A 56394-nucleotide genomic window follows, 5' to 3' on the forward strand; every position below is an offset into this window, starting at 1 on the left:
CCGTGGCGGCCGTTCGTTCGGTGACCGTGAGCGTGGCGGGTTCAACCGTGACGACCGCGGTGACCGTGGCGGCCGTTCCTTCGGTGACCGTGAGCGCGGCGGGTTCAACCGTGACGACCGTGGCGGCCGTTCGTTCGGTGACCGTGAGCGCGGTGGCTTCAACCGCGATGACCGTGGCGGCCGTTCGTTCGGTGACCGTGAGCGTGGCGGGTTCAACCGTGACGACCGCGGTGACCGTGGCGGCCGTTCCTTCGGTGACCGTGAGCGCGGTGGCTTCAACCGTGACGACCGTGGCGGCCGTTCGTTCGGCGACCGTCCGGCGCGTCCGTTCGGTGACCGGGACCGTGGCCAGGCCGGTGGCGGCAGCCGTCCGTTCGTGCGGCGTGACGACCACCGCACCGGTGGCCGTCCGCAGGGTGGCGGCTTCAACCGCGACGACCGCGGTGGCCGTCCGTTCGGCGACCGGGACCGCGGCGAGCGCGGCGGCTTCAACCGTGACGACCGCGGCGGCTTCAACGGTGGCGGCGACCGCAAGCCGCGCTGGAAGAACTGACGCGCCGCAGGCCGGCTGATCCGGGCCCGTTCCACTTCGGTGGGGCGGGCCCGTCCGCGTTCCCGGGGGGGTGTGGCCGGGCAGGAGCGAAAATCGCTGGTGGGGACGGGAGTTGGGGATTAGCGTGCCCGGTGTGAGCAGCAGGCAGCGGGCGGTGGCCACGCAGAACGAGGAGATCGCGGACCGGGGCGAGTACCGGAGCCCGGCCGGCGCGGTGGTGCGGATCGCCGCGGAGCTGGCCGAGGCCCGGGCCGGGACGGTGTCGTACCCGGCGGACGCGGAGTTCGGGCCCGGCCCGGGGCCCGTCCGCGTTCCCGGCGCGGTGGTCGAGGTGACCGGCGAGGGCAGCATGCAGGCGGCCCGGCGGCTGGTCGCGGACGGCGGGCGGAGCGTCGCGGTGCTGAACTTCGCGTCCGCGCGCAACCCCGGCGGCGGCTACCTGCGCGGGGCGAAGGCCCAGGAGGAGGACGTCTGCCGCTCCTCGCTGCTGTACCGCTGCCTGCTGGAGGCCCCCGACTACTACGAGGCGCACCGGGCCTCCACCGACCTGCGCTACAGCCACCGGGTGATCTGGTCGCCGGGCGTGCCGGTGATCCGGGACGACCGCGGCGAACTGCTGGAGCGCACCCACCGGGTCGGCTTCCTCACCTCGCCCGCGCCCAACGCGGGCCAGCTGGCGCTGCGTTCGCCCGGCCGTCCGCTCGGCCTCGGCCCGCTGCTGGCCGAACGGGCCGGACGGGTGCTGGCCGCCGCCGCCCGGCACGGCGTCCGCGAACTGGTGCTGGGCGCCTGGGGCTGCGGGGTGTTCCGCAACGACCCGGCGGAGGTGGCGGACGCCTTCGGGCGGGCCCTGGACGAGTGGGGCGCGGCCTTCGACCGGGTGGTGTTCGCGGTCTGGGACCGCAGCGTCCCCTCCGCGAACCGGACGGCGTTCGAGGAACGCTTCGGCCGCTGAGGGATGCCGCCGGTGGGCGGTGCTGTCGTCGGGTGGTGCTGTCGTCGGTCGGTGCCGCCGGACCTCAGTCGCCGGTGGCCAGCGCGGAGGCCGCGGCCACCACGCCCGTCACCGTCAGGACGGCCGGCCAGGCGCCGATCTTCTTCGCCAGCGGGTGCGAGCCGCCGAACGCGGCCAGGTACAGCGTGGTCAGCCCCGCCGCGGCCGGCACCCCCGAACGCCGCCCCCAGCGGACCGCGGCCGTCGCCCCGGCCGCCGCCAGCACGGCACCGCCCCACTCCCGGCGCCCACTGAACCGGGCGGTCGCGTACCCGCCGACCAGCCCGGTGGCGGCGACGGCGGCGGTGGCGGGGAAACGTGCCATGGGACGGGCTCCTTCACGACTTCGGGACTTCGGGACTTCACGTCTTCGGGACTTCGGGACTTCGGGACTTCGTGCCACCACGCCCGTCCGACGACGGGCGGGGCGGGCCGGGCGCGCCGGTGGACGCACCGGTGGACGTGCGGGTGGACGTGCGGGTGGGCGCACCGCCCACGGTAACGCTCCTAACGAGCAGCCCCCCGCCCGGGGAACGGCGGCCGGAGCAGCCGGGTGGCGGCGCGTGGTGCGCGGGCGCGTGGTGCGCGGGCGTGCGGTGCGCGGGCGTGCGGTGGGCCGTCAGGACGGTCCCAGGGTGCGGAGAGTGGCGAGGTCGGCGTCGGTGGCGCCGTGGTCGCGGAGGTAGGCGGCGAGGGAGCCGTGGCGGGTGGTGGCGTGGGTGAGGGCGGCGTGCAGGTGGGCGGCTTCGACGGGGCGGGAGAGTCGTTCGACCCCGGCGGCGTCGAGGTAGGGGACGGGGCCGAGGTCGAGGCCGAGGCCGGCGTTGGAGCGGAGGAAGTCGGTGGTGACGGCGTCGAGCGGGAGGCCGGCCAGGGTCTGCAGGACGGCGACGGTCAGGCCGGTGCGGTCCTTGCCGACGGCGCAGTGGACCAGCAGCGGGGCGCCGGTGGCCAGCGCGCGGACGGCGGCGGCGACGGCGATGCCGCCGGTCTCGGCCATGAACGGGTAGAGCGCGGACTGGTCCTCGGGCCACGCCCGGTCGGTGGTGGCCGGGTCGGGCAGCATCGGCAGGTGGAGGTAGGTGGCGCCGTCGGGCAGCCGGTCCGGGTACAGGGCGACCTCGGCGGCGCTGCGCAGGTCCAGGACGGTGCGGATGCCGAGTTCGGTGAGGCGCCGCAGGCCCTCGTCGGTGAGGTGGTGGAGGGTGGCCGAGCGGTAGAGCAGCCCGGGGCGGTAGACGCCGGACCCGGCGTCGCGGAGGTTGGGGACGTCGGGGATGTCGAGGAAGGGCGCGGCGGCGATCTCGGTCTCGGTCATGCGTTCCACCGTAGGGGCAGGGGCGGACGCCGGGCCGGGGCGTTCACCGAACCGGTACCGGGAGCCGTGGAGCCGGAACCGCGCGTCCGGTGGCGGGAGTTGTGGGAGTGGTAGGAGTCGCGGGAGCCCGGTGGTCGGTGGTCGGTGGTCGGCGGCCGGTGGTGGGCGGCCGGTGGTGGGTGGTGGTGTGGCGGTCAGCGGCCGCCGGCGGCGTCCAGGAAGGCGCCGGTGATGTACGAGGCGGCGGGGGAGAGCAGGTACAGGATCGCTTCGGCGATCTCCTCGGGCTGCCCGCCGCGCCCCATCGGGAGGTTCGGGCCGACCCGGTCGACCCGGCCGGGTTCGCCGCCGAGGGCGTGGATGCCGGTGTGGATCAGGCCGGGGCGGACGGCGTTGACCCGGATGCCCTCGGCCGCGACCTCCAGCGCCAGGCCGGTGGTCATCGAGTCCAGCGCGCCCTTGGACGCCGCGTAGTCGACGTACTCGTTCGGCGAGCCGAGCCGGGACGCCGCCGAGCCGACGTTGACGATCGCCCCGCCCCGGCCGCCGTACCGGGTGGACATCCGGCGCACCGCGGCCGCCGCGCACAGGAACGGGCCGGTGATGTTGGCCGCCCAGATCCGGTTCAGCCGGTCCTCGTCGAGCTCGTCCAGCCGGCACTGCCGCTCCAGCGTGCCGGCGTTGTTCACCAGCGCGGTGAGGGTGCCGAGTTCGCGGTCGACGGTGTCGAACAGCTCGGTCACCCCGGCGGTGTGCGAGACGTCCGCGCGGACGGCGAGCGCGGTGCCGCCCGCGGCCCGGATCCGCTCCACCACGGCCTCCGCCGAGCCCTGGTCGCTGCGGTAGTTGACGCACACCCGGTAGCCGCGTCCGGCGGCGAGCAGCGCGGTGGCCGCCCCGATGCCGCGACCGCCGCCGGTGACCACCAGCACCTCGTCCAGCACCTCGTCCAGCACCTCGTCCTGCGCCATGCCGACCGCGCCTCCGTCCTTCGTCCCGCGTCCCGCGTCCTTCGTTCACGACAGGTGTCGCCGCCGACGCTATCCCATCGGGTGAAACCCCTTTGCGGGCCGTGCGGTCGGGCGCCGAGCATCGCTGCCATGGACCTCTCCGTCTCCCCCCACGGCCCGCTGCGGGCCGAACGGCCGGACCCGGCCGCGTACCTCGCCGCCGACCGGGTCGTCGACCACGACCACCCCGCGATCGTCCGGCTCGCCGCCGAACTGCGGCGGGCGGACCCGGTGCGGACGGCCGAGGCGGTGTTCGGGTACGTCCGCGACCGGATCGACCACTCGGCGGACGTCGGCCACTGGTCGGCCGCCTACCGGGCCTCCGACGTGCTCGCCGCGGGCAACGCGATCTGCCACGGCAAGTCGCACCTGCTGGCCGCGCTGCTGCGCGCCAACGGCATCCCGGCCGGTCTGTGCTACCAGAAGCTGGAAGTGCTGCACGGGCTCAACGGCGTACTGCTGCCCGGCAGTTCGTGGTGGGTCCGGCTGGACGGCCGGGGCAACCGGAACGGCGCGGACGGGCACTTCGCCACCACCCCCGCCGAGGAGCGCCCCGCCTGGCCCAGCGACCCGGCGCTCGGCGAGCACCACTACACCACCGTCCACGCGACCCCGCCGCCCGCCCTGCTGGAGGGCCTGCGCCGGGGCGTGCCGGGGTCGGTCGGCTACGGCCACCTGCCGCTCGAACTACCGGACGGGGACTGAGGGTTCGTCCCGCGCCCTCCTTCCCCTCGGGCCGAGCGGCGAGTCGGCCGGTCGGTCTGTACGCCGGGTTCTGTCTCCCCGCGCGATCGCCCCGGCGGAAATCGTTGGCCGGGGCCGGGCGGCGCGGGCGAGACTGGGGGTCGGACCGGGCCGCACCCGCCCGTACCCACTTCCGCCCGTACCCACTTCCGTCCGCGACCGCCGGGGAGGCGTCCGCCCGTGAACGTCCTGCTCTCCGGCATCGTCGGTTCCACCGCGTACGGCCTGGCGCACGCCGGGTCCGACCTCGACCGGCTCGGCCTGTTCGCCGCGCCCACCACCGCCTTCCACGGCCTGCACCGGCCCGCCGAGTCGCACGTCACCACCCGGCCCGACCGCACCCTGCACGAGGCCGCCAAGTGGTGCCGCCTGGCCCTCAACGGCAACCCGACGGCCACCGAACTCGTCTGGCTGCCGGAGGAGTTGTACGAGGTGCGGACGCCGCTCGGCGAGGAGCTGATCGGCCTGCGGACGTCCTTCCTCTCCGGCCCGGCGGTCCGCGGCGCCTACCTGGGCTACGCCGACCAGCAGTTCCGCAAGCTCACCGCCCGCGACCGCACCGACCCGGCCGGCCGGGCCCGGGCCGCCAAGCACGCCCGGCACCTGGTCCGGCTGGTCCGCCAGGGCGTGACCCTGCACGAGACCGGCCACCTGGAGATCCGGCTCCCCGACCCCGAACGGGTCCGTGCCCTCGGCGAGCGCTACGCCGACCGCCCCGAGGAGGCCACCACCCTCCTCGCCGACGCCGCCGCCCGCTTCGACCGCCCCGGCGTGCTCCCCGCCGCCCCCGACGAACGCCCCGCCGAAGCCTGGCTCCACCGCGTCCGCGCCGCCCACCTCCCCCCACCCCCGCCCGCACGACCCGCCCGGCAATCCGCTGGCCCTCCCCCACCGAGCACCAGGTAGGATCACCCCGGCAGGCGCTGTCCCCCGGGTCCACGCCTGCTGCGGGCCGCTAGCTCAATTGGCAGAGCTGCGGACTTTTAATCCGTAGGTTCAGGGTTCGAACCCCTGGCGGCCCACTCGAGCTGAGGCCAGGTCAGACACATTCTGGCCTGGCCTTTTTTCGTGTCTGGAGCGGTTCGGGGGCTGTTCGCGCCTCTCGGGATGGCGCCCGGAATGACCGAATTGCGGGCCAGTGCGGGGACGACGCCCCCGAATCGCCCCCGCAGACCCCCTTTCCGCCCACGTCCATCCCCGTCCAGCCGGGCCCACGCGCGGGTCCGGACATCACTCCCCGTGAGGCCGGTCAGGTGCCGGCGGCGGGGGCGACTTCGGGGCCGTGTTGGCGGGTGCCCCAACCGGTGCGCAGGCAGGTGGCGGTGGCGTACCAGCGGGCCGGACGCAGGACCGTCCAGGACCAGGCGAGTGCGAGCGGGGTCAGTGCCCAGGTGCCGAGCTGGGAGCGCAGGGACTGGTCGGAGCGGTGGACGGTGAGGTAGCGCAGGGTCTGGCCGGAGACGATCAGCAGTGGCACCGCCAGCAGGGCCGGTGGCAGTGGCGTCCCGGTGTCCAGGGAGCGGATCAGCAGCAAGGCGGCTGCGGCGGTGGCGGCCAGGTGCTGGTACCAGCGCAGCACCTGGGCGAGGAAGGCGGGGTGGCGCAGCGGCAGGTAGCGCACCCGCCACAGCGAGCGGATGGTGGAGCCGCGCATCCACCGGGCGTACTGGCGCAGGTGGTGGCCGAGGCGCTCCGGCATCACGGAGAAGACGATCGCCGAGGGCTGCTGCACCACCCGGCCCCGGCGCAAGGCGTAGAAGGTGAGCATCGAGTCGTCGGAGAAGGTGACCGGGTGGCCGGCGAACGTCTCCGCGACGTAGGTGTCGCGGTGGTCGGTCAGCAGCTCGGCCCGGTAGGCGGCCAGGGAGCCCGAGCAGACCATCACCGCGCCCAGCGGGGACAGCGCGGAGCGGTCGACCAACTGGTTGGTGACGTACCACAGGTCGGTGATCCGGCTGATCAGCCCGCCCCGGTTGTTGTGGGCCACCACGACCCCGGCGACGGCCTGCACCCGCGGGTCGGCGAGCGGCTGGAGGAGTTCGTGGAGGGCGTGCGGGTCGAGGTGGGCGTCGGAGTCGACGGTGACCAGGACCTGCGCGCCGGGGCAGTGCGCGGCGGCGGCGACCTGGGCGCGGCGCTTGCCGGCGTTGGCCTGCCGCTGCCAGGTGGCGCGCACCCCCGCGTCCCGCGCCGCGCGCAGCCACCGCCGCCGCACCGCGGTGTAGTCGACCGTGGAGCCGTCGTCGACGACGTGCACGGACTGCGGACGGCGGGACTGGGCCAGCAGGGACGCCAGCGCCGGTCCCAGGTAGCCGGGGTCCTCGTTGAACACCGGCACCAGGACGGCCACCTCCAGCCCGTCCAGCCCGGCCTGCTGCGCCGCGGTGGCCTTCGCCGGCCGCTCCGCCAGGTACAGGCCGGTCTGCAGCACCAGGGCGGCCGCCAGCGGTGCCCACAGCCACTGCGTCCACCAGCCCTCGGCGCCCAGCGCGGTGCTCCAGGCCCGCAGTCCGTACGCGGCCAGCACCCCCGCGGCTGCCAGCAGCCCCACCACCGCGGCGAGCAGCGCCGCGGGCCGGCGCCGCCGCGCCGTCAGCGGGCCGGGGCGTTCCGGTCCGGGCTCACTGTTCACGGCGGAACCCGATCCGCACGCACAGGACTCCGCCCGCGATCAGCGCGGCCGCGGCCGCGGCCATCCACCACCCGGCCAGGGTGAGACCGCCGATCACCAGTACGCCCGCACCGGTCTGCGCCAACTGGTTGTGGTACATCGCACGCCTCGCAACAGGGGAAGGGGAAGAACTCGCTGCTTCCCCATCGTCACCGAGCGCCGCCGCTGACGCAGCGTCAGTGATCGAAACGGGTGAGGGGCCCGCCGCCGACCTGCGCGGCACTCTGCGGGAGCACTTCTCCCTCCGCTCGGCGCGCGCTGCCGCCGCACCGGCACTACCGGCGACGACCGCGTCACCGCCCGGAGCGCTCGCGCCGACCCGGCTCCGCTGACCGAGCAGGAGATTGCCGTCGGCCGCGGGGCTGCCCTGCTCGGCCGCCCCCATGCCCTCGCCCTCGATGGCGTCGCCGACCTCGTGCACGCCCTGCTCGCCGAACTCGACCTCCCCCCAGCCGTAACCGGCTCGCGCCGGCGCCGTCCGACCGACGGCCCGCCGCTACGGCGTGACCATCGGGAAGTTCGGGTCGAACTCGTCCAGCAGCGCCCAGTACTCCTCCAGCAGCCGGCCGTCCCCGTCCCGCTCCACCGCCTTCGCTGCCGCGGTCTGCCCGAGCAGCACCCCGGCCAGCGCCGCCTTCGGCCCGGACACCGTCAGCCCCGCCTGCGGGGAAGCGCCCCTGCGGGCGTTCAGGACGCCGTGGCGCACCCGCATCGCCCAGGTCTCCTCCGGGTCGGTGAACCGGAAGTCGATCCGCAGGTCCGCGTCGGCCGCCCGCTCGCCCACCACGTGCACGGCGGCGAAGTCGAACAGCAGGTCCACTGGCATGGCGAGCACCGTGTCCGCGCTGGCGCTGGCGAACCGGGCGGGCTGGACGCCCGCGCGCAGCTCCTTGGCCGCGGTCAGGTAGATGCCGCGCCACTGCGGACCCTCCGCCTGGTAGCCGAGCTGCTCGTACGCGTCGGCCTGCAGCTCGCGGGCCTCGCGGTGCTCGGGGTCGGCGAACACCAGGCTGTGCAGCAGCTGCGCCGCCCACCGGTAGTCGCCCGTCTCGAACGCCCGTCGGCCCTCGGCCAGCACTCGCTCCGAGCCGATCAGTTCGACGTACCGGCGGGCGGTCTCCACCGGCGGGTGCGGGTGCAGCGAGACCGGGTCGCCGTCCCACATCCCCAGTTCCTTGTGGAACACCGCCCGCACGTTGTGGTGGAGCGTGCCGTGGTAGCCCCGGTTGTGCCAGCGCCGGCCCAGCGCCTCGGGCAGCTCGACCTCCTCGGCGGCCTCCAGCGGCGTGGCGCCCTTGTTGGCTAGCCGCAGTGCCTGGTCGTGGATGAACTTGTACGTGTCGCGCTGCGACTCCAGCAGGTCGACGACCGCCTCGTTGCCCCACACCGGCCAGGTGTGCGGCCCGTAGTGCACCTGCGCCTGCCCGCCCCAGCGCTCCAGGGTCTCGTCCAGGTAGCGGGCGAAGTTGCGGGCGTCGCGGGTGCGGGCGCCGCGCAGCATCTGGATGTTGTGCAGTGCGTGGTTGGCGTTCTCCGCACAGGTCAGGGCCCCCAGTTCGGGGATCCAGATGTGCATCTCCTCGGGTGCCTCGGTGTCCGGCGCGTACAGGAACTCGAACTCCAGCCCGCCCAGTTCGCGCTTCTCCCCGGTGCGGGTGATGCCGTCGGTCGGCGACAGGTAGGAGATCGTCGCGCCGAGCGCCGAGGTGATGCCGATGCCGCAGGTGACGTGCCCGCGCGGGTCGAGGTCCAGCAGGCTGCCGAAGGCGTACGAAGCGCGCCGCGACATCGCGTTGCCCGCGATCACGTTCTCACCCAGCGCGTACTTGTCGAACGAGGCGATCGTGCCCGGCGCGACGATCGGCACCCTTCCGGACGCCACCTGCTCGGTCGTCACCACCCCCTTCACGCCGCCGTAGTGGTCGATGTGGGTGTGGGTGTAGACCACCGCCGCCACCGGCTTGTCGCTGACGTGCTCGCGGATCATCGCCATGCCCTGGGTGGCCGCTTCCACCGAGGCCATCGCGTCGATCACCACCAGCCCGGTGGGGCCCTCCACCACCGTCAGGTTGGCGATGTCGTTGTTGCGCACCTGGTAGACGCCGTCCACCACCCGGTACAGCCCGCCCTTGCGGATCACCTGCGACTGCCGCCACAGGCTCGGGTTCACCGTGTCAGGCGCCTCGGCGTCCAGGTAGTCGAACGCCGCCGGATCGAAGATCGGCTTTCCGTCCCGCCCATACAGCTTGTCCGGCAACGGTGCGATCAGGCCGCGGTCCGCGTCCGCGAAGTCCCGCCGGTCCTCCGTCGCGTAGCGTTGAGTGGCGGACCGGTTGGCGGCGGCGGTCCGAGGCGTGGCGGGCTTCGGCTGGTAGGACATGCGTCTCCCTCGCGCTCGGATGTCCGGGCGGGCACAGCCCCGTCCCGCACGTTGTGCACCAGCCTCCGGACAAGGTCCGGAGCCGGCATCCCCACTCCCCTGAACGGACGACGCGGGCCGGCTGCCGGAGACAACGGCAGCGGGGCGCTCCGGTTTCGTCGTGCTGTGGCACGCCCGGCTGCCCCTTCCCGTGCGTGCCGAGGCGAGCGACTGCCGGGACAGGGGCGGGCATGGCGTGAAACCGCGGTTGTGGAGCGGCCGGGGGGCGGGGCGCCGCGGGCCTCGCGAGTACCCGCCCAGGAGTACGAAGAGCACCGCCATGATCCGACGTCCTCTGCGCCGCCTCTCGCTCCTCCCCACGGCCGCTCTCGTCGACGCGACGTACGCCGGCATGCCGAGCGCCACCTACAGCCCCGGCCTCGCCTCCGCCACCAGCGGCGACACCATCACCGACACCCTGTCCTGTGACTCGATCTCCACCCCCACTTACGGCACCAAGACCCTGCATTGGAACACCGGCACCGCCAGCACCTTCGCCCCGTCCAGCCGGGGCCACGCACGGGCCTGGAGCTCGCTGCCCGTGAGGCCAGCGGTCCGGGAGACCGCTCCCGGTCGGGCCGGTTCCGGGCCCCCGGGCGGTCACATAAGGACGGAGGCGCGGCCCTTCCAGCGGTTCTCGTCGCGGCGGTCGCGCAGGGCCGAGAAGACCCAGGGGGCGAGCCGGGGTGCCGGCACGGCGGCGACCTGCTCGGTGGGGTGGAGCAGCCCGCGGGCGCACCGTTCGGCGGTCCAGACGGTGACCTGGGCGTGGGGGCTGGCGGGGTTGACGCCGATCTCGCCCTTGGGGCCGCACGTCGCGTTGTAGGGCAGGGAGGTGCGCCGGCGGTTCCAGTACGCCCATGCTTCGGCGGCCTTCTCCTGTTCGAAGAGGTGGTAGAGCTGCGGGTAGCGGTCCAGGAGGCGGACTTCGCGGAAGAGGAGCTGGCCGAGTAGTGGGGCGGCCGCGGTGCGCAGGTCGTCGGCGTGCGCGCCGGTGAAGGTGAAGGCGGTGGCGTCGGCGGCCGGGGTGAGGGCGGTGGCGGTGAGGCGGTGGGCGAGGCGGTCGCGGACGAAGGCGGCGGCCCCCGCGGAGAGGCCCGGTTCGATGCCGTCGATCAGGTCGAGGAGGCGTTGGTGGCCGGGGCGGAAGCGGCCGACGTCGAAGAGGGTGCCCATGCCGTTGACGGCGGTGAAGGCGAGCTGCTTGTAGAGGTGGTTGTTCATCTCGCCGAGTTCGGCGAAGTTCTTCGTCGCGGTGCTGGTGGAGTGGAGCATGAGGTACTCGGCGACGGTCTCGAAGTAGAGGTAGCCGAGGTAGGGCATGACCGGGACGGCGGCGGCCAGCTGGTCGAGGAACGGCCCGGCGTCGGAGCGGGTGTGGCCGGCGTCGGGGCGGGTGCGGCCGGTGGCGGTGGCGAGCATCAGGTCCAGCAGGGGTGCGGCGGCGTGCACCCGGTCGGTGACGGACCGGGTGACCTGGTGGTCCTCGGCGGGGGTGAGGGCGTGGCGGTGGCGGTCGAAGGCGCGCAGGTGGACGGGGCCCAGGCGCAGGTAGTCCAGGCCGGCACCGGGGGCCGGGTGGTCGGGGGAGACCTGGATGACCAGGGGGGTGCTGTCGCGTCGGCTGTCGAGGTCGGGGCGGGTGTCGAGGAGGTGGGTGCCGAGGTTGTGGGGGCGCAGCGCGCCGCCGGGCAGTTCGGTGAGCGGGGCGCCGTAGACGGCGGCGGCGAGGCAGCCGGTGGAGGCAAGCAGGTGGCCGCTGGTGCGGATGGCGTCCAGGGAGCGGGTGAGGTGCAGCAGGTGCATCGGGCGGCCGGTGGCCAGGGTGGTGAGCATGGCGTTGCCGTCGGGCCGCAGCAGGTGCCCGCCCGGGGTGTGCTGGAGGCGCTGCTGCCACTGGTCGGGGGTGGCGGTGAGGCCGGCGGGCAACTGCTCGGTGGGGGCGTCGAGGGGGGTGTGGGCGAGGTCCCAGTCCGGGTGCACGGGTGTCTCCTACTCGGGTTGCAGGGCGCGGAGCGCCAGGTGGAGGGCGTGGGTGTCGCTCGCGCCGTCGAGGCGGGCCTGTTCGGTGCCCACGACCAGGTCGTGGGCGAGGAGCGGGGCCCAGGCGGGGACCTGGAGGCGCAGCAGGTGCAGGTCGGGCCACCAGCGGGTGGCGGGCAGGCGGTAGCGGTCGAGGGCGTCGGCGGCCTTGAGCAGGTCGACGGCCGTGCGGTGCCGGTGGTAGGCGGTGTGCTGCTCGGGGGTGAAGGCGTGGTGGGGGATGTCGTGGAGGGCGACGGCGGTGACCGCCTCGGGGCTGGGGGTGCGACCGAAGGCCGAAGCGACGTCCGCGCTGTTGCGGGTGAGCCAGTGGGCGGCGCGCTGGCCGTGGCCGGGGTCGGTGCGGTCGTTGTGGCGGCGGCAGTCGTGGCAGGCCGCCGCGGCGGCGAGCGCGAGCGCCCGGTCGGGGATCAGGCCGTGGCCGGCGGCGAGGAACTGGACGAGGACGGCGACGCGGGCGCCGTGCAGGACGCCGTGCAGGGAGGTCGCGGTCTCCGGCCGGGCGAACCAGGACGGATCCGGTACCAGCGGGGTCGCGGGGTGTGGCAGTCTGGGCCGCGCACCCGGACCGCCCAGCCGCTGGCCGGCGATCCACGCGAGGGTCGGCCGGTCCATCACCTGGTGGTCGGGCAGGCGGCCCGCGGCCGCCAACTCGTGCAGTGGTGGCCGGTCGTCGCCGGAGGGTGCGGGTGGAGAGTTCATCGAGTCCTCGAAGGGTCGGGTCGGACATGGGCGTCGCGTTGGGCGTGGTGGTGCTGACGATGGGGAACCGGCCCGCGGAGCTGGTGGCGCTGCTGGAGTCGGTGCGGGCGCAGGAGGGCTCGGAGTCCGGGGTGCGCACGGTCGTGCTCGGCCAGGGCGTCGAACTGCCGCCGCTGCCGCAGTGGGTGGACGCGGTGGAGCTGCCGGAGAACCTGGGCATCCCGGGCGGCCGCAACGCCGGCGTGCAGCGGCTGCGCGAACTCGGCGGCACCGACGTGCTGGTGGTGCTGGACGACGACGGGCTGCTGCCGCGCACCGACACCTTCCGGCTGATCCGGGAGGCCTTCGAGCAGGACCCGAAGCTGGGCATCGTCTCGTTCCGGATCGCGGACGAGACCGGCTTCACCCAGCGCCGCCACGTCCCCCGCCTGGGCACGTCCGACCCGATGCAGTCCGGGCCGGTGACGACGTTCCTCGGCGGCGGCCACGCCATCCGGATGTCCGTGATCGACCAGGTCGGGCTGTTCCCCGCCGAGTTCTTCTACGCGCACGAGGAGACCGACTTCGCCTGGCGCGCGCTGGACGCCGGCTGGGGCATCGACTACCGCGCCGACCTGGTGCTCCAGCACCCGCGCACCGACCCCGCCCGGCACGCCGCCTACTACCGGATGACCGCCCGCAACCGGGTCTGGCTGGCCAAGCGCCACCTCCCCGCACCCCTGGTGCCGGTCTACCTCGCCTCCTGGATCGGCTACACCCTGCTGCGCCGCCCGCCACTGGCCGGACTGAAGGCGTGGTGGGGCGGGTTCTTCGAGGGGGTGCGGGTGGCGTGCCCGCCGCGCCGGCCGATGCGGTGGAGCACGGTGCGGCGGATGGCGCAGCTGGGCCGGCCGCCGATCTTCTGACGGCCAGGCCCAGCCGAGCCCAGCCGGGTCAGCCAGGCCCGACCGAGCCCAGCCGGGTCAGCCGAGCCCAGCCGGGGCGGGTTCAGGCGGCCAGGGCGGTCGGGGGCTCGCCGGCGGTGAACCAGTCCGGGATCGCCCCGGGGGTGGAGCGCAGCCAGGTGACGTACCGGTCGATGCCCTCGGCGAGGCCGATGGCGGGCGTCCAGCCGAGGAGTTCGGCGGCCAGGCGGGTGTCGGCGTAACCGCCGAGCGGGTCCCCGGCGGGCATCGGGGCGTGTTCGAAGCGGGCGCCGGGGTAGTGGGCGGCGATCAGCTCGCCGATGCGGCGCACCATGGTCGGCACGCCGGTGCCGACGTTGACCGTCCGGCCCGCCATCCGCTCGGCGACCAGGGCGAGGATCGTGGCGCGGGCGATGTCCTCGACGTGCACCATGTCCCGCACCTGCGTGCCGCCGCCGTTGAGCCGGATCGGGCGGCCGGTGTGCGCGGACATGGCCATCCACGGCACCATCCACGAGTGCGAGCCGGGCTTGGGGACCTGCGGCTCCCCGTAGACGGAGAAGTACCGGACGATCGCGTGCTCGGGCCCGCTGGAGCCGTCCAGCATCAGCCGGGTCTGCTGCTCGCCCCACGCCTTGGTGTTGGCGTAGACGGAGATCGGGTCGAGCGGCTGCGCCTCGGTGAAGACCGCCGGGCCGTCGGCGGTGGTGCCGCCGTGGCCGTAGACGGACGCGGAGGAGACGAACACCAGCCGCTTCACCGCCGATCCGGCGACGGCGTCCAGGACGCTCTGGGTGCCGGCCAGGTTGCTGGCGAACGCGGTGCGCGGGTGGCGGGTGCAGGCGGCGACGTCCGCGTACGCGGCGGCGTGGATCACGTAGTCGCAGCGCTCGACGAGGGAGCGCACCGTGGCGCGCTCCCGCACGTCGCCGAGCACGACCTCGGCCGCGTTCAGGTCCACGCCGAAGCGCTCGCGCACCGGGTGCGGGTAGGCGTCGAACCGGTCCAGGACCAGCGGGCGGGCCCCGGCAGCGGCGAGCTGGGCGACGACGCGGCTGCCGACCAGGCCACCGCCCCCGGTCACCAGCACCGCCGCGCCCGCGAGCTGTCCGATCACAGCTGACTGAGTGTCAATCATGTTGATCTGCACCTCTGTTCGGAGTCGGATGGATGCCTGAAAGTGAAGCCTCCGGGGCCCGGGCGGCGGTACCGTGTTCGCTCCCCCTCCTGGTTAATCCCGTTCATGATCGACTCGCGGTCGTCCCAGGGAGCGAAGTGAACTCGAACGCTGCACCGAACCGGCATCTGGCGGCCGTCCTGGAGGAGGCCGGATGGACCTACGAAGCCCTGGCCAGAGCGGTGCGGGCCGTCGCCGCCGAGTCCCGGGTCGAACTGCGCACCTCGAAGGCGGCCGTCCACCACTGGGTCGTCAACGGGACCAGGCCGGCGGGCCGAACACCGCTCTACATCGCCGAAGCGCTCGGCCGCAGGCTCCGGCGCGCCGTGACGCTGGCCGAGATCGGTCTAGGCTCCGGACCTGTCGAGGACACCGCCCGGGTGCTGCCCCTCGATCCCCTCGCCGCCGCCGCCGACCTCGGAAGGCTCATCATGCTGCGCCGCCGCGACTTCCTCGCCACCACCTTCTCCGCCGCCGCGGTCGGCCTGCCGCTGGTCTACGACCACCAGGCCGCCGCGGCCGCGCTCAGCGCCGCCGCCGACAGCCGCCGGATCGGGCCCGGCGAGATCGCCGTCGTCCGGCAGTTCACCGAGATGTTCCGCACCGCCGACGAACGCCTCGGCGGCGGCCACGGCCTGGTCGCCATCACCTCCTACCTCACCGACGTCGTCACCCCGATGCTCAAGGGCACCTTCCCCGACAGCGCCGTCCGCACCGAGGCGTTCGGCGCCGCCGCCGAACTCGCCACCTTGATCGGCTGGAAACTCCACGACCACGGCAGCGACGGCGCGGCCCAGCGGTTCTACCTCCTCGCCTACCAGCTAGCCTGCGAGGCCGACCCGGCGGGCCGCGCCGCCTGGGCGATGCGCGCCCTCACCCACCAGGCCCTCGACCTCGGCCACCCCGCCGGCACCGCCGCGCTCGCCGACGCCGCCCTCGACCGCGCCCGCGGGCGTGTCGACCCCAACACCGAGGCCCTGCTGCTCATCACCGCCGCCCGCGCCAACGGTGCCTCCGGCAACCGTGCCGCCGCTGCGAAGCTGATCCTCGCCGCCGAGAACGCGATGCTCGCCGCCACCGAACCGCCCCCCGCCTACGCCGCCGCCTCCGGACCCGTCGCCGCCACCGTCGCCTCCCACACCGGCAAGACCCTGACCGCGATGAAGGACCACGCCGCCGCCGAACGCCACTACCGCGCCGCCGTCCGGTACCGGGTACCCGGTACCTACCAGCGGGGCCGCGCCCTCACCCTGGCCAACCTCGCCAAGACCGTCGCCGCCCAGCACCGCCACGAGGAAGCCGTCACCCTCTGGGCACAGTCCCTGGACCTCATGGACGGCATCGCCTCCGACCGCACCACCAAGGAACTCGACACCATGCGCTCCGCGCTGCGCCTGTACACCGGCCGCCGCATCCGCGGGGCAGCAGAGCTGAACCGTCGTGCGGCCGGACTCCAACGCGCAAACCGAGTGGTTCGGACAGTCGCTTTCGGCGACGAGTGAGTCCCGGGGGCTGGGGCGGAGGGGCGGGCCCTGTCGGCGATCGTCGGGCGGAAGGCACCCGGCGGGTCGTCATACGCGTCATACGGCGGATCGACGCGGTGATCGCCGCAGCGGAGGCGGAGGCCGCCGAGCTGTCCCCGCTGCCTGATGTCGCCGATGAAGCCCTTACGGAGGAGCACCGGGAGGTCGCGGAGGCCCCATGGAGCTGGTCTACGGCGCGGATGCTCCTGCGGCCCGTCCGGGCAATGGCGCGTGACCGTGCGGGTGCCGGTCTACGACACCGGCATGCTCATCGCGCTCGCTGGCCGGAAGCCCAAGGCGGTACGGCTGCACGCCGGCCTCAAGGACACACCGCATCGCGCAGTCGTGCTCGGGCCGGTGCCGGCCCAGGTGGGGCGGCCCGGTCCCCGCCACTGTGCACGCCACGGCCGCGGCCCTCAAGGACTGCACGGTGCCACGGGTGCGGAGCGCGGGCCCGGCGATGCGCCCCGCCACTGCTGGACAGACGGCCTGCATCGTGTGGGCGACCGGCCCGGATCCGGCGGAGCGGCAGCGTATCGGTAGCGCGCTTGCTGTGGTGGAGTCGCCTCCGAAGAAGGGGCCGGAGGCCGTGGATGCCTCGGTCGCGCTGACTGCGGTCCGACACGGCAGCGCTGTCGTTCTCACCAGTGACCCGGCTGACCTCACGGCTCGCCCGAAGGCGTTGGACGCCCAGGACGTCCGTGTGGCCCAGATCTGATCCCGGGATCGGACCGGAACAGCAGGGGGAACGCGTCAGCTCCTCCGGCCGCCCGTATGCTCCGATCCGCCCCGTCCGTACGAGAGGAAGGATCACCCCGTGGAGTTCGTCAGCCCCGGGCCCACGAGCAAGGGCCCCCGGGAGCGTTTCAACGGTGATGTCTGGTTCGACGCCATCCGGGTCGGCCAGGAGCCGTCCCGTCTGTGCGCCAGCATGGTCCGCTTCGCTCCCGGTGCTCGCACCGCCTGGCACCACCACGCCGTCGGGCAGACCCTCCACGTCGTCGCCGGCGTCGCTCTGATCGGTACGCGTGACGGCACCGTCTTCGAAGCCCACCCCGGTGAGACCGTCACCTGCCCGCCCGGCGAGGAGCACTGGCACGGTGCCGCTCCCGACCGTTTCATGCAGCACCTCGCCCTGTGGGACGCCACCGCCCCCGGCGACGACCGGCCCGAGATCACCTGGCTCGAACACGTCACTGACGAGCAGTACGGCGCCGAACGCACCCGCAGCTGCTGACCGCGAGGGCGCCGTCGGTCCCGTCGTCGTCCGTTCTGAGCCGTTGTCCGGCTCCTTCCGGCCGGCACCGCGCTGCGGGGGAAGGCGGTTGACGGGGCATCAGTCCACGGCGGTGGCGGGCCGGGGCGGTGGCGGGGGCGGATCGGCCGGACACAACTTTTTCACGACGGCTTCGTGTGCGGGCGCTAGGCTGGCGGGTCGAAACGTTATCTCAGTGCGATGCGATCCGGGGGGCGCTGAACCGTGATCAAGAACGACTCAGCTCTACGGCAGGTGGCACGCGTCATGACGACGGTGGCCGAGCCGCCGGTGGCGGCCCCGCGGGCCGATGACGACTGGGTGGTCGACGTCGAGCAGTTCGAGCCGAGAACGAGCGTACTGCTGGCGGATCACGACCCGATCTCGCGCCGGGTGCTCGGGACGGTGCTGCGGGACGCCGCGCAACTGGACTACCTGCGGTGCGTGGACAGCCACCGGCCGATCCACGAGTGGTCCCGGCTGGCGCTGGCCGACGTGGTGGTGCTGGTGGTCGGCCCGCAGGACGAACCCTGGTCGGTGGTGCGGCAGTTGGTCGGGTGCCAGGTCAAGGTGCTGCTGATCGGCACGGACTGGAGCCGGTGGCGGGTGGACGCGGCGTTCGCCGCCGGGGCCACCGGGTGCCTGGTCAAGGACACCGAGATCGCCCGGCTGGCCAGTGCGACCCGGGCGGTGGCGTCCGGGCACGTGGTGCTCTCCCCGCAGGTGCTCGCGCAGGTGCTGGAGACCCGGCGGCTGTCCTCGGTCGGGTCGCCGTCCGGCCCGGCGCCGGGGGAGCCGCGACCGCCCGGGACGGAGAACCCGGACCGGCTGCTGCGCTGCCTCACCAAGCGCGAGCGCGAGGTGCTGGAGCTGCTGGCCGACGGCCGGTCCACGGCGGAGGCGGCCGGGGTGCTGAAGCTCTCCGCGGCCACCGTGAAGAGCCACGTCTCGCACGCGCTGGCGAAGTTGGGAGTGCGCAACCGGCTGGAGGCGGTGCTGCTGATGCAGCGCGGCCGGGCGGCCCGGCAGGCACGGTTGCAGGCCCCGCCGGACCGGGCGCAGGGTGCCTGACGGCGGTCCTGCGCACGGTCCGGACGGGGCCGCCCGGGACGAGGCCGGGGAGACTGTCCCGGGGTTTCGGGGCCGTGTCGGGCACGGCGGGTGGGTGAGGAGGGTAGGGAGGGCGAGGCGGGTACGGCGGGTACGGGCGGCCGAGGCGCGTACGGCGGGCGTTCGGCCGGCGGTGCCGCGCGGTCCGCGCCGCGCCGCGGGGCGTCAGGCCGTGGCGAGCGGGCGGCCGACCGACTTGCCGGGGGCCAGCGGCGCCGCGAGCAGCGAGGCGACCGCGACGGCGATCCAGACCACCGTCCAGGAGGACACCCCGAGCAGCAGCGGGATGAGCATCGGGGTGACGAAGGCGCCGGTGAACGCGGTGGTGTTCTCCAGGCCCAGTGCGGTGCCCGCGCGTTCGGCCCCGGCCATGGCGGCGATCTCGGTGTAGGCGACGCCGTGCCAGGCGTTGGCGACCATGCCGCCGATGGCGAGGGCGGCGGCGGTCCAGAAGGTCGGGGCGTGGGCGAGGACGGCCGCACCGGCCATCAGGACGCCCGCGATCACGCCGACCGCCCGGACGTAGCTGCGGCGGTTCTTGTTCCGGTCGGTGTAGCGGCCGCTCCAGACCCGGATGGCCGCGCCGCCGATCTGCGCGGTCAGGATGGTCGCGCTGGCGGCGAACAGACCCGCGTGCTTGGCGTCGTGCAGGAAGACGCCCGCGAAGGAGAGCACGGCGATCTGCGGCATCGTCAGCAGCGCGCTGGCCAGGGCGAGCCGCCAGCAGTCCCAGCGGACCAGCGGCGAGCGGGTGTCCTGCGGGGCGTCGGCCCGGGCGGCGGCGCCCCCGGCGGCCGGGAGGTCCTCGGGGGAGTGCAGCCAGCGCCAGGTGGCGGCGGCGGTGACGAAGCAGAACAGCGCGAGCACGCCGTAGACCGGGCGGAAGCCGTAGGAGGAGGCGAGCCAGGGCAGCAGCGCGGCGCCGATCGCGCCGCCGGCCGGGATCGCGGTCTGCCGGATGCTCATCGCGAAGCCGCGTTCGCCGTCGCGGAACCAGATCATCACGGCGCGGCCGGAGGAGCCGTTGACGCTGCCGCCGAGCAGGCCGACCAGCAGCAGGCCCGCCGCGAGCAGCCCGATGGCCGGGACCGAGCCGCCGCCGGGCACCACGAAGACCGCCATCAGGGCCAGCACGGCGCCGGTGGAGAGCAGACCGGTCAGCAGGATCTTCCGGTCGCCGAACCGGTCGGTCAGCAGGCCCCAGAAGATCTCGGAGACCGCGACGCCGAGCAGGGTGGCGCCGAGGACGAAGCCGAGCTGGCCGGTGGTCAGGTGGTAGTCCGCCCGCATGGTGGTACCGGTGACCGGGATGCCCGCGAAGCTGGCGGAGAAGCTGGCCTGGGCGGCGACGCCGAGGCCGAGCACGGTCCAGCGGTGCTTGGGGCCGAAGCGGGACGGCGGTGCGGCGCCGGATTCCCCTCGGTCGGTAGCCGTAGGGACGACGGTCACAGGAACTCCTCGGAACTCGGATGTCGGGGGTGGCCGGCGGCCCGCCGAGGCTGCGTCGGGGGCGGGCCGCCGGCCGGTGGTGGTGCCGTCAGACCGGCTGGACGGGCTGCTCCCACACCACCAGGGCGATGCAGCCGTTGGCGCTGCGCGGGGCGTGGACGCTGTCCGGCTTCATCACCAGCAGGCTGTTCGCCGGGTAGACGCCCTCGTCGGTCTCCAGCTGGCCGCTGCAGATGTAGATCAGCTCGTAGCCCGGGTGGCGGTGCGGCTTGGCCGCGGCGCCCGGCAGGTAGCGGACGATCGCGGCGGCCGGGCCGGTGGGGCCGGTCTGCTCGGTGGTGTAGAGGCGGTGGATCTCGGCGCCCACCCGGCCGTCGGTGAGCAGCGGCTCGAACTCCAGCTCCTGGAAGTCGAACCTGCCGCCGGCCAGCTCGGTGAACAGCACCGGCAGGCACTCGGCCAGCCCGTTCTCGGCCACGGCGCTGTCGGCGAGGGCGTTGTCGGTCATCTGCGCGGTCTCCTGGTGAAGTCGTTGGCTGCGGGAGGGAACTGACTGCCCATCAGGTGCGGTCGGACGGGACCGGACGGGACCGGACGGGATCGGACGGGACCGGGTGCGATCGGACGGGACCGGGCGGGCTCGGACGGGAGCGGGCGCGATCAGGTGCCGTCGCCGACCCGGCCGGGCACGCCGTCGATCCAGCGGTCGGTGTGCCGGTCGGCGGCGGCCTGGTCGCGGAAGGCGTAGGACTTGAGCAGCCAGCGGCGGCGGGCGGCCTCGGGGTCGTTGATCTCCATCTTGTCCCGGCTGTGCAGGCCGTCCTGGTTGGCGAAGGTGAACAGGTCGCCGGTGAGGATGCGGTGCCGGGTCTTGTCCGCGCGGACCAGCGCGTTCTTCAGGGCCAGCAGGGCGACGATGGCCTGCGGCGGGGCGTCGGGGGTGACGGTCGTGGTGGTGTCGAGGTAGCGGAAGCTGTGCTCGTTCTCCAGGACCGCGTGCACGTCCGAGACGGACAGGGCGCCGTTGTTGTCGCGGGAGAGCACGTCGTACGGGGTGATGAAGTACGGCTGCCGCAGCACGTCCTGCTGCTCCTGGGTGAGGTTCGCCAGCAGCTTCCGGCCCTCGACGAAGCCGGTGTAGATGTAGTCGCGGTCGGGGCAGCGCATGCCGAGCAGGGAGATGTAGTCGGCGCGGACCGGGTGCGCGGTGCGGTCGTTGTGGAAGACCAGCTCGCTGTCGCTGAAGCCGGTCTGCAGGCCGCTGTAGCGGTTGATGGCGATCACGTCGACGAAGAAGTCGCCGTTGAAGCGGGTGCCGTAGGAGAGCAGCGGCGTGCGCACCAGGTGGCCGAACAGCGCCAGGAACGCCTCGGAGACGAAGGTGGTCTTCTTCGCGTGCTTGTCCGCGATCGGGTCGTCCAGGTCGAGCTCGGGTATCTCCCGGTCGAGCGGGCAGTTGCGCAGGACGTGGGCGACCGCGGTGCCGGATTCCCGGTCGAGCCGGATGCGCTCGCAGACCTCGGTGAAGAAGGCCGGCACCTCGCCGCGGTCGATCAGGTCGTGCACTGCGGCGGAGAAGGCGAGATAGTCGCGGTACGGCTGCTTGTCGACGGTGGCCAGGACCGCGAACAGCTCCTCGCGTTCGGCGTCGGTCATCGTGTACAGCGGTTGCATTGCGGTCTCTCCCTCTGGACGAATCTTTTTGGGCGCGTGGGACCGTGCGCGCTGCCAGTCTCGCCCGGCCCCGCGCGCGGGGAATCGGCCGGACGGCGGAGTCCGCCGAACTCGCCTCCGCCATCGCGGTGGTCGGAACTCCACTTAAGTTGAGTCGGCGCGCATTCCACCCCGAAAGGGGTGGTGCAAAGGCGCATTTCGACTCTTACCCCGGGCGATACCCGGGGGGTACGGTGACGGGTGTCCCGGGCACCCGCGGCTGGACCCAGCGGAAAACTGTGGTGCTCAAGGGGATTCGGATACTGTCGGTGCGCCGAAGGGCGGGCCGAAAAACGCCGGTCGCCAGGGACATCGTCACCCCTGGCCCGGTCCCGGCGCGCACATCCCGTGCGCCGCGCAGGCGCAGGGGATACCCCTCCCTGCCGGCGGCAGGGAACTCCCGACACCGGCCGATCCCGTTGTCGGACAGACGAAGGAGCACACGTGGTAGCACAGGGCAAGACGGGCAGGTCCCGGCCCGCTCGGGGGAAGGCGGCCGACAGCAGGGCCCGCGACCCCGAGATGGTTCAACTCCTCACCCCCGAGGGCGAACGGGTCGAGGACCCCCGGTACTCGGTGGACCTGTCGGCGGAGGAACTGCGCGGACTGTACCGGGACATGACGATGACCCGGCGGTTCGACACCGAAGCGGTCACCTTGCAGCGCCAGGGCGAACTGGGCCTGTGGGCCCCGATGCTCGGCCAGGAGGCCGCCCAGATCGGCTCGGGCCGGGCGACCCGGCCGGACGACTACGTCTTCCCCTGCTACCGCGAGCACGGCGTGGCCTGGACCCGCGGCGTCGACCCGCTGAACCTGCTCGGGATGTTCCGCGGCGTGAACCACGGCGGCTGGGACCCGAACGAGAACAACTTCCACCTCTACACCATCGTGATCGGCCCCCCGCTGCTGCACGCCACCGGCTACGCGATGGGCATCGCGAAGGAGGGCGCGGATGCCGCGGTGCTCTCCTACTTCGGCGACGGCGCCTCCAGCCAGGGCGACGTGGCCGAGGCCTTCACCTTCGCCTCGGTCTACAACGCCCCGATCGTGTTCTTCTGCCAGAACAACCAGTGGGCGATCTCCACCCCCACCGAGAAGCAGACCCGCACGCCGATCTACCGGCGCGCCGCGGGCTGGGACTTCGAGGGCGTCCGGGTGGACGGCAACGACGTGCTGGCCTGCCTCGCGGTCACCAGGGCCGCGCTGGAGCGGGCCCGCTCCGGCCAGGGCCCGATGCTGATCGAGGCGTTCACCTTCCGGATGGGGCCGCACGCCACCTCCGACGACCCCACCCGCTACCGGGAGAGCTCGCTGCGGCAGGAGTGGGAGGCCAAGGACCCGATCCGCCGCCTGCGCACCTACCTCACCACCAGCGGCCAGGCCGACGAGGAGTACTTCGCGCAGGTCGACCGGGAGGCCGAGGAGCTGGCCGCGCGGGTCCGCGAGGGCGTCCGCGGCATGCCCGACCCGGACGCCGACGCGATCTTCGCGCACGTCTACGCCGGACCGCACGCCCTCGTCGACGAGGAGCGGACCGAATTCGCCGCGTACCAGGCCGCGTTCGAGGAGGGGAACTGAAGTGACCACCACCACCCTGTCACTGGCCAAGGCCCTCAACGAGGCGCTGCGCACGTCGCTGGAGGACGACCCCAAGGTCCTCATCCAGGGCGAGGACGTCGGCCGGCTCGGCGGCGTCTTCCGGATCACCGACGGCCTCCAGAAGGACTTCGGCGAGGACCGGGTCACCGACTCGCCGCTCGCCGAGTCCGGCATCGTCGGCACCTCGATCGGCCTCGCCCTGCGCGGGTTCCGCCCGGTGGTCGAGATCCAGTTCGACGGCTTCGTCTTCCCGGCGTTCAACCAGATCGTCACCCAGCTCGCCAAGATGCACGCCCGCTCGCTGGGCAAGGTGAAGCTGCCGGTGGTGGTGCGGATGCCCTACGGCGGCGGCATCGGCGCGATCGAGCACCACAGCGAGTCCCCCGAGGCGTACTTCATGCACACCGCGGGCCTCAAGGTGGTCTCGCCGTCCAACGCCTCGGACGGGTACTGGATGCTCCGCCAGGCGATCGAGAGCGACGACCCGGTCATCTTCCTGGAGCCGAAGCGGCGCTACTGGGACAAGTCCGAGGTGGACCTCTCGGCCCCCGCGCTGCCGCTGCACCGGGCGCACGTGGTCCGGGAGGGCGGCGACCTGACCGTCGTCGCCTACGGCCCGATGGTCAAGCTCGCGCTGGAGGCCGCCGAGGTCGCCGCCGAGGAGGGCCGCTCCCTCGAGGTGGTGGACCTGCGCTCGCTCTCGCCGATCGACTTCGACACCGTGCAGACCTCGGTGGAGAAGACCGGCCGGCTGATCGTGGTGCACGAGGCGCCGGTCTTCACCGGCCCCGGGGCGGAGGTCGCCGCGCGCATCCAGGAGCGCTGCTTCTACTCCCTGGAGTCGCCCATCCTGCGGGTCGGCGGCTACCACGCGCCCTACCCGCCGGCCCGGGTGGAGGAGGAGTACCTCCCCAACATCGACCGGGTGCTGCTGGCCGTCGACCGCTCGCTCTCCTACTGAGGGGGCGGCCCGATGACGAAGACCACCCAGCGCTTCCGCGAGTTCGCGATGCCCGACGTCGGCGAGGGCCTCGCCGAGGCGGAGATCCTCAAGTGGTACGTCCGGGTCGGTGACGCCGTGGTCGACGGCCAGCCGGTCTGCGAGGTGGAGACCGCCAAGGCGGCGGTCGAACTGCCCATCCCCTTCACCGGCGTGGTCAGCGAGCTGCGCCACCCGGAGGGCAGCACGGTCGACGTCGGCGCGGTGATCATCCTGGTGGACACCGCGCCCGCGGACGCCGCCCCGGCCGCCGACGCCCCGGCCGCCGACGCCCCGGCCGCCGACGCTCCGTCCTCGGCCCGGCAGCCGGTCCTGGTCGGCTACGGGGTCGCGCCCTCGGGGACCGCCCGGCGGCGCCCGCAGGCCGAGCGCCCGCAGGCCGAGCGGCGGCCGGCGAACGGGGCCCCGGCGGGCACCGCGCGTCCGGAGCGGCCCCGGGCCAAGCCCCCGGTCCGCAAGCTCGCCAAGGACCTCGGGATCGACCTGCGGACGGTGCCCCCGACCGGCGTCCACGGGACGGTCAGCCGGGAGGACGTGCGGGCGGCGGCCGCCGTCACCGCCGCCGCCGCGGCCGTCACCACCGCCGTCGAGGCGGCTCCGGCCCAGGTCGCTCCGGCTGCTCCGGCCCAGGCCGTCCCGGCGGCCCGGACCCAGGCCGTCCCGGTGGCGCCCGGGGACCGCCGGGTGCCGGTGACGGGTGCCCGCCTGGCCGCGGCGCGGGCGGCCGTCGCCAGCGCCTTCACGGCCCCGCACGTCACCGAGTTCGCCACGGTCGACGTGACCCGGACGGTGAAGCTGGCCGACCGGATGCGGCGGGACCCGGAGCTGGCCGGGCTGCGGGTGACGCCGCTGCTGCTGGTGGTGCGGGCGCTGCTGACCGCGGTGCGCCGCCACCCGGAGATCAACGCCGCCTGGGACGAGGAGCGCCAGGAGATCGTCCACCGGCGGGCGGTCAACCTGGGCCTCGTGCTCGGCTCGCCGGACGGCCAGGTGGTCCCGAACGTCAAGGACGCCCAGGCCAGGACGCTGCCCGAGCTGGCGGGGGCGCTGGAGGAGCTGGCCGAGGCGGCCCGAGAGGGCCGCACCGATCCGGCGGACCTGCTCGGCGGCACCGTCACGGTCACCGACCTCGGGGCCTTCGGCGTCGACACCGGCACCCCGATCCTGAGCCCCGGGGAGTCGGCCGTCCTGGCGGTCGGGGCGATCCGGCTCCGGCCCCGGGTGCACAAGGGCGCGGTGGTGCCCCGGCAGGTCGTCACGCTGGCGCTCTCCTTCGACCACCGGCTGGTCGACGGCGAGTTGGGTTCCAAGGTGCTGGCGGACGTGGCCGCCGTCCTGGAGCACCCGAAGCGCCTGATCACCTGGGGCTGAGCCGCCCCGCGCCCGCGGGCCCCGTTCCGGACGCCGGAGCGGGGCCCGTCGGGCGGGTTCACGGGACGCGCACCACGCCCATCGGGCGGGCGGTGTTCTGCGGGCCGACGCCGACGGTGCCCGGGGGCAGCGTCCAGTCGCGGTTGCCGGCCAGTGCCCGGGCGGTCGAGACGAAGGCGGACACCGCCTGGAAGTTGCGCACCAGCGGGCTGATCCCGATCGCGAGCTTGCGCCGGACGGCCGGGGCCAGCGGCACCGCGCGCAGGGCCGGGGACATCGGGAGCATGGCGAGCGAGGGCAGCACCGTCACCCCGTGGCCCTCGGCCACCATCGCCAGCAGGGTGTTCAGGTTCTGGACCCGGTAGGAGACGTTCGGCTCCAGGCCCACCGCGCGGAACAGCGAGCGGACCAGTCCCTCGGTGTCGCCGTGCGGCATCAGCAGGGGTTCGTCGGCCAGTTGCAGGATGCGCACGCCCGCCGCGGACCTGAGCCGGTGCCGGGCCGGCAGCACCGCGTACAGCTGGTCCTCCAGCAGCGGGTGGGTCTTGAGGTCCCGCTTGGGGAGGGTCACGATGCCCACGTCGACGGCGTACCCGCGCAGCCACTCGGAGATCCGGAGGTCGGGCCCCTCCTTCAGCTCGATTTCGAGCTCCGGGTAGCGGCCGCGGAATTCCGTCATCAGGGCCGGGAGCAGGCGGCAGGCGAAACTCTGGCTGGTTCCTATCCGTATTCGGCCGGAAGGCTCCCTGGCCGCGCTCCCGGCCACGTTGCGCATCTGCTCGGAATGGAGCATGACGGCCCGGGCGTGGGTGAGCACCCGGTGTCCGGAATCGGTCAGTTCGATGCCTTTGCGGTCGCGGTGCATGAGGCCGACGCCGAGTTCCGCCTCCAGGCCGGCAATCGCGTGGCTGACCGCGGACTGGCTGATTCCCAGCGCTCTCGCGGCACCGGTGAAACTCCCGGTGTCCACGACTGCCACAAAGGCGGCGCACTGGGACAGTTTCACGTCCGGGCCCCCGTTCCCGTGTCAGCAGCAGGGCGGTGCTGCCAGGTCGTTCGACCCTAGCATGTTCGAAAATGGCGACAACGGTCGTTCTGTTGTCGTGAGTGGTTTGTGGATTCGCACGGGAAATGATCGGCTATGGCGCTTTCGCGCACTTCAACAGGTGGTCGGCAGGGCCGGCCGCCGGTTCTTCTCGTACGCCTCGATCTCGTTCTCGTCACGCAGCGTCGCGTCGATCGGGTCCAGGCCGGCCAGCAGCCGGTCCCGGGCCTCCGCGTCCAGTTCGAACGGGTGGACCCGGTCGCCGCAGCGCAGTTCCAGCGCCTCCAGGTCGACGACGAGCGGGACCGCCGGGTCGGCCTCGACCGCCTCCCACAGCCCGGTGACGACCCGGCTCGGCAGGACGATCGTCAGCAGGCCGTTCATCAGCGAGTTCCCGCGGAAGATGTCGCCGTAGCGGGGGGCGACCACGACCCGGAAGCCGTAGTCCTGGAGCGCCCAGACCGCGTACTCGCGGGACGAGCCGGTGCCGAAGTCGTTGCCCGCGAGCAGGATGGTGGCGCCCCGGTGCTCGGGCCGGTTGAGCACGAAGCCGGGGTCGTCGCGCCAGTCGGCGAACAGGGCGTCGGCGTGGCCGTCACGGTCCGTGCTGGCGCAGAACCGGACCGGGATGATCTGGTCGGTGTCGACGTCGCTGCGGCGCAGCGGCACCGCGGTGCCGCGGTGGACGGTGAACTTCTCCATGACGGTTCCTCAGAGGTCGGCGGGGGAGGCGAGCCGGCCGGCCACGGCGGTGGCGGCGGCGACCGGCGGCGAGACGATGTGGGTGCGCGAGCCCTTGCCCTGCCGGCCCTCGAAGTTGCGGTTGTTGGTGGAGGCGGCGCGCTGGCCGGGCAGCAGCCGGTCCTCGTTGAGCGCGGCGCACATCGAACAGCCCGCCCCGGCCCGGAAGTCGGCGCCCGCCTCGGCGAACACCCGGTCCAGGCCCTCCTCGACGGCCTGCCGGCGGACCTGCGCCGAGCCGGGGACGATCATCAGGTGCAGGCCGTCGGCGACCTTGCGGCCGGTCAGCACCCGGGCGGCGGCCCGCAGGTCCTCGATCCGGCTGTTGGTGCAGGAGCCGATGAAGACGGTGTCGACGGGGACGTCGCGCATCGCGGTGCCGGGCGCCAGGTCCATGTACGCCAGGGCCCGTTCGGCCGCCGCGCGCTCCTCCGCGGTGGCGAAGCCGGCCGGGTCGGGCACCGCGCCGTCCAGCGGGACGCTCTGGGCCGGGTTGGTGCCCCAGGACACGTACGGGCTCAGGGTGGTGGCGTCGATCACCACCTCCCGGTCGAAGACCGCGTCCGGGTCGGTGCGCAGCGACATCCAGTGCGCGACCTCGGCGTCCCACTCCGCGCCCTGCGGCAGGCCGGGGCGCTGGCGCAGGTAGGCCAGGGTGGTCTCGTCGGGGGCGATCAGCCCGGCCCGGGAGCCGGCCTCGACGGACATGTTGCACAGCGTCATCCGGGCCTCCATCGAGAGCGCGGTGATCGCCTCGCCGCGGTACTCGATGATGTGGCCCTGGCCGCCCGCGGTGCCGATCTCGGCGATCAGCGCGAGCACCAGGTCCTTCGCGGTGACCCCGGCGGGCAGGGTGCCGGTGACGGTCACCGACATGTCCTTCATCGGCCGCATCGGCAGGGTCTGGGTGGCCAGCACGTGCTCCACCTGGCTGGCCCCGATGCCGAAGGCCAGCGCGCCGAAGGCGCCGAGCGTGGTGGTGTGCGAGTCGCAGCAGACGATCGTCATCCCGGGCCGGACCAGGCCGAGTTCGGGCGCGATGACGTGCACGATGCCCTGCTGCGGGTCGCCCAGCCGGTGCAGCGGGATGCCGAACTCGGCGCAGTTGGCGCGCATCAGCTCGCTCTGCCGGCGCCCGTTCGGGTCGGTGATCAGGCGGTCCAGGGCGAGCGTCGGGGTGTTGTGGTCCTCGGTGCCCAGGTTGAGGTCGGGCCGGCGGACCTTGCGGCCGGCCGCCCGCAGCCGGTCGAAGGCCTGCGGGGTGTTCACCTCGTGCAGCAGCTGGAGGTCGATGTAGAGGAGGTCGTCGCCGGCCGGCTGGCGCCGGACGACGTGCTGCTGCCAGGTCTTCTGCGCGAGGGTCGTGCCCATGCTGCTGGTGTGCTCCCGGTCGTCGGTCATGGTGGTCAGCGGCTCCCGGCGCCGGCGGGGACGGCGGACTCCCGTACGGAAGTGTCCCCGGCGGGAGCCGGTTCGGCGGCCGGTTCGGCGGCGGAGGGTTCGGCGGCCTGCTCGGCGTGGGCCTGCTCGGCGTGGGCCTGTTCGGCTGCGGCCGGTTCGGTGGCGGGCCGCAGCGCGTCGCCCGCGATGGCGTCGGCGTCCTGGACGAAGTCGGTCCAGAAGCCGGGGCGGCTGCTGCCGCCCTGCATGAACCATCGGGTGTGCTCGGTCGGGATGCCGAGCACGTACAGGCCCGGGTCGGGGCGGCCGTCGCGCCCGACCGGGTGGAACGGGCTGCGGGTGACGGCCACGCCGCCGGTGTCGAAGACCTCGTCGTCCAGGCCGTTCAGGTAGCTGGTGAGGGTGCCGCGCTCGACCAGCCGCCTGGTCAGCTCGGCCGGGTCGGACCGCAGGTCGGGCACCGGGACCCGGGCGTCGATCACCGTGTCGACGGCGGTCTCGGAGCCGGGCACCTGGGGCGAGCGGACGGCGAAGCGGCCGGTGTCCGGGCGGGTCTCGAAGCGGGTGTCGGGCCCGGGGACGCGCAGCACGCCCGCCTCGACCAGCGCGACCACCTGGCGCAGCCGCCGCAGCGGGGGGCCGGCGGCGAGGAAGGAGACCCGGGGGACGAACCACTCCAGGAAGTCGGTGCGGTGCGAGCGCGGGGTGAGCCCGGAGAAGTCGACCAGGGCCCGGACGATGCTGCGGGTGTCGCGCAGCACGTCCAGGGCGGCCTTGACCGGGGAGCCGACGTTGCCCTGCTCGGCGTGGTCCAGGTCGCGTCCCACCGCGGCCAGCAGGTCGGCCTCGAACTCCCGGGTGCCGGGGTAGCTGCGCCGGTGGAACGGGCGGGCCACCTCGTCCAGGTCGATCGGGGGCAGTCCGGTGATCCCGTGCCGGGCGGCGATCGCCGCGACGTCGGGCACCCCGGTCTCGGCGGCCCGGAGCACGTCGGCCACGAAGGCGTCCTCGCCGCCGGCGCCGCGCTCGCGCAGCACGGTCGCGTACTGGACCAGGTGGACCTCGGCGATCAGCCACGGCACCGCGTGGGCGGCGAAGTCGACGCGCTCCCCGGCGCAGGCGGCCCGGACCCGGTCCAGGGTGAACAGCCGGGTGGTGTAGCGGTGGTCGTGGTGCTTCTGGTTGCGGCCGCGGGCGAGCAGCGGCAGGCCGCTGCGGGAGCCGGCCACGATCAGCGGCTCCGCGCCGCTGGGCTCGTAGCGCAGGCCCCGCGCGCCGGACTCCACGAAGGTGCCGCCGCGCCCCTCGGTGAGGGCCGCCATGACGTCGTAGAAGGACAGGCCCAGGCCGAGGACGCCGACCGGCGACCCGGCGGGGATCTCGTCGAGCGGCATGTCGGCGGCGGAGTCGCCGCGGATGTAGCGCAGCGCCGGGTGCTCGGCGGCGAAGTCGGCGAGCCGCTTCTGGAGCCCGGAGAGTTCGGGCCGGGTGTGGCCGGTGGTCAGGACGACCCGGTCGGCGCGCAGTTCGGTGCCGTCCGCGAAGGTCAGCCGGTAGTCGTCGGCCAGCCGTTCCAGGTCGGTGACCTCGCCGCGCACCCGGTGCAGGGTGGCGTGCGGCGGCAGGTTCTCCTCGACCGTCCTCAGCACGAACTGCATGTACTCGCCGTGGAGCCGGCGCGGCGCGTAGCTGTTGGGGCCCGGGTGGTCCGGGCGGTGCTCGGCCCACCACTGGGCCAGCGACGGCCCGGCGCCGGGGCGGGCCGGTCCGTCGTCGGGCGGGCCGGAGAAGGAGGAGACCTCGTCGGCCACGGTGTTCATCAGGAACCAGTCGGGCTGGTCGGTCCGCCAGATCCGGCCGGTGCCCACCTCGACGGCGTCGATCAGGTGGATCTCCACCGGCCGGTGCGCGGGTCCCCCGGCCAGCCGGGCGGCCAGCCGCTCGACGATGCTGAGCCCCCGCGGGCCGCTCCCGATCAGCGCGATCCGGTGCGGGGCCGTTCCGGTGGAGTTGGTGGTGGCGCGGTCCTTCATGTCACCCCTGCAGCCTGTGGTGAAAAATTCACCAGAAATTGACCCGAGATATGTTGGGCGCCCGTCCGGCGAACCAGCTGGTCCGCGGGTGATTTATCGGCGACCGCAGTGCGCGATCAACGCTAACCGGCTCCGGCCGGGAAATGCAATGTCAATGGATTCATGCTTCGCATCGATTTTGCTCATGGATCGAGCACGGCCGTCCGCCATGGCATACGTGCAGGTGGGGTGAGGTGTCGGCGGTCCGGTGCGGGCGGTGCGGGCGGTCGGCGGGGCGGGTTTGACACGGGGTTCACATAACAATCTTGACGATCTTGGAACGGTTGGTTCTAATGGCGGAGGTATTGACCGGGGTTTCATTGGAGGGGTAATCGGTGGGCCGATCGGCGCTTCTTGTACTCGATCTGATAAATGAAATCGTGCATCCGCGGGGGAAATACGGCGCCGAGGGGTACCAGCAGCAGGTGGCCGACCGCCGGGTGCTGGAGAACGCGGCCCGGGCGATCGAGCGGGCCCGCGCGGCGGACGTCCCGGTGATCTACGTCGTGGTCGGCTTCACCGCCGGCTACCCCGAGTGGCCGCCCGGCTCGCCGATCTTCCGGGCCGCCAAGCCCGACGGCCGCCTGCTGCTCGGCGACTGGGCCACCCAGGTGCACGACGCGGTGAAGCCGGCCGAGGGCGAGCCGGTCATCGCCAAGCACCGGATCAGCCCGTTCCACGGCACCGGACTGGACCTCCTGCTGCGCACCCTCGGGGTGGACACCCTGCTGCTGACCGGCGTCTCCACCGACATGGTCATCCTGGCCACCGCCCGCGACGGCCACGACCGCGACTACCGGGTCAAGGTCCTGGAGGACGCCACCGCCGCGGACGGCCCCGAGATGCACCGGGCCGCGCTCACCGTGATCGCCCGCTGCGCCGAGATCACCACCGTCGACGAGGCGCTGGCCGACGAAGCGCCGTCTGACGGGGCACCGGCCGACGGGGCGCAGGCCGCCGGGGCGCCGGGGGCGGACCGATGAGGAGCGTGGCCCGCCGCTTCGGCCGGATCGAGAAGTCCGCGACCTTCGCCGTCCTGGAACTGGTGCAGTCGCTGCGCGCCCAGGGCGTCAGGGTGCTCGACCTGGGCGGCGGCGAACCCGACTTCGACACCCCCGCGCACATCACCGCCGAGGGCGCCGGCGCCCTGGCCGGCGGCTTCACCCACTACACGGCCAGCCGGGGCATCCCCGAGCTGCTCACCGCGATCTCCCGGAAGCTGGCCGAGGACAACGGCGTCAGCGTCGACCCGGCCACCGAGGTGATCGTCACCCCGTCGGCGAAGAACGCGCTGTTCACCGCCCTGACCACGCTGCTGGACCCGGGCGACGAACTGCTCGTCCCGACGCCGGGCTGGGTCAGCTACCACTCGATGGCGCACCTGATCGGCGCCGTCCCGGTGGACGTCCCGCTCGACGGCGACGACGGCTTCCGGATCACCCGCGAGCTGCTGGAGAGCCGGATCACCGACCGGACCAAGGTCATCCTGGTCAACACCCCCAACAACCCGACCGGCCGGGCGCTGGACGCCGCCGAGGCCGAGGCGGTCGCCGCCGTCGCGGACGAGCACGACCTGTTCGTGGTCTCCGACGAGATCTACGAGAAGATCGTCTACGGCGGGACCAAGCACGTCAGCCCGGCGAGCCTGCCCGCGGGCGCCGGGCGCACCCTGCTGGTCAACGGCTTCTCCAAGGCGTACGCGATGACCGGCTGGCGCCTGGGCTACGTGGCCGGACCGGCGCCGGTGATCTCCGAGATGCTCAAGGTGCAGCAGCACTCGGTGGGCTGCGCCGGCTCGTTCGTGCAGCGCGGCGGCCTGGCCGCGCTGACCGGTCCGCAGGACGCCGTCCAGGAGATGACGGACGAGTACGCGGCCCGGATGGAACTGATCGTCGCCGGGCTCGACTCGCTGCCCGGCGTCAGCTGTCCCCGGCCGGAGGGCGCCTTCTACGCCTTCCCCGACATCCGGGGCACCGGCTTCGCGAGCTCGGCCGAGTTCGCCACCTGGCTGCTGTCCGAGGCCGGCGTCGCGGTGATGCCCGGATCGGCCTTCGGCCCCGGCGGGGAGGGCCACATCCGGCTCTCCTTCGCCACCTCGCGCGAGGTCATCACCGAGGCGATCGACCGGATGGCCACCGCGCTGCACCAACGCCGTCGGTGACACCGCCGACCGGCCCGAACCGGTTCCGCAATTCCGAGACGTCACCCACTGCCGCGACGCAGTGCGGGAAACGGGGACAACCATGAACGAGAACGTGCGGCGGATCTCCTTCTTCGACACCACTCTGCGCGACGGCGAGCAGGCGCCCGCCAACGCGATGGGCCCCGAGGACAAGCTCGACCTCGCGCTGCGGATCGAGGCCCTCGGCGTCGACCGCATCGAGACCGGCTTCCCGGCCTCCTCGCCCAGCGACTTCGAGGCCACCCGGCTGATCTCCAAGCACCTGACCAGGGCACGCTTCACCACCTTCTGCCGGGCCGTCGCCGGGGACGTCCTGGCCGCGGTCGAGGCCGGCGGCACCGCCAACCACCAGGTGCAGGTCGCCGCCACCGGCAGCGACCTGCACCTGAAGTACAAGCGGCGGATCACCCGGGAGCAGGCGATCGAGGAGGTGGTCGAGTCGGTGCGGCTGGCCCGCTCCTACGGCGTGGAGTCGGTCACCGTCGGCATCGAGGACGCCAGCCGCGGCGAGGACGACCTGCTCCGCCCGATGACCGAGCGGGCGGTCGAGGCCGGGGCGACCGGCTTCGTGGTCGCGGACACCTCCGGCGCGATGACCCCCGACGGGTACGCGGCGCTGATCCGCCGGTTCCGGTCCTGGGTCCCGACGGAGACCTGCATCGCCACCCACTGCCACGACGACTTCGGCCTGTCCACCGCCAACGCGCTGGCCGGCCTGCTGGCCGGCGCCGACGAGGTCCAGGCGACCCTGGGCGGCGTCGGCGAGCGGGCGGGCAACACCCCGCTGGAGGAGATCGCGGCGATCCTCGCCTACAAGGAGGACGAGACCGGCCTGCGCACCGACATCGACCTGGCCGCCATGTACGGGGCCTACACCGTCCTGCGCCGGGTCATCCGGCTGGAGGAGCCGCGCAACAAGGCGATCTTCGGCACCTACGCCTTCGGCACCGCCGCGGGCATCCACCAGCAGGGCGTGCTGCGCAACCCGGCCACCTACGAGTACGTCGAGCCCGCCCGCTTCGGCCGCACCCGCTCCGTCCTGATCGGCCGGCACTCCGGCCGGACGGTGCTCCGGCACCTGCTGGAGCAGCTGGGCCTGGAGCCCGACGACGCGCGGCTGGAGGAGCTGTACCGGGTGCACATCGCCGAGCGGACCGACGGGGACTGCGAGGACCTGGAGGTCATCAAGGAGCGCCTGCGCCAGGAGCTGCTGCCGCAGTAGCCGCCGCCGCAGTGGCCGCCGCCGCAGTGGCCGTCGCCGCGCGGACGGGTGACCAACAGGTGCACAACGGCGCCAAACGGACATCCGGTTGGTAGCGTTCCGCCCGCGGCGGCGGCCTCCGGGGCCGCCGGGCCGCGAGCGGGAGGAGCGGCGCGGGTGGCGGCGGAGGAGACGGCGCAGGAGACGGCGGCGGCGGTCCGGGGACCGGCGGCGGGCCCGGCGAGGCTGACCCGGCGGACGCTGACCATGCTGGTGGTCGGCTCGATGGTCGGCGCGGGCGTGTTCTCGCTGCCGGGCCGGTTCGCGCAGGAGACCGGCGTGCTGGGCGCGCTGGTCTCCTGGCTGATCGCCGGGACGGGCATGCTGATGCTGGCGCTGGTGTTCCAGGCGCTGGCGGTGCGGCGGCCGGAGCTGGACGCGGGCGTGTACGCGTACGCGAAGGCGGGCTTCGGCGAGTACCTGGGCTTCTTCTCGGCGTTCGGCTACTGGGCCAGCGCCTGCGTCGGCAACGTGACGTACTGGGTGCTGATCATGTCGACGGTCGGGGCGCTCGTCCCGGCACTCGGGGACGGCGACACCTGGCTCGCGCTGCTGCTCTCCTCGGCCGGGCTGTGGGGGTTCTTCCTGCTGGTGCGGCGCGGCGTGCGGGAGGCCGCGACGGTCAACCGGATCGTCACCGCGGCCAAGCTGGTGCCGATCCTGGTGTTCGTGGTGCTGGCGCTCGCCTGCTTCCGGGCGGACGTGTTCGCCGCCAACCTCCGGGGCGCCGCCGCCACGGGCTCGCTCTACGACCAGGTGCACGGGACGATGCTGGCCACCGTGTTCGTGTTCCTCGGGGTGGAGGGCGCCAGCGTCTACTCCCGGCACGCGGCGCGCCGTTCGGACGTCGGCCGGGCCACCGTGCTGGGCTTCCTGAGCGTCTTCGCGGTGTTCGCCTCGGTCACCGTGGTCTCCTACGGCCTGCTGCCGGCGGACCGGATCGCCGCGCTGCGGCAGCCCTCGATGGCGGGCGTGCTGGCGGCGGCGGTCGGCACCTGGGGCCAGGTGCTGGTCAGCGTCGGCCTGGTGGTCTCGGTGCTGGGCGCGTACCTGGCGTGGACGCTGATGGCCGCCGAGGTGCTGTTCGTCGCGGCCGGGGACGGGGACATGCCGCGCTTCCTGGCCCGGACCGGCGGCCGGGACGTGCCGGTGCCCGCGCTGCTGCTGACCAGCGTGCTGTCGCAGCTGATGCTGGTGGTCACCGCCTTCTCCGACGACGCCTTCGACTTCGCGCTCGACCTGACCAGCACGCTCGGCCTGGTCCCGTACCTGCTGGCCGCCGGGTACGGGGTGCGGGTGGCCCGGCGGGACCGCGCGGGCCCGGCCGCGCTGCTGGTGGCCGGGCTGGCCACCGCGTACACCGCGTTCCTGGTCTACGCGGCGGGCTGGACGTACCTGCTGGTGTCGTCCGTCGTCTACGCGCCCGCCACCGTGCTGTTCGTGATGGCCCGCCGCGAGCAGGGCCGCCGGCTGTTCTCGCCGCGCGAGGCGGTGGTGCTGGCGGTGTCGGTGGCCGGGGCGGTGCTGGGCGTGCTGGCGCTGGCGGCGGGGTGGATCAGCCTGTGACCCCGCCGGGGCGGTGCGCGGAAGTGTTCGGACGAACCGTGAAACACCCGGACCCGGTCGCGCATCTATAGGGGTGAGAGCCCGGAACGGCCGGGCCACGGGGGTGCGATGTGATACGCGGACAGGCCGAGGCCGCCGAACCGGCGGAGGACGGGTCCGAGGGCGCGGTGCCCCGGCAGCGGGAGGGCGGCCGGGCGGCCCGCCGACGGGCGGGCGGCGCGGCGGACGCGTCGGCGGGTCCGTCCGCGGGTGCGGCTCCCGGCTCGGCTCCCGGCCCGGTGTCCGGCCCGGTTTCCGGCCCGGCGACGGGCGGGCGGGCGGCGCGCCGGGAGGCGGCCCGCCGGCCGGGGCGGCGGGGACGCCGACGGCTGCGGCGCTGGCAGCGGACGCTGCTGTGGACGGCGGTCGGGGCGGTGGTGCTGACCGCCGGTGCGGGCGGCTACCTCTACTACCGGTTCAACGCCAACATCAAGCAGGCGCCGCTGTACGCGGGCGAGGAGGGCGACGCCGGGCACGAGGTGGCGGACGCCTTCGGCCGCACCCCCATCAACGTGCTGGTGATCGGCTCCGACTCGCGCGCCGACCCGGAGGACTGCACGATCGGCGGCGCCGACTGCGGCAGCGGCGCCAACGCCGACGTCAACCTGCTGCTGCACGTCTCCGCGGACCGCAGCAACGCGACCGTGATGAGCATCCCGCGCGACCTGCGGACCGACCTGCCGGGCTGCCGCGACGCGGCGGGCAAGACCGTCTTCAAGGCGCAGCGCGGGTTGATCAACGCCACCCTGCAGGGCGGCCCCGGCTGCACCGTGGCGGCCGTGCGCAAGCTCACCGACCTCCCGATCGACCACTTCGTGCAGGTCGACTTCAGCGGCGTGATCAAGATGTCGGACGCGGTGGGCGGCGTCCCGGTGTGCGTCAGCGACAACGTCTACGACCCGTACTCGCACCTCAAGCTGACCAAGGGCGAGCACACCCTCCAGGGCATGGCGGCCCTCCAGTTCGTCCGGACCAGGCACGGCTTCGGCGACGGCACCGACACCGGCCGCTCCTCGGCCCAGCACCTCTTCCTCGGCTCGATGATCCGCCAGCTCAAGGGCGCCGGGACGCTCACCGACCCGGGCAAGCTGCTGTCGCTCGCCGACGCCGCCACCAAGGCGCTCACCGTCGACCCCGGCCTGGACGGCATCACCAAGCTGGTCGGCCTCGGCCAGGACATCAGCAAGGTGCCGTCCGAGCGGATCACCTTCACCACCATGCAGATCATCCACGATCCGGCGGACGACAACCGGCGGCTGATCGGCCCGGGCGCGACCGAGCTGTTCCGGGCGATCAAGGACGACCGGTCGCTCAGCGGCGGCCCGCAGCCCGGGGACGCCGCCTCCTCCGCCGCCCCGTCCGTCCCGTCCGCCCCCGCCGAGTCGTCGGCGCCCCCGGCCGCGACCGGACCGGCCCGCGGCGGGATCACCGTCGTGGTGCGCAACGGCACCGGTGTCACGGGCCGGGCCGGAGCGCTCGTCGACACGCTGCGGCAGGCCGGTTTCGCCAAGGGCACCACCACCGGTCCGAAGGTCACCGCCGAACACAGCGCGGTGACGTACCCGGCGGGCGAGGAGGCCGAGGCCCAGCAGGTCGCCGCCGCCCTCGGCCTGCCCGCGAGCGCCGTCCGGGCCGGACAGGGCAACTCGATCGAGCTGCTGATCGGCACCGACTGGCCCACCGGCACCGGCTACCCGGCCGAGACCGGCACCACCACCGCGCCCGCACCCCCCGCCGACCCGTCCGCCATCCTCAAGGGCGCCGACGCCAGCACCGCCGACGACACCAGCCGCTGCGCCCAGGTCGGCCACGAGGGCACCGTCGAACTGCCCGGCTACCGGGGCCAGATGACCCCAATTCAGGCGTACGAGCGCAGCAAGGGAGTCCCCGACTCGGCGCCCTGACGGCTCGTCGCGTCCGGGTGCGGCGACCGGGCGGGCCTTCGGGCGGAGGGCCGGGGCGGGGGGACTCTCACCGGCCGGCAGGAGGGGCCGCGCCGTCGGCGGGGGGCAGGTGGACCTCGCTCCACACGCTCTCCTGCACACCGCCGCCGCCGTCGCGCGAGGTGAGGGAGCGGCGGTGGCCCCAGCGGTCGCCCAGCGCGAGGGCCGCCAGCACCCCGTACTCGTCCGGCGCGGGGCCCTCCAGGTGCAGTTCGATCCGGTACCCGCCGGGGGTGGTGCTCAGCCGCGCCTTCCCGCCGCCCGCCCGCGCCAGCCGCTCGGCGATCGTCCACGCGCGTTGCTGCGACGCCTCGGCGGCGGCCTCCCGGTCCGTCATGGGCGGGACGCGGTGGACGAGGGCGGGAGGGGGAGGGGCGCGGCGGGCTCGGCCGGTTCCGAGGTCCGCTCGGGGTCGTCGGACCCCTCGCGCAGGGAACGCCGGAGGGTGGCGACTTCCTCCAACGACTGTCCGGTGTACAGCACTTGATTCCGTTCGATGGGTGAGGGGAGAGGGGGTTCAGGCCGCGTCCGGCTCCTGCGCGGTGCCGCTGCCGACACAGCGCGGGCACCCGCAGGCCGGCCAGGTCAGCGTGGAGCGCGGCGCGGGCATCAGCGGTTCGTCGGACGTCCGGAACGAGACCTGTTCCCGGCTGCCGTCCGCCCGCACCGTGTAGACGCGGATCGTCATCCCGGGCTTCGGGGCGGGGCGGCCGTCGGACGGGCCCTCGGCTGCCGTCGGTGGGATGAAGGGGTCTGGCTGACAAGTCGTCATGATCGTTGCTCCGTAGGGAGATTGCCGTCCGCTTCGGTCACTGTCTGTGCTTCAAGCGTTGCCGGGCGGCGCTACCCTCGACAAGGAGCACGGTGTTGCGGACCTGAGCAGGGGTCCGGCACGGAACAAGGAGGGGGCTGGACGGATGGCCTGGCAGGAACGGGACCTTCAGCCGGACCTTTCGCCCCGGCACTTCTACGGCGCCGAGATCCGCCGCCTCCGCAAGCTGCACGACAACATGTCGTTGGAGGCGCTGGGCAACATCCTCATGTTCTCCAAGGCGCACCTGTCCCGGATCGAGAGCGGCGCGTCCAAGCCGCCGGTCGGCCTGTCGGAGAAGCTGGACATGGCCTTCGGGACGGACGGACTGTTCTGCCGCCTTTACGAGATGGCGAAACGGGAGCCGTTCCCCGACAAGTACAGCGCGTTCCACAAGCTGAACGAACGCGCGGTGGAACATGCCTCGTACTCGCTGTCGATCCCCGGTCTGCTCCAGACCGAACAGGTGATCCGCGCCATCATGCACGCTGGTGGGTCCACTCCGTCGGACGCTGAGATCGAGAGCTGGCTGGCTGCTCGACTCGGACGACAGGAGCGCCTCAGGGCCGAACCGGCGACGTGTGAGTACTGGTTCATCCTCGACGAATACGCGCTGCGACGTCCGATCGCCGGTCCGGAGGTGATGGTGGAACAGCTCTCCGTGCTGCTGGCTGCCGGCCGACGTCGCAATGTGACGATCCAGGTGCTGCCGTTCAGCGCCGGTGTGCACTCGCGGGTGGGTGGCTCCTCGCTGATCATGCTGACCGCGCCTGACGGCTCGATGGTCGCCTATGAGGAGGGCGATCGTTGGGGGCGCTTGCACGATGACGCGGAGACCGTGGTAAGCCGCAGGAAGGACTACGATCTGTTGCGGGCTCAGTCCCTCTCTCCACGGGACTCCGAGGCCGCGATCAGTTCCGCCCTGGAAGGATTCGAGAATGCACTCCGACGGCATGCCTGAGAACTGGGTCAAGAGCAGCTACAGCAACCAGGATGGCGGCGACTGCATCGAGGTGGACACCAACCGCCCGGGCACCGTCCGCGACTCCAAGGACCCCGACGGCCCGCGCCTGCGCTTCGCGTCCGCGAGCTGGGACGCCTTCGTCACCGCCGTCGTGGCAGGCGAGTTCGGCAACCACTGACCCGAAACACCTACGGCGCCCCGCGGTTCACGGTCGAACCGCGGGGCACTTTCCTTGGACGGGGCCCTGTCGACCGGAGCCCTGGGTCTGTGCTCCCGTCCGTCCTGGAAGGATTCGCCGAAGATGCACTCCGACGGCATGCCTGAGAACTGGGTCAAGAGCAGCTACAGCAACGAGGACGGCGGCGACTGCATCGAGGTGGACACCAACCGCCCGGGCACCGTCCGCGACTCCAAGGACCCCGACGGCCCGCGCCTGCGCTTCGCCCCCGCGAGCTGGGACGCCTTCGTCACCGCCGTCGTGGCAGGCGAGTTCGCCAACCTCTGACCCGGGACGCGCAGTGCCCCGTGACGCCCTGGCCGCATAGGCGTGGCGCACTGCAATACGGCGCATTACGCTGGAGGGATGAAGACCATCACGCAGCGGGAGCTCGCCGCCCGGTCCAAGGCCGTGCTGGACGACGTCGAGGCGGGCGAGACGTACCACGTCACCCGGAACGGCACCGAGATCGCCGAGGTGCGGCCCCTCGGTTCGCGCCGCCGTTTCGTGCCGCTCGACGAGCTCCAGCGCAAGTGGCGCAACGCCCCGGCGGTCGACACCGCGCGGATGCGCGCGGAGGCGGACGGGTTCTTCGGCGACGAGGACCGGATCGGCGACGAGCCGGAGGAGCGGGGGTGAGCGGGCGCAGGCCGCGCGGGATGCTGGACACCTGCGTCCTGATCGACCTCCCGTCGATCGACCCGGAGTCGCTGCCCCTGGAGGCGGCGGTCTCCGCCGTGGTGCTCGCGGAACTGGCCCAGGGCGTGGCCCTGGTGAAGGACCCGGTGGAGATGATGGCGCGGGCGCAGCGACTGGCGGACGCGGAGGCGGAGTTCGCCGCGCTCCCGTTCGACCGGGAGGCGGCCCGGCGGTTCGGCACCCTGGTCGCGCTCACCGTCAAGGCGGACCGGAACCCCCGGCCGCGCCGGATGGACCTGATGATCGCCGCCACGGCCGCCGCCCACGGGCTGCCGCTGTACACCCGCAACGCCGACGACTTCCGGGGCCTGGAGGCCGGGGTGGAGGTCGTCGAGGTCTGACGGCACCCGGCGGTGGCGGTGGCGCTCGCGGGGCGGGTGGGGTGGGTGTTCGGGCGGGTGCGGGAGGGGATAGGGGGCCGATAGGCCGGTCGGTTCGGGGGGATAGGGGCGGCCGGGAGAGTGGTGCTCACCAGGAGGCGAACCTCCGCCGAACCGTGAGGACCCGGATGATGATCGATTACCAGAACCGAACGACGTCGAGGGGGACGGCGTCCGATCCCCTGGCCGCTGAACTGACCGGCGTCGTCAAGCGGTTCAGCAACGCCAAGGGCGAGGTGTTCACCGCGGTGAACGGGCTGAACCTGCGGGTCCGGCGCGGCGAGGTGGTGGCGTTCCTCGGCCCGAACGGTGCCGGCAAGACCACTTCGATCGACATGCTGCTCGGGCTGACCCGCCCGGACGAGGGAGAGGTGCGGCTGTTCGGCACCGACCCGGAGCAGGCCGTCCGGGCCGGCCGGGTGGCGGCGGTGCTCCAGTCCGGCGGGCTGCTGCCGGACCTGACCGTCGAGGCGACCGTGCACATGCTGGCCTCGCTGCACCCGGGTTCGGACCCGGAGCGCTGCATGGCCCGGGCCGACATCACCGAGCTGCGCGCCCGCCGGGTGGCGGCCTGCTCGGGCGGTGAGCAGCAGCGGCTGCGCTTCGCCCTGGCGCTGCTCTCCCGGCCGGACTTCCTGGTGCTGGACGAGCCGACGGCCGGCATGGACGTGGTGGCCCGGCGGAACTTCTGGGCGGCCGTCCGGGAGGACGCGGCGCGCGGCATGACGGTCATGTTCGCCACCCACTACATGGAGGAGGCGGACCAGTTCGCCGACCGGGTGGTGATGATCGACAAGGGCGCGGTGGTGGCCGACGGCTCCGCCTCCTCGATCCGCTCGGCGATCAGCGGCCGGACCGTCTCGGCGGTGCTCAGCCCGTACGAGGCCGCCCTGGTGGCCCGGACCCCCGGGGTGCGCTCCAGCACCTCGCGCGGTGAGCGCACCTACTTCACCTGCACCGACTCGGACGCCCTGCTGCGGGTGCTGGTCGGCGAGACCCGGGCCCGGGACGTCGAGGTGGCGCCGCGCAGCCTGGAGGAGGCCTTCCTGGCCATCACCGAGAACGCCCGCGAGGCCCGCGAGGCCCGCGCCACCGACACCGCCACCGCCACCGCCACCGCCAAGGAGAACGTCTGATGGCCGCCGTCACGGCGCCCGCCGCCCCCCGCACTTCGGTCTTCAACGGGGTCAACCCGACCTTCGTCCGCTACGAGCTGCGCCGCCGCTTCAACCGCCAGACCACGATCTTCACGGTGCTGCTGCCCGCCGTGCTCTACCTGGCGCTGTTCCGCACCGCCCCGTCCGGCGGGGCCGACCTGCCGCACGGCAACTTCGCGGCCTGGATGATGATCGGCCAGGCGGTGTACGGCGCGGCCACCGCGGCGGTCAGCTCGGCCGCCACCATCTCGGTGGAGAAGTCGGCCGGCTGGATGCGGACCATCGCGATGAGCCCGCTCACCCCGCCCGGCTACCTGCTGGTCAAGGTGCTGTGCTCGGTGCTGATGGCCGGGGTGCCGGTCGCCATCGTGGGCGTGCTGGGCGCACTGACCGGAGCGCACGCCGACGCGAACGTGTGGGTGGTCTCGCTGCTGGTGGCCTGGGTCGGGTCGGCGGTGTTCGCCGCGCTCGGCATCGGGATGGGCCTGGCGATGAAGCCCGACGTGGTGATGCACATGCCGGGCCTGACCATGACCGCGCTGGCCTTCCTGGGCAACCTGTTCATCCCGCTCAGCGGCACCATGCTGGAGGTCTCCCGCTACACCCCGATGTACGGGGTGGCGACGCTGGCCCGGTACCCGCTGAACGACGGCTTCTCCTTCCACGGGGAGCACTCCAGCGTGGCCGGCGCGGTGTTCAACCTGCTGGCCTGGTTCGCCGGGTTCTCGTTCCTGGCGATCCGCCGCTTCCGCAAGTCCACCGGCCGCCCGTAACCGTCGCAACCGCGCGGCCCCACGCACTTCCCGTCCACGAGCACGCACGCATCCGGCGCCCGCCTCCCGGGCGCGGGCCCCACCCGAAAGGGGGTTAGAACACATGTTCGCATTCATCGCGCCGGGCCAGGGCTCCCAGACCCCGGGCCTGCTGGCCGCCTGGCTGCGCGACCCGGCCACCGCCGAGCGGGTGCGGGCCTGGTCCGAGGCCGCCGACGTCGACCTCGTCCAGCTCGGCACCAAGGCCCCGGCCGCCGAGATCGCCCGCACCGAGCACACCCAGCCGCTCCTGGTGGCCGCCGGACTGCTCGCCCACCACGCCCTCCGGGACGCCGTCCCGGACGGCGCCGCGGTGGCGGCCGGCCACTCGGTCGGCGAACTCACCGCCGCCGCGTACGCCGGGGTGCTGAGCCCCGCCGACGCGGTCCGGCTGGCCGCGGTCCGCGGCCGGGCGATGGCGGTGGCCTGCACCGAGGCACCCACCTCGATGGCCGCCGTGGTCGGCGGCGAGCAGAGCGAAGTCCTGGACCGAATAGGCGAGTTGGGCCTGTACGCGGCGACCTTCAACGGCCCCGGCCAGATCGTCGCGGCCGGCCTGGCCGACACCCTCGACCAGCTCGCCGCCGCCCCGCCGGCCGGCGCCACCGTCAAGCGGCTCAGCGTCGCCGGCGCCTTCCACACCCCGTACATGGAGTCGGCCCGGCAGTCCTTCGAGGAGGCCGCCGCCCGGGTGCCGTTCGCCCGGCCGTCCCAGCCGCTGCTCGGCAACGCCGACGGCGCGGCCGTCACCGACCCGGACGAGATCCGCCGCCGGCTGGTCCGGCAGGTGGTCAGCCCGGTCCGCTGGGACCTGTGCCTGCTCCAACTCGCCGCCGTGGCACCGGAACTGACGGTGTCGCTGCCGCCCGCCAAGACGCTGGCGAGCATCCTCAAGCGCCAGCACCCCGAGCTCGACGTCCTGTCCGTCACCACCGCCCGGGACGTCGCCCGGGCCCGGGAGCGGCTGACCGCCCCCGCCGGCCGAGGAGTGTCCGCCCATGCCGGTGTCTGACCTGCTGGAGTACCCGCTCAGCGAGCGGGCCGACCACCCCGCCGTGATCGACGCCCAGGGCACCCTGGACTACCGGGAGCTGGGCACCGCCGTGGAACGCGCCGTCGGCTGGCTGCGCGGCCAGGGCATCGCCCCCGGCGACCGGGTGGTGTACGCCGGGGGCAACGACCGGGCCTTCCTGGCCCTGTTCTGGGCCACCCTGCGCACCGGCGCCGTCTTCGTCCCCGTCCACCCCGAACTGACCGACCACCAGGTCGACCACATCGTCGCCGACAGCGGCGCCGCCCTCGCGGTCTGCCGCCCGGCGGCCGGCCGCCGGGCCGCCCGCACCGTCGAGGTCGGCCCGGCCTGGCAGCAGGTCCTCGCCACCCCCGCGGACCCGCACCGGGCCGAGGTCGACGAGGACGCGGTGGCGCTGCTGATCTACACCTCCGGCACCACCGGCCGCCCCAAGGGCGTGGTCTGCCCGCACCGCCAGATGCTCGCCGCCGTCGACGCCGTCAACGCCTGCCTCGGCTACGAGGAGCAGGACGTGGTGCTCTGCCGGCTGCCGCTCTCCTTCGACTACGGCCTCTACCAGGCCCTGATGTCCGCCCTGGTCGGCGCCACCCTGGTGCTGGCCCGGCGCAGCGAGGACATGGGCCTGCTGCGGCTGATCGAACGCACCGGCGTCACCGTCGTCCCGCTGGTGCCCTCGCTGGCCCAGATCCTCACCCTGCTCCAGGGCAAGCTCCACCGGCCCACCAGGGTCCGGCTGTTCACCAACACCGGCGCCCGCCCCGGCCGGGCCGTCACCGCCGAACTGCTGGAGCTGTTCCCCGGCTCCGAGTTCGCCTCGATGTACGGCATGACCGAGTGCAAGCGGATCTCCATCCTCGACCCCGAGGAGTACGCCGAGCACCCCGACTCGGTCGGCCCGGCCATCCCCGGCGACCGCATCCGCATCCTGGCCGCCGACGGCACCGAGCTCGGCCCCCGGCGGACCGGCGAGATCACCGTCTCCGGCCCCACCGTGATGGCCGGCTACTGGGGCATCCCGCTGGAGGAGCAGAGCCGGTTCGTCCGCCGCCCCGACGGCACGCTGGAACTGCGCACCGGCGACAAGGGCTGGCTCGACGAGGAGGGCCGGCTGTACTTCGTCGGCCGCGACGACGACATCATCAAGCGCCGCGGCATGCGGATCGCCCTCACCGAGGTCGAGGACGCCGCCGAGCGCATCCCCGGCGTCAGCGCCGCCGTCGCGCTGCGCCCCGAACCCGAGGGCGCCCCGCTGCTGCTGGCCGTGCACGGCACCCTCCCGCCGGAGCGGGTCCGGACGCTGCTGGCCGAGCGGCTCGACCACAGCCGGATGCCCGACCAGGTCGTCCCGATCGCCGCCGTCCCGCTGACCGCCAACGGCAAGCCCGACCGGGCCGCCGCCAAGCGCCTGGTCGAGGCCGCCGGGAGCACCGCCGACGCGCCGGCCGCCGCGAGCACCGCCCCCCAGACCACCACCGCATCCCCGAGGAGCAGCCATGAACCAGTCGCAGTTTGACCAGCTCGTCGAACGGACCTGCTCGGTGCAGGTCACCGACTCCGAGACCCCGCTGGTGGACCTGGGCGTCGACTCCCTGCACACCATCGCCCTGCTGATGGCGATCGAGGAGGAGTTCGGCTTCGAGGTCGACCCCGACGCCCTCGCCGACCCGGCGCTCGCCTCCCCGGCCGGCCTGCTGCGCTACGTGCACGCCAACACCGCCGCCCCGGCCGGGATCTGAGGACCGAACAGCCATGTGGACCGACACCAGACCCCCGGCCGAGATGCCGAAGCTGTTCGAGCGGGGCGCGGACGTGATCTCCCTGGCCGGCGGACTGCCCGACCTGGACGTCCTGCCGCTGGCGGAGATATCCGCCCAGCTCGCCCGGCTCGTGCGGCTCGGCGGCAAGCTCGCCCTCCAGTACACCACCCCGCACGTCGCCAAGGCGCTCGTCCCCGCCGTCGCCGACCTGATGGCCCGGGAGGACGGCCGGGCCGACGCGGAGAACCTGATCCCCACCAGCGGCTCGCAGATGGGCCTGACCGCCGTCGCGCTGGCCCTGGGCGCCCCCGGCGACACCATCCTGGTGCAGACCCCCGCCTACCCCGGCGCCACCGCCGCGTTCCGCACCGCCGGCCTGCGCCCGCACGCCGCGGCCGAGGACGCCGACGGGATCGACCCGCAGCGGCTGCGCCGCGACGTCGCCGAACTGCGCGCCGCCGGGCACACCGTCCGGCTGCTCTACACCAACCCGACCTTCCAGAACCCCACCGGCGCCACCCTCGCCGTCCCGCGCCGGGCCGAGGTCCTCGCCGCCTGCCGCGAGCTCGACCTGCTGCTGGTCGAGGACAACCCGTACGGGCTGCTCGGCTTCGACGGCACCACCACCGCCCTGTTCCAGTCCCTCGACCCGCAGCGGGTGGTCTACCTCGGGACGTTCTCCAAGATCTTCGCGCCCGGCCTGCGCTCCGGCTGGATCGCCGCCCCCGAGCACCTGCGGCACGACCTGGCCCGGGTCGCCGAGATCATCTCGCTGTCGCCCTCCGCGCTCGCCCAGGGCGCGCTGGCCGCCTACTACTCCCGCTCCGGCTGGAGCGACCTGATCGACCGCTACCGGGACAGCTACCGCGAGCGCTGCGCCCTGATGGCCGACGCGCTGGACGCCGAACTCGGCACCGACAGCCCCTGGCACTGGCAGCGCCCCGCCGGCGGCTTCTACCTGTGGCTGCGCCACCGCGACCGGGCCGACGCCGGGCCGTACGCGCGGGCCGCCGCCGACCGCGGCGTCTCGGTCGTCCCCGGCGGGCACTTCTCGATCGACGGCGAGCACGCCGACGGCCTGCGGCTGTGCTTCAGCAACGTGCCCCGCAAGAAGATCGCCGAGGGGATCGGCCGACTGGCCGCCGCCCTCACCGAGACCCCCGCCGCCGCCCGCGAGCTGGCGGAGGTGGCCGGATGACCGCGCCCGCCGTCGAGGCCCCCGCCGCCGACTGGGCGGACTTCGGCCCGCGCCACCCGCTGGCCGGCACCGACTGGAAGGTCTGGGGCGTCGGACTGCTGCGCAACGCCGGCTTCCCGGTCTCCGGCCTCGACCTGGTCGGCGGCACCCGCGCCCCGGCCGCCGCCGCCGCGCTCGCCGCCGGCCGCGCCACCGAGGACGAGTTCCGCGCCGCCTACACCGCCGACACCGACCACGAGGGCGCCGCCCTCGCCGCCCTCGCCACCGACCCCAAGCTCCGCCTCGCCATCGCCTGGCAGAACCGCACCGTCTTCCGCGTCCTCGACTCGCTGGCCGCCCCCGGCGGCAAGGAGACCAAGCGCCGCCAGCGCGAACGCACCCTCGCCATGTACTGGCTGCGCTACTGCGCCAAGGCCGACACCATCGGCTTCTTCGGCCCCGCCGCCTGGATCGGCGTCGGCCGCACCGACCGCGCCGTCACGATCGAGAACGGCCCCGGCCTGGTCGCCGCCACCCACACCGCGCTGGAACGCTGGACGGTCGCCGCGATCGCCGACTGGATGGCCGAACAGCCCGGCGCCCGCTGGTGGTTCCCGCCGATGCTCCGCCCCGACGTCCACCTGGACGGCGAGCAGCTGGTGCTCCCCACCCGCAAGGTGCTGCGGCTGCGCCCCGAGGAGGCCCAGGTGCTGCGGCTCGCCGACGGCGACCGCAACGCCGAGCAGATCACCGACCTGCTGGTCGCCGAGCACGGCCGGGACGCCGCCACCGCCCGCCGGCAGGTCGAGAGGACGCTGGGCCGGCTGCTGCGCCAGCGCGTGCTCGGCTGGGACGCCAACATCCCGGTCGACGTCCGGGCCGAGGAGGTGCTGCGCCGCCGGGTCGCGGCGATCGGCGACCCCGCCCTGTTCGTCCGCTACGACGCGGTGCTCACCGAACTCGCCCGGCTCAAGGACGCCGTGCACCGGGCCCGGACCGCCGAGCAGCTGGTCGAGGCGCTGGACGCGCTGGACGCCCACTTCGTCGAGGTGACCGGCCAGGCCGCCTCCCGCGAGGAGGGCAAGGCGTACGCCGGCCGCACCCTCAGCTACCAGGACGCGCTGCGGGACTGCCGGATGGAGCTCGGCCGGGACTTCCTGGACGGCATCGCCCGCCCGCTCGCCCTGGTCGCCGACGCCGCCGACTGGTTCGGCAACCGCCTCGCCGAACTGGTCGAGGCCGAGGTCGCGGGCTTCGTCCGCACCGCCGCCGGCCGGCTGCCCGCCGGCGCCCCCGTCACGCTGGCCGACGTCTGGCCGCAGACCCTGGCGCTGTTCTGGGGCGAGCACGACCACCCCGTGCAGCAGGCCGTCCGGGAACTCGCGCTCAAGTGGCGCGAGGTGATCGGGGAGGTGCCCGAGGGCGCCACCCGGATCGACCTGGCGGTCGACGCGATCGCCGACCGGGCGCGGCGGGTCTTCGCCACCGGGCCGGTGCGCTCCCCGCACCTGGCCGTGCACAGCCCCGACCTCCAGGTGGTGGCCCGCTCGGTGGACGCCGTCAACGCCGGCGAGCACCTGGTGGTGCTCGGCGAGATGCACGCCTGCCTGGCCACCCTCGACCTGCCCTTCCTGGACTGGACGGCCGACGGCGGCTCGGTGCGCGACAAGGTCAACCGGGCGATCGGCGCCGAACGCCTGGTGCCGCTGCTCCCGGTCGGCTGGAAGCGCAACAGCGGACGGATGGTCCCCGCCCCGATCGGCGAGGGCGACCGGCTGATCGGCTTCACCCGCGCCCCGTTCGACCGGCGCGACCGGATCGAGCCCGCGGTCTCCATCACGCTGGCCGAACAGGACGGCACCGTCACCGCGACCACCGCCGACGGCCGCTCCCGCTCGCTGTCCGAACTGCTCGCCGTGCTCATCTCGATCATCGCCTGCGACGCCTTCAAGATCGGCCTGGACCGCCCGCACGCCCCCCGGGTCACCCTGGACGACCTGGTGCTGTTCCGGGAGACCTGGCGGCTGCCGCTGACCGGTCTGGCCCTGCCCGCCAAGGCCGACCGGCACCGCGACTACCTGGCGGTGCGCCGCTGGGTGACCGACCGCGGCCTGCCCGACCGGGCCTTCGTCAAGTTCCCCGAGGAGACCAAGCCCTCCCTGGTCGACTTCACCAGCCCCGTGCTGGTGCTCTCCTTCGCCAACCTCGTCCGCCGGGCGGTGCAGGCCGACCCGGACGCCGCGGTGACCGTCAGCGAGCCGCTGCCGGCCACCGAGGAGTCCTGGCTGCCCGACGCCGACGGCGAGCGCTACGTCAGTGAGCTGCGGCTCCAGATCAGCCGAGAGGTGCCCCAATGACCGTGCTCGTCCCCGACGGCGCCACGGTGCGGGCCCGCCCGCACCGGCCGTCGGACCCCGACATCGTCGCCACGATCGGCGGAACCCCGCTGGTGGCGCTGGACCGACTCTTCCCGCCCGCCCGCTTCCAGGTGTACGCCAAGTGCGAGCGGTTCAACCCCGGCGGCTCCATCAAGGACCGCGCCGCCAAGTCGATGGTCGAACAGGCCATCGCCACCGGACGGATCGTCCCCGGCGTCTCCACCGTGGTGGAGTCCTCCTCCGGGAACCTGGGCATCGCGCTCGCCCAGCTGTGCAACTTCCACCGGCTCGGCCTGGTCATCGTGGTCGACCCGCGCACCACCCCGCAGAACCTCGCCATCATGCGGGCCTACGGCGCCAAGGTGGAGGTGGTCGAGCACCGCGACCCCGCCACCGGCGAGTACCTGCCGGCCCGGATCGCCCGGGTCCGGCACCTGCTGGAGACCGTCCCCGACGCCTGGTGGCCCAACCAGTACGCCAACGAGGACAACGCGCGGGCCCACCGCACCACCATGCGCGAGATCGTGGACGCGCTGCCCGCCGCCCCCGACTACCTGTTCCTGGCGGCCGGCACCACCGGCACGCTGCGCGGCTGCGCCGAGTACATCCACGACCAGCAACTGCCCACCCGGGTGGTCGCGGTGGACGCCGTCGGCAGCGTGATCTTCGGGCCGCCGCAGCCCTGGGAGTCCTCCCACCGGCGCACCATCCCCGGCCACGGCGCCGCGGTCGTCCCCGCCCTGCTCAAGCCGGGCCTGGCCGACCGGGTGGTCAAGGTGACCGACTCGGAGTGCATCCGGGGCTGCCGCAGCCTGCTGGGCCAGGAGTCGATCCTGGCCGGCGGCTCCTCCGGCGCGGTGATCGCCGCGATCGGACAGTCCGCCTCCTGGATCGAGCCCGGCGCCACCTGCGTGGCCGTGCTCCCCGACGGCGGCGACCGCTACCTCGACACCATCTACGACGACCAGTGGGTCGAGACCTACCTGCGGCAGTACCTGCCGCCCACCGAGCAAGAGAGAGAAACGACATGAGGATCCTCGGCCGGGAGGACGTCCGGACCGCCCTGGCGGGCCTCGACGCCACCGTCGTCGACCTGGTCCGCAACGCCTACGTGCTGCACGGGCAGGGCAAGTCCGACCTCCCCTTCTCGACCTTCCTGCGCCCGCTGCACCGCTCCGACTCGCGGATCATCGCGCTGCCCGCCTACCTCGGCGGACCGGCCCCGGTGATGGGCCTGAAGTGGATCTCCTCCTTCCCGGAGAACGTCAAGCGCGGGATGCAGCGCGCCAGTTCGCTGTGCATCCTGAACGACCTGGAGTCCGGCTACCCGCTCGCCCTGATGGAGGGCAGCCAGATCTCCGCGGTGCGCACCGCGGCCGGCGCGGCGCTCGCCTCCGGCCTGCTGAACGCCGGGCGCGAGGTCCGCACGGTCGGCCTGGTCGGCTGCGGCACCATCAACCAGCGGGTGGTGCACTTCCTCGACCGGGTGCACGAGGAGCTGGAGACCGTCCTGCTCCAGGACGCCTTCCCGGAGCGGGCCGAGGTGTTCGCCGCCGAACTGGCCGCCGCGTACCCGCACCTGACCTTCCGGGCGGCCGGCCTGAGCCGGGTGCTGGGCGCCGACACGGTGTCGATCGCCACCACCGACTCCTCGTACTGGCTGGACCTCGCCGACCACCCGCAGCGCCCGCACGGACAGGTGGTGCTGCACCTGTCGCTGCGCGACCTGTCGGTCGAGTCGGTGCTCGGCGCGGTCAACGTGGTCGACGACGCCGACCACGCGATCCGCGAGCAGACCTCGCTGCACAAGGCCGAGCAGCAGGCCGGCCACCGCCGCTTCGTCACCGCCGAGATCGGCGCGCTGCTCGACGGCACCGCCGAACTCCCGTCCGGCGCGCGCACCGTGGTGTTCTCCCCGTTCGGGCTGGGGGTGCTCGACCTGGCCGTCGCCGAGGCGGTGCTGACCGCCGCCGAGAAGGCCGGGCTCGGCACCGAGGCCGAGGGCTTCGACCCCGGCACCCACACCGTCACCTCCAACCTGACCGGGAGCGCGGCATGACCGGGCTGTTCACCGAGGGCACCCGGGCGATCGTCACCGGTGCCTCCCGCGGCATCGGCGCGGCCATCGCGCTCCAGCTGGCCGAGCACGGCTGCGACGTCGCGCTCAACTACCGCTCCAGCGCCGGGAAGGCCGAGCAGCTGGCGGAGAAGATCGAGGGCCTGGGACGCCGCGCGCTGCTGGTGCGGGCCGACGTCTCGGACGAGGCGCAGGTCACCGCGATGTACAAGGAGATCCGCACCGCCTGGGGCGGGGTGGACGTCGCGGTCCTCAACTCGGGCATCACCGCCGACGGGCACTTCGCGGCGATGAGCGCCGCCAAGTGGCAGGAGGTGATCTCCACCAACCTGACCGGGGCGTTCCTGACCGCCCGCGAGGCCACCAAGCAGATGTACGCCTCCGGCGGGGCGATCGTCTTCATCGCCTCCACCTCCGGCATCGCCGGCCGGGTCGGCCAGGCCAACTACGCCGCCTCCAAGGGCGGGGTGATCGCGATGGCGAAGACCCTGGCCTACGAGGGCGCGCCGAAGAGCATCCGGGTCAACGTGGTCGCGCCGGGCTTCATCGACACCGACATGGTGAAGAAGGTGCCGCGCGCCCAGCTGAAGGAGGCCGCGGCGGCGATCCCGCTGGGCCGGATGGGCACCCCGGAGGAGGTCGCGCAGGCGGCGGTCTTCCTGGCCAGCCCGGCGGCCTCGTACATCACCGCCAAGGTGCTCACGGTCGACGGCGGGATGCTCTACAGCTGACCGCCGCCGTCCTCCGCAATCGAACTGACGTTCCATCAACCCGCAGAGAGAGGCAGTCCCCCATGTCCACCGCCACCTTCGAGGACGTCCGCACCCAGGCCGAGCAGCGCCTGGAGAAGAACCTGAAGATCAAGTCGATGATCATCGACCGCCTGGGCCTGGACGCCGAGGCCGAGGTCGTCTCCGACAACCAGCCGCTGTTCGGCCGCGGCCTGGAGATGGACTCGCTGGACACCCTGGAGATCGTCGTCATGATCAACAACGAGTACGACGTGCTGATCAGCGACGACGACTTCGAGGCCTTCGGCTCCATCAACGCCCTGGTCGACTTCATCGAAGCCCGCGAGGTCTGACCGTGGCCACCGCACCCGCCCCCGCCAGGGCTGCCGCGCCCGCCGCCCCGGGCAAGGAGAAGCCGAAGACCTTCGCCTACTCCTCCGACGACATCAAGCGGATGCTCCCGCACCGCTGGCCGATGCTGATGATCGACCGCGCCTACGACGTGGTCCCCGGCGTCTCCGGACGCGGCGTCAAGAGCGTCTCGGTGAACGAGCCGTTCTTCGCCGGCCACTACCCCGACCACTCGATCATGCCCGGCGTGATGATCGTCGAGGCGATGGCCCAGCTGGTCGCCGTGGTCTACGTCGCCGAACTGCTGGAGGCCCCGGCCCCCGCCGCCGGGGACGCGCCCGCCGACCCGTCGGCCAGCGTCGGCTACCTCGGCTCGATCAGCTCGATGAAGTTCTCCCGGCTGGTCGTCCCCGGCGACCAGCTCACCCTGGAGGCCAAGCTCGGCCAGAAGCTCGGCGGCCTGCGCTCGGTCTCGGTCCGGGCCTCGGTCGGCACCGAACTCGCCGCCGCCGGCTCGCTGATCGTCACCACCGAGCGCAAGGGCTGACCCGGCGCCGCCCCACCGCACCAGCACAGACAAGGAGGTGTGCCATGTCCATCACGATCCGCCCCTACCAGGAGGGCGACGCGCACGACATCGCCGAGCTGTACAACCGGCACCGCGACAACCCCAACCCGGTGGCGGGCGGGATCACCGGCGCCGAACTGGAGCGCGAACTCGCCGAGCGCGACACCGCGACCTTCCTGATCGCCACCGAGGACGGCCGGGTGGTGGGCACCTTCGGGCTGTTCCACAGCACCGGACGGCGCTCGGCCCGGGCCGGCGAACTGATCGCCGACATGTTCTTCGTCGCCCCGGCCTACCGCAACGGCGTCATCACCGGACGCCTGTTCACCGAGGCCGTCGAGTGGATGATGCGCTGCGGCTGCCTGGTCCTGCGCCTCACCGTCAACCCGGCCAACACCGTCGCGTTCAAGCTCTACCGGCGGGTCGGCTGCGTCTCCGTCGGCGAGACCGTCCCCGGCGAGGACGGCAACGTCGAACTGCACAACTACATCCCGCTGATCCTGCGCAGCGTCTTCCACGACCTCGGCCCCGAGGCCGTGGCGGAACTCGGCAAGCTCAGCAGCTTCGGCAACGTCACCGACGGCCGGGACGGCGAACTCCGCTCCGACGTACGGGTGGTGGACGGAACCAGGACCGTCGCCTACGCTCTGGCCCTCGGCGCCTTCAAGCTCGCCGCCACCATCGACGTGGACCGCGGCCTGATGCTCGACGCGGCCCTCACCGGCCCCGACGGCACCACCCGGCCGCTGCGGATCGCCGAACCGCCCTACCAGGTCAAGGCCCCGGGCGACGGCCGGCCGCACCGCTTCGGCGACCACGGCCTGACCGCCGAGCTGGACGCCGCCGAAGGCACCCTCACCGTGCACGCCGAGGGCCACCACGGACCGGTGTTCGCCTCCACCTGGCCCAGCGCCGAGGCCGACCGCTCGGCCGGCTGGCGCGAGGGCCAGGCCCGCGACCTGGAGATCGAGCCCGTCGAACACGGCGTCCGGGTCACCGAGCGCACCGGCGGCAACCTGGTCACCGGCACCCTCACCCTGCACCACGGGGTGCTGCGCCAGGAGTTCACGTACACCACCCGGCCCGGCCGGATCTTCCAGACCGTCGGACTGCGCCAGGGCGACTTCACCCTGACCGGCCCCGACGGCACCGCCGAAGAGCACCCGATCGGCACCGGCCTCGGCGTCCGCGACACCTCCGAGGTGGTCGCGGCCGCCCGCACCGCCCCGGCCGGCAGCGCCCTCGCCTGGACCGACGGCGCCACCCGGGTGGCCCTCCCGGCCGGCCACCCCGTCCGGCTGATCACCACCACCCTGGTCGAACGCCACCTGGAGCCCGACGCCGACGGCACCGCCCGCCTGCGCACCGAGCTCGCCACCGGCCCCCGGGCCGCCGCGACCCGACCGGTCACCGGCGCCGAACCCCTGGACGGCCGGCGGAAGCTGACCGTCAAGGCCGCGGCCGGCGGCATCACCGGCTGGACCGAGAACGGCACCAGGGTGCTGCGCAGCCCCGCCCCCCGCACCCGGCCCTTCGGCTGCAACCCGCGCTGGAGCGCCGGGGCGTGGGTCACCCGCGAGCACCACCGGCACAGCCTCGCCACCGGCCTCGGCTGGGGCGTCCCGACCGCCGAGTGGGAGCAGAAGCACCCGCTCGGCCTGGCCGCCCCGCAGGAGCGGATCAGCTGGGAGGTCACCGCCCCCGAGCGGTCCGCCGAGCCGGTCCGGATCGACGTCCACGCCCCCGGCGCGGACGAGGAGACCGTCCTGTGGCTCACCCCCGACACCCCGGCCGACACCGCCGTGGTGATCGACTCCGCCGGCACCCGCCGGGAGCTGGACAGCGCCGGCTTCCGGCAGGTCTGGGCCGCCGCCGCGGCGGTCCGGCTCGGCAGCGGCCACTGGCTGCACCTCGCCCCCGCGGGCGGGAGCCCCACCCAGGAGATCGTCCTGCGCACCACCTCCTCCGGACTGCTGATCGGCTGCGCCGCCACCGGCACCGAAGCCGCCTGGCAGCTGTCCGTCCACCCCGCACCCGCGATCTGACACCCCGTCACTCCCCGAAAGGACACCGAAGAACCATGACCACCGCCCCCGCCCGCACCGCGCAGGACGACTACACCACCGTCCGCACCGCCATCGGCGCCTACCGGATCACCGCCCCGCTGGTCCGGGTCTCCGGCGGCGACCGCTACGAGTTCCTCGACCTGTTCCTGGCCAAGTCCAGCGAGTACGTCGAGCCGGACAGCGTCCGCGAGGCCCTGGCCCTGAACACCGACGGCTCCCCGTTCGCCGTCCTGCTGCACTTCGAGATCGGCGACGACTCCTGGCTGCTGCCCCGCACCCCCGTCACCGCCGAGCAGCTCACCGCCTACCTGGACGCCGTCGACGCCCCGTCCGACGTCACCGTCGAGGTCGCCCCCGAGGGCTGGGGCGCCAGCGCCTTCGAGGGCCCGCACGCCTGGGCCGCCGCCGCCACGTTCGTCGAGTTCGACATCTCCGGCCTGACCCTGCACGGCGTCACCGAGTCCGCCGTCCCCGGCGAGCCCGCCGCGCTGGCCCACCTCGCCCGGGTCGGCACCACCGGCGAGTACGGCTACCTGCTGCTCTCCAACGCCCCCGAGGCCGCCCACGCCGCCGTCGTCGAGGCGGTCACCGCCGAGAACGGCGCCGAGGTCGGCCCGCAGGGCCTGGCCCGGGTCCAGGCCGAGGCCGGGATGGCCGTCTACGCGGCCGGCTTCGGCGGACTGCCGGTGCACGAGGCGGACCTCGCCTGGATGGTCGACTGGAACCGGATCGGCGAGTTCCAGGGCTCCGAGGAACTGGTCAAGCCCACCTCCGAGACCGCCAAGACCACCGCCCTGGCCGCCCCGGCCGGCGCCGTCGTCCCGGCCGGCACCCCCGTCACCGCCGGCGGGCAGCGGATCGGCACCGTCGTCTGGCAGGCCCCGTCCGCCAACGCCGAGGAGGAACTGGTCGTCGCCCTGCTGGACGCCCCGTTCTGGGTCCCCGGCCTGGAGCTGGCCGCCGGCGACGCCGACAGCACCCCGCTGCGCACCGTCACCCAGCCCCGCGTCATCGCCCGCTCCCTCACCACCCGGATCCACTGATGACCGACCACACCACCACCACCGAGCGGATCGCCCTCACCGGGGTCGGCCTGATCACCGGCGCCGGCGACGACGCCGAGAAGAGCTGGGCCGCGATCTCCCAGGGCGTCTCCGGCATCAAGACCAACACCCTGTTCGACACCACCGAGCTGCTCACCGACTGGGCCGGCATGGTCACCGCCGAGCAGCCCGCCGACCTCGACCGCTGCTACGCGCTGGCCGCCACCGCGATCCGCGAGGCACTGCGCACCTCCGGCCTCGACCTGGACACCGTGGACCGCGACCGGGTCGCCGTGGTGGTCGGCTCCAGCCTCGGCGCGATGCCGACCCTGGAGAACGTCCACCGCGGCCTGGTCAAGGACGGCGA

The 56394-nt window shown here is 73.7% G+C and carries 53 protein-coding genes, 1 tRNA gene and 1 pseudogene (1 of these 55 cut by a window edge); 37 read left to right on the plus strand and 18 right to left on the minus strand.

The features are described 5' to 3' along the window. Both ACIQVD_RS23840 and ACIQVD_RS23845 read left to right on the plus strand, forming a co-directional pair. Window positions 1-553, plus strand: a pseudogene (locus ACIQVD_RS23840) (RNA helicase); the annotation flags it as partial. 133 nt (window positions 554-686) lie between these two features. After that, the gene (locus tag ACIQVD_RS23845; RefSeq protein ID WP_400691775.1) at window positions 687-1508 is read left to right on the plus strand and encodes a TIGR02452 family protein; all 822 of its coding nucleotides are present in this window, start codon (window positions 687-689) and stop codon (window positions 1506-1508) included. Window positions 1509-1572: 64 nt separating this feature from the next. On the opposite strand, the gene ACIQVD_RS23850 is transcribed toward ACIQVD_RS23845, so the two are convergent. The 3 genes from ACIQVD_RS23850 to ACIQVD_RS23860 all read right to left on the minus strand — a co-directional run bounded on the left by ACIQVD_RS23850 (window position 1573) and on the right by ACIQVD_RS23860 (window position 3806). After that, window positions 1573-1872: a hypothetical protein gene (locus tag ACIQVD_RS23850; RefSeq protein WP_111555079.1), complete on the minus strand. Its 300-nt coding sequence runs from the start codon at window positions 1870-1872 to the stop codon at window positions 1573-1575. 294 nt (window positions 1873-2166) lie between these two features. Continuing rightward, a complete protein-coding gene (locus ACIQVD_RS23855) occupies window positions 2167-2865 on the minus strand; it encodes a tyrosine-protein phosphatase (protein ID WP_400691781.1) in 699 nt (232 codons plus the stop codon). Between the two features lie 194 nt (window positions 2866-3059). Further along, window positions 3060-3806 carry an SDR family oxidoreductase gene (locus tag ACIQVD_RS23860; protein ID WP_400691801.1) on the minus strand — a complete coding sequence of 249 codons (747 nt, stop codon included), beginning with the start codon at window positions 3804-3806 and terminating at the stop codon, window positions 3060-3062. A gap of 159 nt (window positions 3807-3965) precedes the next feature. Between ACIQVD_RS23860 and ACIQVD_RS23865 the strand changes: the two genes are divergently transcribed. From ACIQVD_RS23865 to ACIQVD_RS23875, 3 genes are all read left to right on the plus strand, one after another. Next, the gene (locus ACIQVD_RS23865) at window positions 3966-4580 is read left to right on the plus strand and encodes a transglutaminase family protein (RefSeq protein WP_402291630.1); all 615 of its coding nucleotides are present in this window, start codon (window positions 3966-3968) and stop codon (window positions 4578-4580) included. A gap of 219 nt (window positions 4581-4799) precedes the next feature. Beyond that, window positions 4800-5525, plus strand: coding sequence for a DNA polymerase beta superfamily protein (locus ACIQVD_RS23870; protein WP_402291631.1), 726 nt, complete (start codon window positions 4800-4802; stop codon window positions 5523-5525). Window positions 5526-5568: 43 nt separating this feature from the next. After that, a tRNA-Lys gene (locus ACIQVD_RS23875) sits at window positions 5569-5641 on the plus strand. Between the two features lie 227 nt (window positions 5642-5868). Here the strand turns inward: ACIQVD_RS23875 and ACIQVD_RS23880 are convergent. The 5 genes from ACIQVD_RS23880 to ACIQVD_RS23900 all read right to left on the minus strand — a co-directional run bounded on the left by ACIQVD_RS23880 (window position 5869) and on the right by ACIQVD_RS23900 (window position 12454). Further along, entirely contained in the window at window positions 5869-7251 is a 1383-nt protein-coding gene (locus ACIQVD_RS23880) for a glycosyltransferase family 2 protein (RefSeq protein ID WP_402291632.1), read from the minus strand. Then, window positions 7241-7390: a hypothetical protein gene (locus ACIQVD_RS23885; protein WP_402291633.1), complete on the minus strand. Its 150-nt coding sequence runs from the start codon at window positions 7388-7390 to the stop codon at window positions 7241-7243. Before ACIQVD_RS23885 ends, ACIQVD_RS23880 begins: the two co-directional genes overlap by 11 nt. Before the next feature lie 396 nt (window positions 7391-7786). Continuing rightward, on the minus strand, window positions 7787-9670 hold the full coding sequence (locus ACIQVD_RS23890; protein ID WP_402291634.1) for an alkyl/aryl-sulfatase: 1884 nt from the start codon (window positions 9668-9670) through the stop codon (window positions 7787-7789). Window positions 9671-10309: 639 nt separating this feature from the next. Continuing rightward, window positions 10310-11692: a hypothetical protein gene (locus ACIQVD_RS23895; protein ID WP_402291635.1), complete on the minus strand. Its 1383-nt coding sequence runs from the start codon at window positions 11690-11692 to the stop codon at window positions 10310-10312. A 9-nt stretch (window positions 11693-11701) separates the two neighbouring features. Continuing rightward, the gene (locus ACIQVD_RS23900) at window positions 11702-12454 is read right to left on the minus strand and encodes a hypothetical protein (protein WP_402291636.1); all 753 of its coding nucleotides are present in this window, start codon (window positions 12452-12454) and stop codon (window positions 11702-11704) included. Window positions 12455-12480: 26 nt separating this feature from the next. Between ACIQVD_RS23900 and ACIQVD_RS23905 the strand changes: the two genes are divergently transcribed. Then, window positions 12481-13359, plus strand: a complete 879-nt coding sequence (locus tag ACIQVD_RS23905; protein ID WP_402291637.1) for a glycosyltransferase family 2 protein — start codon at window positions 12481-12483, stop codon at window positions 13357-13359. Window positions 13360-13441: 82 nt separating this feature from the next. Here the strand turns inward: ACIQVD_RS23905 and ACIQVD_RS23910 are convergent, their stop codons facing one another. Next, complete coding sequence (locus ACIQVD_RS23910) at window positions 13442-14497, minus strand: NAD-dependent epimerase/dehydratase family protein (RefSeq protein WP_402291638.1); 1056 nt, start codon at window positions 14495-14497, stop codon at window positions 13442-13444. Between the two features lie 137 nt (window positions 14498-14634). Here ACIQVD_RS23910 and ACIQVD_RS23915 point away from each other — a divergent pair, with 137 nt between their 5' ends. The 3 genes from ACIQVD_RS23915 to ACIQVD_RS23925 all read left to right on the plus strand — a co-directional run bounded on the left by ACIQVD_RS23915 (window position 14635) and on the right by ACIQVD_RS23925 (window position 18385). Continuing rightward, window positions 14635-16038 carry a tetratricopeptide repeat protein gene (locus ACIQVD_RS23915; protein WP_402291639.1) on the plus strand — a complete coding sequence of 468 codons (1404 nt, stop codon included), beginning with the start codon at window positions 14635-14637 and terminating at the stop codon, window positions 16036-16038. A gap of 838 nt (window positions 16039-16876) precedes the next feature. After that, on the plus strand, window positions 16877-17296 hold the full coding sequence (locus ACIQVD_RS23920; protein ID WP_402291640.1) for a cupin domain-containing protein: 420 nt from the start codon (window positions 16877-16879) through the stop codon (window positions 17294-17296). A 285-nt stretch (window positions 17297-17581) separates the two neighbouring features. Beyond that, on the plus strand, window positions 17582-18385 hold the full coding sequence (locus ACIQVD_RS23925) for a response regulator transcription factor (RefSeq protein WP_100836957.1): 804 nt from the start codon (window positions 17582-17584) through the stop codon (window positions 18383-18385). 204 nt (window positions 18386-18589) lie between these two features. On the opposite strand, the gene ACIQVD_RS23930 is transcribed toward ACIQVD_RS23925, so the two are convergent. From ACIQVD_RS23930 to ACIQVD_RS23940, 3 genes are all read right to left on the minus strand, one after another. Then, window positions 18590-19873, minus strand: coding sequence for an MFS transporter (locus ACIQVD_RS23930; RefSeq protein ID WP_400692033.1), 1284 nt, complete (start codon window positions 19871-19873; stop codon window positions 18590-18592). A gap of 88 nt (window positions 19874-19961) precedes the next feature. Beyond that, window positions 19962-20381, minus strand: a complete 420-nt coding sequence (locus ACIQVD_RS23935; protein ID WP_400692030.1) for a cupin domain-containing protein — start codon at window positions 20379-20381, stop codon at window positions 19962-19964. Window positions 20382-20533: 152 nt separating this feature from the next. After that, a complete protein-coding gene (locus ACIQVD_RS23940) occupies window positions 20534-21547 on the minus strand; it encodes a taurine catabolism dioxygenase TauD (protein WP_400692027.1) in 1014 nt (337 codons plus the stop codon). Window positions 21548-22030: 483 nt separating this feature from the next. Between ACIQVD_RS23940 and pdhA the strand changes: the two genes are divergently transcribed. Genes pdhA through ACIQVD_RS23955 form a run of 3 tightly spaced genes read left to right on the plus strand, consistent with a single transcriptional unit; the run spans window position 22031 to window position 25556 of the window. Then, on the plus strand, window positions 22031-23164 hold the full coding sequence (pdhA, locus tag ACIQVD_RS23945; RefSeq protein WP_400692025.1) for a pyruvate dehydrogenase (acetyl-transferring) E1 component subunit alpha: 1134 nt from the start codon (window positions 22031-22033) through the stop codon (window positions 23162-23164). A gap of 16 nt (window positions 23165-23180) precedes the next feature. Beyond that, window positions 23181-24146, plus strand: coding sequence for an alpha-ketoacid dehydrogenase subunit beta (locus ACIQVD_RS23950; protein ID WP_100838559.1), 966 nt, complete (start codon window positions 23181-23183; stop codon window positions 24144-24146). A 12-nt stretch (window positions 24147-24158) separates the two neighbouring features. Continuing rightward, window positions 24159-25556 (plus strand): dihydrolipoamide acetyltransferase family protein, encoded by a 1398-nt coding sequence (locus tag ACIQVD_RS23955; protein WP_402291641.1) that lies wholly within the window; start codon window positions 24159-24161, stop codon window positions 25554-25556. Between the two features lie 58 nt (window positions 25557-25614). Here the strand turns inward: ACIQVD_RS23955 and ACIQVD_RS23960 are convergent, their stop codons facing one another. From ACIQVD_RS23960 to ACIQVD_RS23975, 4 genes are all read right to left on the minus strand, one after another. Next, window positions 25615-26562, minus strand: a complete 948-nt coding sequence (locus ACIQVD_RS23960) for a LysR family transcriptional regulator (protein ID WP_400692019.1) — start codon at window positions 26560-26562, stop codon at window positions 25615-25617. 153 nt (window positions 26563-26715) lie between these two features. Next, window positions 26716-27303, minus strand: a complete 588-nt coding sequence (leuD, locus tag ACIQVD_RS23965) for a 3-isopropylmalate dehydratase small subunit (protein WP_400692017.1) — start codon at window positions 27301-27303, stop codon at window positions 26716-26718. A gap of 9 nt (window positions 27304-27312) precedes the next feature. Continuing rightward, the gene (gene leuC / locus ACIQVD_RS23970) at window positions 27313-28713 is read right to left on the minus strand and encodes a 3-isopropylmalate dehydratase large subunit (RefSeq protein WP_400692069.1); all 1401 of its coding nucleotides are present in this window, start codon (window positions 28711-28713) and stop codon (window positions 27313-27315) included. Between the two features lie 35 nt (window positions 28714-28748). Continuing rightward, a complete protein-coding gene (locus tag ACIQVD_RS23975; RefSeq protein ID WP_402291642.1) occupies window positions 28749-30776 on the minus strand; it encodes an FAD/NAD(P)-binding protein in 2028 nt (675 codons plus the stop codon). A gap of 374 nt (window positions 30777-31150) precedes the next feature. Between ACIQVD_RS23975 and ACIQVD_RS23980 the strand changes: the two genes are divergently transcribed. From ACIQVD_RS23980 to ACIQVD_RS24000, 5 genes are all read left to right on the plus strand, one after another. Continuing rightward, window positions 31151-31798: a cysteine hydrolase family protein gene (locus ACIQVD_RS23980; RefSeq protein ID WP_402291643.1), complete on the plus strand. Its 648-nt coding sequence runs from the start codon at window positions 31151-31153 to the stop codon at window positions 31796-31798. Continuing rightward, a complete protein-coding gene (locus ACIQVD_RS23985) occupies window positions 31795-32976 on the plus strand; it encodes a pyridoxal phosphate-dependent aminotransferase (RefSeq protein ID WP_402291644.1) in 1182 nt (393 codons plus the stop codon). The genes ACIQVD_RS23980 and ACIQVD_RS23985 overlap by 4 nt, the downstream gene beginning before the upstream one ends. Before the next feature lie 82 nt (window positions 32977-33058). After that, window positions 33059-34219 (plus strand): LeuA family protein, encoded by a 1161-nt coding sequence (locus ACIQVD_RS23990; protein WP_402291645.1) that lies wholly within the window; start codon window positions 33059-33061, stop codon window positions 34217-34219. Between the two features lie 246 nt (window positions 34220-34465). Next, window positions 34466-35824, plus strand: a complete 1359-nt coding sequence (locus ACIQVD_RS23995) for a basic amino acid/polyamine antiporter (RefSeq protein ID WP_400692066.1) — start codon at window positions 34466-34468, stop codon at window positions 35822-35824. A 110-nt stretch (window positions 35825-35934) separates the two neighbouring features. Next, a complete protein-coding gene (locus ACIQVD_RS24000) occupies window positions 35935-37767 on the plus strand; it encodes an LCP family protein (protein WP_402291646.1) in 1833 nt (610 codons plus the stop codon). Window positions 37768-37834: 67 nt separating this feature from the next. Here ACIQVD_RS24000 and ACIQVD_RS24005 read toward each other — a convergent pair whose 3' ends face one another. Together ACIQVD_RS24005 and ACIQVD_RS24010 are read right to left on the minus strand one after the other, a co-directional pair. Continuing rightward, window positions 37835-38143, minus strand: a complete 309-nt coding sequence (locus tag ACIQVD_RS24005; RefSeq protein WP_400692001.1) for a hypothetical protein — start codon at window positions 38141-38143, stop codon at window positions 37835-37837. Between the two features lie 180 nt (window positions 38144-38323). Next, entirely contained in the window at window positions 38324-38494 is a 171-nt protein-coding gene (locus ACIQVD_RS24010; RefSeq protein ID WP_400691998.1) for a hypothetical protein, read from the minus strand. A 229-nt stretch (window positions 38495-38723) separates the two neighbouring features. On the opposite strand from ACIQVD_RS24010, the gene ACIQVD_RS24015 reads away from it, so the two are divergent. The 20 genes from ACIQVD_RS24015 to ACIQVD_RS24110 form a co-directional block, all read left to right on the plus strand. After that, on the plus strand, window positions 38724-39578 hold the full coding sequence (locus ACIQVD_RS24015) for a helix-turn-helix domain-containing protein (protein WP_402291647.1): 855 nt from the start codon (window positions 38724-38726) through the stop codon (window positions 39576-39578). After that, complete coding sequence (locus ACIQVD_RS24020) at window positions 39571-39759, plus strand: DUF397 domain-containing protein (RefSeq protein ID WP_402291648.1); 189 nt, start codon at window positions 39571-39573, stop codon at window positions 39757-39759. Before ACIQVD_RS24015 ends, ACIQVD_RS24020 begins: the two co-directional genes overlap by 8 nt. 138 nt (window positions 39760-39897) lie before the next feature. Next, window positions 39898-40086 (plus strand): DUF397 domain-containing protein, encoded by a 189-nt coding sequence (locus ACIQVD_RS24025; protein WP_402291649.1) that lies wholly within the window; start codon window positions 39898-39900, stop codon window positions 40084-40086. Between the two features lie 78 nt (window positions 40087-40164). Beyond that, window positions 40165-40437, plus strand: a complete 273-nt coding sequence (locus ACIQVD_RS24030) for a type II toxin-antitoxin system Phd/YefM family antitoxin (RefSeq protein ID WP_402291650.1) — start codon at window positions 40165-40167, stop codon at window positions 40435-40437. Further along, the gene (locus ACIQVD_RS24035; protein ID WP_402291651.1) at window positions 40434-40838 is read left to right on the plus strand and encodes a type II toxin-antitoxin system VapC family toxin; all 405 of its coding nucleotides are present in this window, start codon (window positions 40434-40436) and stop codon (window positions 40836-40838) included. Before ACIQVD_RS24030 ends, ACIQVD_RS24035 begins: the two co-directional genes overlap by 4 nt. Window positions 40839-41008: 170 nt before the next feature. Next, window positions 41009-42013, plus strand: coding sequence for an ABC transporter ATP-binding protein (locus ACIQVD_RS24040; protein ID WP_402291652.1), 1005 nt, complete (start codon window positions 41009-41011; stop codon window positions 42011-42013). Further along, a complete protein-coding gene (locus ACIQVD_RS24045) occupies window positions 42013-42807 on the plus strand; it encodes an ABC transporter permease (RefSeq protein WP_400691983.1) in 795 nt (264 codons plus the stop codon). Before ACIQVD_RS24040 ends, ACIQVD_RS24045 begins: the two co-directional genes overlap by 1 nt. Window positions 42808-42910: 103 nt before the next feature. Further along, on the plus strand, window positions 42911-43858 hold the full coding sequence (locus ACIQVD_RS24050; RefSeq protein ID WP_402291653.1) for an ACP S-malonyltransferase: 948 nt from the start codon (window positions 42911-42913) through the stop codon (window positions 43856-43858). Then, window positions 43845-45392 carry a class I adenylate-forming enzyme family protein gene (locus ACIQVD_RS24055; protein WP_402291654.1) on the plus strand — a complete coding sequence of 516 codons (1548 nt, stop codon included), beginning with the start codon at window positions 43845-43847 and terminating at the stop codon, window positions 45390-45392. The genes ACIQVD_RS24050 and ACIQVD_RS24055 overlap by 14 nt, the downstream gene beginning before the upstream one ends. Then, window positions 45373-45615: an acyl carrier protein gene (locus tag ACIQVD_RS24060; RefSeq protein WP_100836936.1), complete on the plus strand. Its 243-nt coding sequence runs from the start codon at window positions 45373-45375 to the stop codon at window positions 45613-45615. Before ACIQVD_RS24055 ends, ACIQVD_RS24060 begins: the two co-directional genes overlap by 20 nt. 13 nt (window positions 45616-45628) lie before the next feature. Beyond that, window positions 45629-46834 carry a PLP-dependent aminotransferase family protein gene (locus ACIQVD_RS24065; RefSeq protein WP_402291655.1) on the plus strand — a complete coding sequence of 402 codons (1206 nt, stop codon included), beginning with the start codon at window positions 45629-45631 and terminating at the stop codon, window positions 46832-46834. After that, window positions 46831-49170: a lantibiotic dehydratase gene (locus tag ACIQVD_RS24070; RefSeq protein WP_402291656.1), complete on the plus strand. Its 2340-nt coding sequence runs from the start codon at window positions 46831-46833 to the stop codon at window positions 49168-49170. The genes ACIQVD_RS24065 and ACIQVD_RS24070 overlap by 4 nt, the downstream gene beginning before the upstream one ends. Further along, window positions 49167-50222 (plus strand): 2,3-diaminopropionate biosynthesis protein SbnA, encoded by a 1056-nt coding sequence (gene sbnA, locus ACIQVD_RS24075; protein ID WP_400691965.1) that lies wholly within the window; start codon window positions 49167-49169, stop codon window positions 50220-50222. Before ACIQVD_RS24070 ends, sbnA begins: the two co-directional genes overlap by 4 nt. Further along, window positions 50219-51250: a 2,3-diaminopropionate biosynthesis protein SbnB gene (gene sbnB / locus ACIQVD_RS24080; protein ID WP_402291657.1), complete on the plus strand. Its 1032-nt coding sequence runs from the start codon at window positions 50219-50221 to the stop codon at window positions 51248-51250. The genes sbnA and sbnB overlap by 4 nt, the downstream gene beginning before the upstream one ends. After that, window positions 51247-51999, plus strand: coding sequence for a 3-oxoacyl-ACP reductase FabG (fabG, locus tag ACIQVD_RS24085; RefSeq protein WP_100836931.1), 753 nt, complete (start codon window positions 51247-51249; stop codon window positions 51997-51999). Before sbnB ends, fabG begins: the two co-directional genes overlap by 4 nt. A 62-nt stretch (window positions 52000-52061) precedes the next feature. Next, window positions 52062-52352: an acyl carrier protein gene (locus ACIQVD_RS24090; protein ID WP_035864774.1), complete on the plus strand. Its 291-nt coding sequence runs from the start codon at window positions 52062-52064 to the stop codon at window positions 52350-52352. A 2-nt stretch (window positions 52353-52354) separates the two neighbouring features. Further along, complete coding sequence (gene fabZ / locus ACIQVD_RS24095) at window positions 52355-52897, plus strand: 3-hydroxyacyl-ACP dehydratase FabZ (protein ID WP_233533710.1); 543 nt, start codon at window positions 52355-52357, stop codon at window positions 52895-52897. Window positions 52898-52941: 44 nt separating this feature from the next. After that, window positions 52942-54963 carry a GNAT family N-acetyltransferase gene (locus ACIQVD_RS24100; RefSeq protein ID WP_400691957.1) on the plus strand — a complete coding sequence of 674 codons (2022 nt, stop codon included), beginning with the start codon at window positions 52942-52944 and terminating at the stop codon, window positions 54961-54963. Between the two features lie 35 nt (window positions 54964-54998). Further along, window positions 54999-56027, plus strand: a complete 1029-nt coding sequence (locus ACIQVD_RS24105) for an aminomethyl transferase family protein (protein WP_402291658.1) — start codon at window positions 54999-55001, stop codon at window positions 56025-56027. Next, window positions 56027-56394 carry the beginning of a beta-ketoacyl synthase N-terminal-like domain-containing protein gene (locus tag ACIQVD_RS24110; RefSeq protein ID WP_402291659.1) on the plus strand. 1963 nt of this gene lie beyond the right edge of the window, so 368 of the gene's 2331 nt are visible here — the first part of the coding sequence; its start codon is at window positions 56027-56029; its stop codon lies beyond the right edge, outside the window. The genes ACIQVD_RS24105 and ACIQVD_RS24110 overlap by 1 nt, the downstream gene beginning before the upstream one ends.

Origin of the sequence: Kitasatospora sp. NPDC090308, assembly GCF_044769485.1 — a bacterium.
GTDB lineage: Bacteria > Actinomycetota > Actinomycetes > Streptomycetales > Streptomycetaceae > Kitasatospora > Kitasatospora fiedleri.

Coding starts and splice junctions, on each gene's coding strand:
- ACIQVD_RS23850 (WP_111555079.1), bottom strand. CDS start 1,872: ATGGCACGTTTCCCCGCCACCGCCGCCGTCGCCGCCACCGGGCTGGTC.
- sbnB (WP_402291657.1), top strand. CDS start 50,219: ATGAGGATCCTCGGCCGGGAGGACGTCCGGACCGCCCTGGCGGGCCTC.
- ACIQVD_RS24090 (WP_035864774.1), top strand. CDS start 52,062: ATGTCCACCGCCACCTTCGAGGACGTCCGCACCCAGGCCGAGCAGCGC.
- ACIQVD_RS23905 (WP_402291637.1), top strand. CDS start 12,481: ATGGGCGTCGCGTTGGGCGTGGTGGTGCTGACGATGGGGAACCGGCCC.
- ACIQVD_RS24105 (WP_402291658.1), top strand. CDS start 54,999: ATGACCACCGCCCCCGCCCGCACCGCGCAGGACGACTACACCACCGTC.
- ACIQVD_RS23890 (WP_402291634.1), bottom strand. CDS start 9,670: ATGTCCTACCAGCCGAAGCCCGCCACGCCTCGGACCGCCGCCGCCAAC.
- leuC (WP_400692069.1), bottom strand. CDS start 28,713: ATGGGCACGACCCTCGCGCAGAAGACCTGGCAGCAGCACGTCGTCCGG.
- sbnA (WP_400691965.1), top strand. CDS start 49,167: ATGACCGTGCTCGTCCCCGACGGCGCCACGGTGCGGGCCCGCCCGCAC.
- ACIQVD_RS24020 (WP_402291648.1), top strand. CDS start 39,571: ATGCCTGAGAACTGGGTCAAGAGCAGCTACAGCAACCAGGATGGCGGC.
- ACIQVD_RS24055 (WP_402291654.1), top strand. CDS start 43,845: ATGCCGGTGTCTGACCTGCTGGAGTACCCGCTCAGCGAGCGGGCCGAC.
- ACIQVD_RS23975 (WP_402291642.1), bottom strand. CDS start 30,776: ATGAAGGACCGCGCCACCACCAACTCCACCGGAACGGCCCCGCACCGG.
- ACIQVD_RS24030 (WP_402291650.1), top strand. CDS start 40,165: ATGAAGACCATCACGCAGCGGGAGCTCGCCGCCCGGTCCAAGGCCGTG.
- ACIQVD_RS23900 (WP_402291636.1), bottom strand. CDS start 12,454: ATGAACTCTCCACCCGCACCCTCCGGCGACGACCGGCCACCACTGCAC.
- ACIQVD_RS23925 (WP_100836957.1), top strand. CDS start 17,582: ATGACGACGGTGGCCGAGCCGCCGGTGGCGGCCCCGCGGGCCGATGAC.
- ACIQVD_RS23910 (WP_402291638.1), bottom strand. CDS start 14,497: ATGATTGACACTCAGTCAGCTGTGATCGGACAGCTCGCGGGCGCGGCG.
- ACIQVD_RS23940 (WP_400692027.1), bottom strand. CDS start 21,547: ATGCAACCGCTGTACACGATGACCGACGCCGAACGCGAGGAGCTGTTC.
- leuD (WP_400692017.1), bottom strand. CDS start 27,303: ATGGAGAAGTTCACCGTCCACCGCGGCACCGCGGTGCCGCTGCGCCGC.
- ACIQVD_RS24060 (WP_100836936.1), top strand. CDS start 45,373: ATGAACCAGTCGCAGTTTGACCAGCTCGTCGAACGGACCTGCTCGGTG.
- ACIQVD_RS23885 (WP_402291633.1), bottom strand. CDS start 7,390: ATGTACCACAACCAGTTGGCGCAGACCGGTGCGGGCGTACTGGTGATC.
- ACIQVD_RS24010 (WP_400691998.1), bottom strand. CDS start 38,494: ATGACGATCCGCGTCTACACGGTGCGGGCGGACGGCAGCCGGGAACAG.
- fabG (WP_100836931.1), top strand. CDS start 51,247: ATGACCGGGCTGTTCACCGAGGGCACCCGGGCGATCGTCACCGGTGCC.
- ACIQVD_RS24025 (WP_402291649.1), top strand. CDS start 39,898: ATGCCTGAGAACTGGGTCAAGAGCAGCTACAGCAACGAGGACGGCGGC.
- ACIQVD_RS23985 (WP_402291644.1), top strand. CDS start 31,795: ATGAGGAGCGTGGCCCGCCGCTTCGGCCGGATCGAGAAGTCCGCGACC.
- ACIQVD_RS24005 (WP_400692001.1), bottom strand. CDS start 38,143: ATGACGGACCGGGAGGCCGCCGCCGAGGCGTCGCAGCAACGCGCGTGG.
- ACIQVD_RS24050 (WP_402291653.1), top strand. CDS start 42,911: ATGTTCGCATTCATCGCGCCGGGCCAGGGCTCCCAGACCCCGGGCCTG.
- ACIQVD_RS24045 (WP_400691983.1), top strand. CDS start 42,013: ATGGCCGCCGTCACGGCGCCCGCCGCCCCCCGCACTTCGGTCTTCAAC.
- ACIQVD_RS23990 (WP_402291645.1), top strand. CDS start 33,059: ATGAACGAGAACGTGCGGCGGATCTCCTTCTTCGACACCACTCTGCGC.
- ACIQVD_RS23865 (WP_402291630.1), top strand. CDS start 3,966: ATGGACCTCTCCGTCTCCCCCCACGGCCCGCTGCGGGCCGAACGGCCG.
- ACIQVD_RS23935 (WP_400692030.1), bottom strand. CDS start 20,381: ATGACCGACAACGCCCTCGCCGACAGCGCCGTGGCCGAGAACGGGCTG.
- ACIQVD_RS24100 (WP_400691957.1), top strand. CDS start 52,942: ATGTCCATCACGATCCGCCCCTACCAGGAGGGCGACGCGCACGACATC.
- ACIQVD_RS24070 (WP_402291656.1), top strand. CDS start 46,831: ATGACCGCGCCCGCCGTCGAGGCCCCCGCCGCCGACTGGGCGGACTTC.
- ACIQVD_RS23995 (WP_400692066.1), top strand. CDS start 34,466: ATGCTGGTGGTCGGCTCGATGGTCGGCGCGGGCGTGTTCTCGCTGCCG.
- ACIQVD_RS23955 (WP_402291641.1), top strand. CDS start 24,159: ATGACGAAGACCACCCAGCGCTTCCGCGAGTTCGCGATGCCCGACGTC.
- ACIQVD_RS24015 (WP_402291647.1), top strand. CDS start 38,724: ATGGCCTGGCAGGAACGGGACCTTCAGCCGGACCTTTCGCCCCGGCAC.
- ACIQVD_RS23855 (WP_400691781.1), bottom strand. CDS start 2,865: ATGACCGAGACCGAGATCGCCGCCGCGCCCTTCCTCGACATCCCCGAC.
- ACIQVD_RS24065 (WP_402291655.1), top strand. CDS start 45,629: ATGTGGACCGACACCAGACCCCCGGCCGAGATGCCGAAGCTGTTCGAG.
- ACIQVD_RS24040 (WP_402291652.1), top strand. CDS start 41,009: ATGATCGATTACCAGAACCGAACGACGTCGAGGGGGACGGCGTCCGAT.